At 67.3% G+C, this 55997-nt stretch carries 52 protein-coding genes (2 of these 52 cut by a window edge); 31 read left to right on the plus strand and 21 right to left on the minus strand.

Annotated features, from left to right (window positions below; translation table 11 throughout):
- The 3 genes from AB4Y91_RS09990 to AB4Y91_RS10000 form a co-directional block, all read left to right on the plus strand.
- Positions 1–140 carry the 3' portion of a hypothetical protein gene (locus tag AB4Y91_RS09990; protein WP_441418321.1) on the plus strand. 115 nt of this gene lie to the left of the window's left edge, so only the last 140 of its 255 coding nucleotides appear in the window; its start codon lies off the left edge, out of view; it ends in the stop codon at positions 138–140.
- 124 nt (positions 141–264) lie between these two features.
- Entirely contained in the window at positions 265–2493 is a 2229-nt protein-coding gene (locus tag AB4Y91_RS09995) for an McrB family protein (RefSeq protein WP_441418322.1), read from the plus strand.
- Positions 2480–3724, plus strand: a complete 1245-nt coding sequence (locus AB4Y91_RS10000) for a 5-methylcytosine restriction system specificity protein McrC (protein WP_441418323.1) — start codon at positions 2480–2482, stop codon at positions 3722–3724. Before AB4Y91_RS09995 ends, AB4Y91_RS10000 begins: the two co-directional genes overlap by 14 nt.
- Positions 3725–3736: 12 nt before the next feature.
- Here the strand turns inward: AB4Y91_RS10000 and AB4Y91_RS10005 are convergent, their stop codons facing one another.
- Positions 3737–3994 (minus strand): hypothetical protein, encoded by a 258-nt coding sequence (locus AB4Y91_RS10005; RefSeq protein ID WP_441418324.1) that lies wholly within the window; start codon positions 3992–3994, stop codon positions 3737–3739.
- Between the two features lie 119 nt (positions 3995–4113).
- Here AB4Y91_RS10005 and AB4Y91_RS10010 point away from each other — a divergent pair, with 119 nt between their 5' ends.
- Positions 4114–4776 (plus strand): TetR/AcrR family transcriptional regulator, encoded by a 663-nt coding sequence (locus tag AB4Y91_RS10010; protein ID WP_441418325.1) that lies wholly within the window; start codon positions 4114–4116, stop codon positions 4774–4776.
- A 7-nt stretch (positions 4777–4783) separates the two neighbouring features.
- Here the strand turns inward: AB4Y91_RS10010 and AB4Y91_RS10015 are convergent, their stop codons facing one another.
- Positions 4784–5206, minus strand: a complete 423-nt coding sequence (locus AB4Y91_RS10015; RefSeq protein ID WP_441418326.1) for a very short patch repair endonuclease — start codon at positions 5204–5206, stop codon at positions 4784–4786.
- Positions 5207–5246: 40 nt separating this feature from the next.
- Positions 5247–5681, minus strand: a complete 435-nt coding sequence (locus AB4Y91_RS10020; RefSeq protein WP_441418327.1) for a pyridoxamine 5'-phosphate oxidase family protein — start codon at positions 5679–5681, stop codon at positions 5247–5249.
- A gap of 254 nt (positions 5682–5935) precedes the next feature.
- On the opposite strand from AB4Y91_RS10020, the gene AB4Y91_RS10025 reads away from it, so the two are divergent.
- The 4 genes from AB4Y91_RS10025 (at position 5936) to AB4Y91_RS10040 (ending at position 9634) form a co-directional block, all read left to right on the plus strand.
- Positions 5936–6577 carry a DUF4190 domain-containing protein gene (locus AB4Y91_RS10025; protein ID WP_441418328.1) on the plus strand — a complete coding sequence of 214 codons (642 nt, stop codon included), beginning with the start codon at positions 5936–5938 and terminating at the stop codon, positions 6575–6577.
- A 294-nt stretch (positions 6578–6871) separates the two neighbouring features.
- Positions 6872–7534, plus strand: a complete 663-nt coding sequence (locus AB4Y91_RS10030; protein WP_441418329.1) for a DUF6318 family protein — start codon at positions 6872–6874, stop codon at positions 7532–7534.
- A 3-nt stretch (positions 7535–7537) separates the two neighbouring features.
- Positions 7538–8473 (plus strand): PKD domain-containing protein, encoded by a 936-nt coding sequence (locus tag AB4Y91_RS10035; RefSeq protein ID WP_441418330.1) that lies wholly within the window; start codon positions 7538–7540, stop codon positions 8471–8473.
- Between the two features lie 90 nt (positions 8474–8563).
- The gene (locus AB4Y91_RS10040) at positions 8564–9634 is read left to right on the plus strand and encodes an alkene reductase (protein WP_441418331.1); all 1071 of its coding nucleotides are present in this window, start codon (positions 8564–8566) and stop codon (positions 9632–9634) included.
- Positions 9635–10040: 406 nt separating this feature from the next.
- Here the strand turns inward: AB4Y91_RS10040 and AB4Y91_RS10045 are convergent, their stop codons facing one another.
- Positions 10041–13715: a TM0106 family RecB-like putative nuclease gene (locus AB4Y91_RS10045; RefSeq protein ID WP_441418332.1), complete on the minus strand. Its 3675-nt coding sequence runs from the start codon at positions 13713–13715 to the stop codon at positions 10041–10043.
- A 154-nt stretch (positions 13716–13869) separates the two neighbouring features.
- Here AB4Y91_RS10045 and AB4Y91_RS10050 point away from each other — a divergent pair, with 154 nt between their 5' ends.
- The 6 genes from AB4Y91_RS10050 to AB4Y91_RS10075 all read left to right on the plus strand — a co-directional run bounded on the left by AB4Y91_RS10050 (position 13870) and on the right by AB4Y91_RS10075 (position 22031).
- Positions 13870–14514 carry an SOUL family heme-binding protein gene (locus AB4Y91_RS10050; protein ID WP_441418333.1) on the plus strand — a complete coding sequence of 215 codons (645 nt, stop codon included), beginning with the start codon at positions 13870–13872 and terminating at the stop codon, positions 14512–14514.
- Between the two features lie 23 nt (positions 14515–14537).
- On the plus strand, positions 14538–16949 hold the full coding sequence (locus AB4Y91_RS10055) for a Tex family protein (protein ID WP_441418334.1): 2412 nt from the start codon (positions 14538–14540) through the stop codon (positions 16947–16949).
- Positions 16950–17106: 157 nt separating this feature from the next.
- A complete protein-coding gene (locus AB4Y91_RS10060; protein WP_441418335.1) occupies positions 17107–18501 on the plus strand; it encodes an OFA family MFS transporter in 1395 nt (464 codons plus the stop codon).
- Between the two features lies 1 nt (position 18502).
- Positions 18503–18646: an MFS transporter small subunit gene (locus AB4Y91_RS10065; RefSeq protein WP_441418336.1), complete on the plus strand. Its 144-nt coding sequence runs from the start codon at positions 18503–18505 to the stop codon at positions 18644–18646.
- A gap of 3 nt (positions 18647–18649) precedes the next feature.
- Positions 18650–20482 (plus strand): gamma-glutamyltransferase family protein, encoded by a 1833-nt coding sequence (locus AB4Y91_RS10070; protein ID WP_441418337.1) that lies wholly within the window; start codon positions 18650–18652, stop codon positions 20480–20482.
- A 70-nt stretch (positions 20483–20552) separates the two neighbouring features.
- Positions 20553–22031 (plus strand): glycosyltransferase family 39 protein, encoded by a 1479-nt coding sequence (locus tag AB4Y91_RS10075; RefSeq protein WP_441418338.1) that lies wholly within the window; start codon positions 20553–20555, stop codon positions 22029–22031.
- Positions 22032–22791: 760 nt separating this feature from the next.
- Here the strand turns inward: AB4Y91_RS10075 and AB4Y91_RS10080 are convergent.
- From AB4Y91_RS10080 to AB4Y91_RS10105, 6 genes are all read right to left on the minus strand, one after another.
- A complete protein-coding gene (locus tag AB4Y91_RS10080; protein ID WP_441418339.1) occupies positions 22792–24246 on the minus strand; it encodes a DUF222 domain-containing protein in 1455 nt (484 codons plus the stop codon).
- A gap of 89 nt (positions 24247–24335) precedes the next feature.
- Positions 24336–25061 carry a YqjF family protein gene (locus AB4Y91_RS10085; protein ID WP_441418340.1) on the minus strand — a complete coding sequence of 242 codons (726 nt, stop codon included), beginning with the start codon at positions 25059–25061 and terminating at the stop codon, positions 24336–24338.
- 14 nt (positions 25062–25075) lie between these two features.
- On the minus strand, positions 25076–25855 hold the full coding sequence (locus AB4Y91_RS10090; protein WP_441418341.1) for an isocitrate lyase/PEP mutase family protein: 780 nt from the start codon (positions 25853–25855) through the stop codon (positions 25076–25078).
- Between the two features lie 62 nt (positions 25856–25917).
- Positions 25918–26307: a DUF1622 domain-containing protein gene (locus tag AB4Y91_RS10095; protein WP_441418342.1), complete on the minus strand. Its 390-nt coding sequence runs from the start codon at positions 26305–26307 to the stop codon at positions 25918–25920.
- Positions 26308–26363: 56 nt separating this feature from the next.
- A complete protein-coding gene (locus AB4Y91_RS10100; protein WP_441418343.1) occupies positions 26364–27254 on the minus strand; it encodes an SDR family oxidoreductase in 891 nt (296 codons plus the stop codon).
- 160 nt (positions 27255–27414) lie between these two features.
- Positions 27415–28317 (minus strand): MSMEG_6728 family protein, encoded by a 903-nt coding sequence (locus AB4Y91_RS10105; protein ID WP_441418344.1) that lies wholly within the window; start codon positions 28315–28317, stop codon positions 27415–27417.
- Positions 28318–28462: 145 nt separating this feature from the next.
- Here AB4Y91_RS10105 and AB4Y91_RS10110 point away from each other — a divergent pair, with 145 nt between their 5' ends.
- Complete coding sequence (locus AB4Y91_RS10110; protein WP_441418345.1) at positions 28463–29035, plus strand: hypothetical protein; 573 nt, start codon at positions 28463–28465, stop codon at positions 29033–29035.
- Between the two features lie 14 nt (positions 29036–29049).
- Here the strand turns inward: AB4Y91_RS10110 and uvrA are convergent, their stop codons facing one another.
- On the minus strand, positions 29050–31596 hold the full coding sequence (uvrA, locus tag AB4Y91_RS10115; protein WP_441418346.1) for an excinuclease ABC subunit UvrA: 2547 nt from the start codon (positions 31594–31596) through the stop codon (positions 29050–29052).
- Positions 31597–31644: 48 nt separating this feature from the next.
- Between uvrA and AB4Y91_RS10120 the strand changes: the two genes are divergently transcribed.
- Positions 31645–32709 (plus strand): adenosine deaminase, encoded by a 1065-nt coding sequence (locus tag AB4Y91_RS10120; RefSeq protein ID WP_441418347.1) that lies wholly within the window; start codon positions 31645–31647, stop codon positions 32707–32709.
- A gap of 79 nt (positions 32710–32788) precedes the next feature.
- On the opposite strand, the gene AB4Y91_RS10125 is transcribed toward AB4Y91_RS10120, so the two are convergent.
- Complete coding sequence (locus AB4Y91_RS10125; RefSeq protein ID WP_441418348.1) at positions 32789–33763, minus strand: aldo/keto reductase; 975 nt, start codon at positions 33761–33763, stop codon at positions 32789–32791.
- Between the two features lie 74 nt (positions 33764–33837).
- Entirely contained in the window at positions 33838–34278 is a 441-nt protein-coding gene (locus AB4Y91_RS10130; RefSeq protein WP_441418349.1) for a DUF2177 family protein, read from the minus strand.
- 157 nt (positions 34279–34435) lie between these two features.
- Between AB4Y91_RS10130 and AB4Y91_RS10135 the strand changes: the two genes are divergently transcribed.
- Positions 34436–35302 (plus strand): DUF1295 domain-containing protein, encoded by an 867-nt coding sequence (locus tag AB4Y91_RS10135; RefSeq protein ID WP_441418350.1) that lies wholly within the window; start codon positions 34436–34438, stop codon positions 35300–35302.
- A gap of 123 nt (positions 35303–35425) precedes the next feature.
- On the plus strand, positions 35426–36298 hold the full coding sequence (locus AB4Y91_RS10140; protein ID WP_441418351.1) for a pullulanase X25 domain-containing protein: 873 nt from the start codon (positions 35426–35428) through the stop codon (positions 36296–36298).
- A gap of 425 nt (positions 36299–36723) precedes the next feature.
- Here the strand turns inward: AB4Y91_RS10140 and AB4Y91_RS10145 are convergent, their stop codons facing one another.
- Positions 36724–37959 (minus strand): mechanosensitive ion channel family protein, encoded by a 1236-nt coding sequence (locus AB4Y91_RS10145; protein WP_441418352.1) that lies wholly within the window; start codon positions 37957–37959, stop codon positions 36724–36726.
- Between the two features lie 255 nt (positions 37960–38214).
- Between AB4Y91_RS10145 and AB4Y91_RS10150 the strand changes: the two genes are divergently transcribed.
- The 3 genes from AB4Y91_RS10150 to AB4Y91_RS10160 are packed head-to-tail and all read left to right on the plus strand — an operon-like array spanning position 38215 to position 39614.
- The gene (locus tag AB4Y91_RS10150) at positions 38215–38415 is read left to right on the plus strand and encodes a hypothetical protein (RefSeq protein ID WP_441418353.1); all 201 of its coding nucleotides are present in this window, start codon (positions 38215–38217) and stop codon (positions 38413–38415) included.
- 25 nt (positions 38416–38440) lie between these two features.
- A complete protein-coding gene (locus AB4Y91_RS10155) occupies positions 38441–38890 on the plus strand; it encodes a hypothetical protein (RefSeq protein ID WP_441418354.1) in 450 nt (149 codons plus the stop codon).
- 7 nt (positions 38891–38897) lie between these two features.
- Positions 38898–39614, plus strand: a complete 717-nt coding sequence (locus tag AB4Y91_RS10160) for a hypothetical protein (protein ID WP_441418355.1) — start codon at positions 38898–38900, stop codon at positions 39612–39614.
- A 47-nt stretch (positions 39615–39661) separates the two neighbouring features.
- Here the strand turns inward: AB4Y91_RS10160 and AB4Y91_RS10165 are convergent, their stop codons facing one another.
- Positions 39662–39928 (minus strand): YegP family protein, encoded by a 267-nt coding sequence (locus AB4Y91_RS10165; RefSeq protein WP_441418356.1) that lies wholly within the window; start codon positions 39926–39928, stop codon positions 39662–39664.
- A 156-nt stretch (positions 39929–40084) separates the two neighbouring features.
- Here AB4Y91_RS10165 and AB4Y91_RS10170 point away from each other — a divergent pair, with 156 nt between their 5' ends.
- Positions 40085–40402, plus strand: a complete 318-nt coding sequence (locus tag AB4Y91_RS10170) for an acylphosphatase (protein WP_441418357.1) — start codon at positions 40085–40087, stop codon at positions 40400–40402.
- A gap of 27 nt (positions 40403–40429) precedes the next feature.
- Here the strand turns inward: AB4Y91_RS10170 and AB4Y91_RS10175 are convergent, their stop codons facing one another.
- A complete protein-coding gene (locus AB4Y91_RS10175) occupies positions 40430–42142 on the minus strand; it encodes a RecQ family ATP-dependent DNA helicase (protein WP_441418358.1) in 1713 nt (570 codons plus the stop codon).
- 156 nt (positions 42143–42298) lie between these two features.
- On the opposite strand from AB4Y91_RS10175, the gene AB4Y91_RS10180 reads away from it, so the two are divergent.
- The 8 genes from AB4Y91_RS10180 (at position 42299) to AB4Y91_RS10215 (ending at position 50870) form a co-directional block, all read left to right on the plus strand.
- Positions 42299–42634 carry a cupin domain-containing protein gene (locus AB4Y91_RS10180; protein ID WP_441418359.1) on the plus strand — a complete coding sequence of 112 codons (336 nt, stop codon included), beginning with the start codon at positions 42299–42301 and terminating at the stop codon, positions 42632–42634.
- Between the two features lie 42 nt (positions 42635–42676).
- On the plus strand, positions 42677–43948 hold the full coding sequence (locus tag AB4Y91_RS10185; RefSeq protein WP_441418360.1) for an alpha-hydroxy acid oxidase: 1272 nt from the start codon (positions 42677–42679) through the stop codon (positions 43946–43948).
- A gap of 81 nt (positions 43949–44029) precedes the next feature.
- Positions 44030–44932, plus strand: a complete 903-nt coding sequence (locus AB4Y91_RS10190) for an ABC transporter substrate-binding protein (protein WP_441418361.1) — start codon at positions 44030–44032, stop codon at positions 44930–44932.
- A 6-nt stretch (positions 44933–44938) separates the two neighbouring features.
- Positions 44939–46027, plus strand: coding sequence for an amino acid ABC transporter permease (locus AB4Y91_RS10195; protein WP_441418362.1), 1089 nt, complete (start codon positions 44939–44941; stop codon positions 46025–46027).
- Entirely contained in the window at positions 46024–46791 is a 768-nt protein-coding gene (locus AB4Y91_RS10200; RefSeq protein WP_441418363.1) for an amino acid ABC transporter ATP-binding protein, read from the plus strand. The genes AB4Y91_RS10195 and AB4Y91_RS10200 overlap by 4 nt, the downstream gene beginning before the upstream one ends.
- A gap of 195 nt (positions 46792–46986) precedes the next feature.
- Complete coding sequence (locus AB4Y91_RS10205) at positions 46987–47316, plus strand: GYD domain-containing protein (RefSeq protein WP_441418364.1); 330 nt, start codon at positions 46987–46989, stop codon at positions 47314–47316.
- Between the two features lie 90 nt (positions 47317–47406).
- Entirely contained in the window at positions 47407–48771 is a 1365-nt protein-coding gene (locus AB4Y91_RS10210) for an MFS transporter (protein WP_441418365.1), read from the plus strand.
- A 206-nt stretch (positions 48772–48977) separates the two neighbouring features.
- Complete coding sequence (locus AB4Y91_RS10215) at positions 48978–50870, plus strand: FAD-binding monooxygenase (protein WP_441418366.1); 1893 nt, start codon at positions 48978–48980, stop codon at positions 50868–50870.
- 61 nt (positions 50871–50931) lie between these two features.
- Here the strand turns inward: AB4Y91_RS10215 and AB4Y91_RS10220 are convergent, their stop codons facing one another.
- The 4 genes from AB4Y91_RS10220 to AB4Y91_RS10235 form a co-directional block, all read right to left on the minus strand.
- Positions 50932–51669, minus strand: coding sequence for a YoaK family protein (locus tag AB4Y91_RS10220; RefSeq protein WP_441418367.1), 738 nt, complete (start codon positions 51667–51669; stop codon positions 50932–50934).
- Positions 51662–51922, minus strand: a complete 261-nt coding sequence (locus AB4Y91_RS10225) for a hypothetical protein (protein ID WP_441418368.1) — start codon at positions 51920–51922, stop codon at positions 51662–51664. Before AB4Y91_RS10225 ends, AB4Y91_RS10220 begins: the two co-directional genes overlap by 8 nt.
- Before the next feature lie 153 nt (positions 51923–52075).
- Positions 52076–52660 carry a histidine phosphatase family protein gene (locus tag AB4Y91_RS10230; protein WP_441418369.1) on the minus strand — a complete coding sequence of 195 codons (585 nt, stop codon included), beginning with the start codon at positions 52658–52660 and terminating at the stop codon, positions 52076–52078.
- A 209-nt stretch (positions 52661–52869) separates the two neighbouring features.
- Positions 52870–54738, minus strand: a complete 1869-nt coding sequence (locus AB4Y91_RS10235; RefSeq protein WP_441418370.1) for a hypothetical protein — start codon at positions 54736–54738, stop codon at positions 52870–52872.
- Between the two features lie 422 nt (positions 54739–55160).
- On the opposite strand from AB4Y91_RS10235, the gene AB4Y91_RS10240 reads away from it, so the two are divergent.
- The gene (locus AB4Y91_RS10240; RefSeq protein ID WP_441418371.1) at positions 55161–55580 is read left to right on the plus strand and encodes an ester cyclase; all 420 of its coding nucleotides are present in this window, start codon (positions 55161–55163) and stop codon (positions 55578–55580) included.
- 108 nt (positions 55581–55688) lie between these two features.
- Here AB4Y91_RS10240 and AB4Y91_RS10245 read toward each other — a convergent pair whose 3' ends face one another.
- Positions 55689–55997: the final stretch of a glycerophosphodiester phosphodiesterase family protein gene (locus tag AB4Y91_RS10245; protein WP_441418372.1), read on the minus strand. It continues 768 nt past the right edge of the window; only the last 309 of its 1077 coding nucleotides appear in the window; its start codon lies beyond the right edge, outside the window; it ends in the stop codon at positions 55689–55691.

Genomic DNA, 55997 nt, shown 5'->3' on the forward strand with positions numbered 1-55997 from the left:
CCCAGCGCGACATCTCGCGCCGTCCGGCGGAGGAGATCCGCGGCAGCAAAGCGTTGTGGCGGGCAGCCACTCTCATCAACTTCGTCGGCCCGGGCAGCTATTTCACCTTCGGCGTCAGGCGCCGCCCGGCCGTCAAGTAATACCCCGGCCGCCCTCCGCGGGCGCTCTGCGGGCTCCGCCAGAACCGCGGAACAAAGCTACTCGCCGGTAGTTCTGATCTGCGGCGTGATGCGGGCGTTCAGCTTAAGCCTGTAAATTGAAGGCATGACCCCCAACAAAAAGCCCGCCATGCACCGCGCCCTCGGCATCTCCAAAGAGATCGAAGACGCGGCGTGGTTTGTACTGGGCCCGGGGCTGCTCGGCAAGGCGTCGCCGCTGGACGGCCGGACTAGGACGTGGTCGGTTGCGGCGGCCTCGGAGTTGCTGGAGCGGCTGGAACGGGGCATCCCGGACCCCAAGGCGCCGATGATGACCAACCTCCGCGAAAACCTTGAGGGCGCCACCCGCGGGGCGAAGCAGCTGGCCGTCGAGCTATTGTTCCTGCAGTCGCTGCCGCTGGCGCACGAGGTCAAGTCACTCAAGGTCAAGCGGGCCCGCGTCGCAGAGGCGGCGTCCTGGCTGGAGCCTCCGCTGGCGCTCCCGGACGAACTCTATGCGGGCATGACGGACCACGGGGTGATCCGGGACCGCACCGCGGAGTTCAACTGGACGATTTGGGACCACCTGAAGTGGCTCTGCCGCTTCGTTCGGCATGTCGCCCAGCGACCCGCCGGCGTCGTCCAGGCCGCAATCAAGGACCCGCTGGCCTTCCACGAACTCACCATTGGCACCCCGGAAGACCAGCCCGCGATCCGGCGCAGCATCGAATTCCTGGTCTGGCCCGGCTACTTCGAGCCCGTCGTTGCCGACGTCGAACGCCAGGAGATCCGGGATGCCTTCGCCTCCCTGGTTGGCGGTGCCAGGGGTGACTCCGACGAGGAAATCTCCGCGGACATCCACCGCATCCGGCTGCACCTCGACGAGCAGGCCGGGCAGCGGATCGACTGGTACTCGCGGCAGCTGGTCAGCCAGTGGCGGAAGGTGGCCGATCCCGGCCGCCGCGCCTGGTTGCTGCGCAGCCACCACGACAACGCCGAGCTGCTGGCCGCCTGGCAGAACGACGAAGCGGTGACCCTCGACGTCGAACACCTCCGTCTGTTGGACCCGGGCGTGACCGCCGGCCTGGTCCAACACGCCGTGGACGAGGACTACAAGCACCTCAGCTACGTGGAACGTGAGGACACCAAGACCGCCGTCTTCGCCTTCCTGACCGTGATGAAGCCGGGCGATTTCACGCTGTACCAGAACTCGGGGACCGTCCGAGTCGGCGTGGTGCTGGGCGAACCCGAACACCGTGATGACAACCGCCGGCTACGCCGGAAGGTCCGCTGGTTCGACGAGGTCCACTCGATGGCCGAATTGCCCCGCCACGTGCAGCGCCAGCTGGCCAGTTCGGGGCTCATCGTGGACGTCACCCGGGTGATCCAGGCGCTCGAGTCCTTGCTCCCGGCCGAAGCCGAGGCAGAGGCCGACGACGGCGCCGAGCCGGACGCCGTCGTCGAGCCGTGCGAGGGCTTCCGGCCGCTGACGGCGGAATTCGCCGCGTCCCTGCACATGGACCTCGAACCGCTGCAGGAAATCGCCGAACTGCTGGAGGAAAACCGCCAGTTGGTGCTCTACGGCCCGCCCGGCACCGGCAAAACCTACCTGGCCAAGCACCTCGCCGCGGAACTGGCCGGGGACACCGGCGACGAGCGGGTCAAGCTCGTCCAGTTCCACCCCTCCTACGCCTACGAGGACTTCTTCGAGGGCTACCGGCCGGACAAGACCGACGAGGGCCAGGTGTCCTTTAAGCTGGTGGCCGGACCGCTCCGCAGGCTGGCCGAGGAGGCCGCCAAACCCGGCAACGAGGGCAAGCCGTACTTCCTGATCATCGATGAGATGAACCGGGCCAACCTGGCGAAGGTCTTCGGCGAGCTGTACTTCCTGCTGGAGTACCGCGACGACCGGATCTACCTGCAATACAGCCCCACGGAGCCGTTCTCGCTGCCGGACAACCTGTACATCATCGGCACCATGAACACCGCGGACCGCTCCATCGCGATGATGGACGCCGCCATCCGCCGCCGGTTCTCCTTCATCGAACTGCATCCCAAGACCGAACCGGTCAAGGGCTCGCTGCTGCGCTTCCTGCAGGCCCGGGGCCTGGACACGACGCCGGCGCTGCTGCTCGACGAGCTGAACAACGCCATCGACGAGTGGGACCGGGACCTGATGATCGGGCCGTCCTACTTCATGAAAAAGGCCGCCCAGACACCCACCGGGCTGCGCCGGATCTGGAAGTACGAGCTGATGCCGCTGCTGGAGGAGCACTACCACGGCCAGCTCAACCGGGCGCAGCTGGAGGAACGGTTCGGACTGGAGCAACTGTTGAGCCGCCTTGCGCGCGTCTAGCCTCGCCCCTGCCGGCACCGTCCGCCACATCGTCCTGGATGAACTGTCCGGGGGAGTGGTGGAACGGGTCGATGCGGGCAGCGCCGCGTACATCAACGGCAGCGGACTGGCCAAGGCTTCTCCGCTGGGCATGGGCCTGTTCCGGATCGAACCTGTCGGCAAGGTGGGCTCCGTGCGCACCCCCTCAGTGCAGCTGGAAGTCCGGCCCAAGGAGCGGCTGGGCCTCGGCCGGCTGCTGTTCCTGCTCGGCTACACGGAAAACCAGGGCTTTCGGGATGACGCCGTGGCCGCGGTCGAGGACACCGATCTCTGGAGCGCCCTGGCCGAGTCGCTGGCCCAGCTCGCCGACCGGGCCCTCAGCCGCGGGGTGCTGCAGGGCTACCTGAACGTCGACGAGTCGCTCCGCACCGTCAAGGGCCGGATCAGGATGTCCGACCAGATCTCCCGCCGCCCCGGCATGCTGGTGCCGCTCGAGGTCTCCTACGACGAGTTCACCGAGGACATCCCGGAAAACCGCATCCTGCGCGCGGCCCTAGAACGGATGTCGCAGGTGCCGGGGGTGCGGGCCGATGTGCTGAGCCGGCTGCGGCGGTTGAAGGGAAAGCTCGACGCCGTGACGCGCCTGCAGTCCGGCGCCCCGTTGCCGCGGTGGCGGGCCAGCCGGATGAACACCCGCTACCACGCGGCCTTGCGGCTCGCGGAGGTCATCCTGCGCAACGCCTCGGCCGAAGCCGGGGACGGAAAGCAGCACTCGGCGTCGTTCGTGGTGGACATGTCCAAAGTCTTCGAGGACTTTGTCGGCACCGCGCTGCGCGAGGCCATGGCCGCGTATCCGGGGGAGATGCGGCTGCGCTACAACTCGATGCTGAATGAGGCGGTGCGGGATTCCGACCGGATCATGGTGCAACCGGGCGCGGTGCATCTGCTGGGCGGCCGGCCCGTGATGGTGTACGACGCGAAGTACAAGGCGGCGTCCGACATCGGCGCCTCACTGTCCGCTGACCACTACCGGATGCTCGCGTATTGCACGTCGCTGCGGGTGCCGACGGCGTGGCTGGTTTACGCCGGCGCGGGGGAGATCAAGCTGCGGCGGATCCTCAACACGGATATCGATGTGGTGGAATTTCCGCTGGATCTGTCGCTGCCGCCGTCGGAAATCCTGGCGTCAGTGGCTGACCTGGCGCAGCAGTCGTGGGGCGAAGTGGTCCGTCAGGCGACGATCAGCCGCTGACGGGATGCCCATCTACGCGGTGTCGTCCTGCAGGGTCGTGGAGACTGACAGCAGGTGGTTCAGGAGCGCTTTTTCCGGCTCCCCGGGATTGTTCGCGACGTGCCAGCGGAGCTGTTCCCGGACCAAGGCCTCGTCCGGCTTGGTCTCTTCAAGAATCGCCTCGATGATGGCGGAAACCTGACGGCGCAGGGGCTCCAGATCCTCATGTGTTTCGGGGCTCCGGGCGGCGTGCCGCGTGCGGGTCTCGGTAGACAACAACAAGTGTGGCATGGTGCTCTCCTGCGGAGTTTGTAGTATCCCCACGTACTGACCAATAGAGTCCTAGTCCCCGAGTTTTGATCTTAGCTCAGGGAGACCAGTCTGTCTCGCGTAGCGGTACTATATTTTTGATGTCTGTTTCAACCAATTCCCAGGCTCCCTCTCCACAGCCCCATGGCGCGGGCAGTGGTGGCGTTCCTGCGTCCGGCGGTGGGACCAACGCCGGTGGTGCTGAGATTACCGGGATCCGGGAGCGTATTTTGGATGTCGCGTATGAATTATTTTCGCGTCGCGGCGTGCGGGACGTGGGCATTAACGAACTCATCGGCCGCTCCGGAGTGGCGAAAGCCAGCTTCTACCGGCACTTCGGCTCCAAGGACGAGCTGGTGCTGGCTTTCCTGGAACGCCGCGACCGGCAGTGGACCGTAGCCACCATCATTTCCGAGGCCCGACGCCGGGGGCGCACCCCCGTGGAGCAGCTGCTGGCCATCTTCGATGTGTTTGCCGATTGGTTCGCGCGGGACGACTTCGAGGCCTGTTCCTTCGTGAACATCCTGCTGGAGATGGGCCCGTCGCATCCATTGGGCAGGGCGAGCATCGATTACCTCGACAAGATCCGGGGCCATGTGCAGCAGCTCGCCGAGGAGGCGGCCCTGGCGGATCCTGACGGCTTCGCCCGGTCCTGGTACATCCTGATGAAGGGCTCGATCGTCGCCGCGGCCGGAGGAGACCGCGCAGCCGCCGGCCGGTCGCGGGAGATGGCCGAGTGGCTGATTGCGCACCACCAGTCTTAGCGCAGACTTAGCGGCCGAGGAAACTGTCCAGTTGCTGCTCGAGGGCCGAGAGGTCTTTGAGCTCGCACTCCCAGACGGTGAGAACGTCCCAGCCCGAACTTTCGAGCAGGCGGCGCTGTTCGGCGTCGCGGGCCCGCGTGCGGGCGCGCTTGGTTTCCCAGAAATCCGCGTTGGATTTGGGTGCATGCTGGCCGACCCTGCAGTCATGGAAATGCCAGAAGCAGCCGTTGATGAAGATGACTTTATGGCGGCTGGCGAACACCAGGTCGGGGTTTCCGGGGAGCCTGCCGCCACGGGCGGTGCCGTGCAAGCGGTAGCGGTAGCCTTTCGCGTGCAGCATCCGGCGGACCAGCAGTTCGGGCTTGGTGTTTTTCCCCCTGATGCGGGACATGTTCCAGCTGCGCCGCTCCGGGGTCAGACTGTCCGCCATGGCTTAAGTCTAGGCGGCGGCTGTCTGCCGCGAATTTGGCCTAGATTTCCCGTTCGGGGTGTTCGCCGAACTGGAAGTGCCGGCCGCTGACCGACGTCGGAGCGATTTCAACGTAGAAGTCTTTCAGCGTCGGCACCCACGGTTTAAGGCCCAGCGCCTCGGCCACGGCGATGTCCGCCGACTGCTCCAGGACCCGTGCCGTGCCGCGAACGACCACCGACCATGCCTCTTCGGAGAGGATGCCGTCGGTTTCAAACAGCACCTTGGAATTGATGGTCAGTTCGGCCAGCTTGTTGCCGGGCGCCGTGCGCAGGTAAAGCTTCCGGTTGTCGACGGCGTAATTCACCGGGAAAATATCCGGTTCGCCGGCCACGGTGACGACGAGCCTGCCGTGTTTAGTTCCTTCGATGAGTTTCCAGGTCTCATCCTCGGACAGGTTCAAGATGGGGCTGCTGTCTGCGTGTTCGAACATCATGGGCTCATTGTTCTGTCCCGTGTAGAAAAACGCCAGAGGCAATCGGAATTGATTGCTTAGTCGGTCGTGAGGTTGCGGTCGCTATATTGTCCGACCCCCTCCCTATCGTTCATCTTGTTCGGATTGCATCGCATCCAGCGGTGGCCCATCAGGGTGTTTTTCCGTTGGACGAGATGCCCCTCCGCGCCATGGGGGCGCTTGGGCCCGGACACTTCGCACCGCCAGGCACCGCCTGGCCATGAGTATGGGGAATCATGAGTACTTTCAATTCACACGGCACCGCGCCCGCGGATGCGCCCACGTCCACCGTTCCGAGTATGGGCGGCGCTCCTGTTGCCCCGCGGGGCAACGGCTGGGGCACCACCGCGCTGGTGCTCGGCATTGTTGCTGTCGTCTTTTCGTTCATCCCGGTGATGGGCGTCGTCGCCTTTGTCCTGGGTCCACTGGCCGTCCTGTTCGGGATCATCGGTGCTACCCGCAAGTTCGCCAAGAAGGGTGCCGCGATTGCGGGCATCGTTCTTGGCATTCTGAGCATTGTGATCGCGGCTATCTGGATGGCCGTGGTGTCCGCTGCTGTTTCCTCGGCCGATCAGGCGCTGAACTCGGAGCACAAGGTCCAGTACGTGGTGACCACGAACGGCAAAGCCTCGGTCAGTTACTGGACCAGCGGCGGGACGTCCAACGTTGATGTCAGCACTGGCTGGAAGAAGGAGCAGACCGTGAAGAATTCGGACCTGCTCTCCCTGGTTGTCAGCGGGGATTTTTCGAATGCCGCGGCAAAGGTTGGCTGCGAAATTCTGTTTGACGGCAAGTCGATCTCGAAGAACTCCGGAACCGGCCAGGGCGCCATGGCAAGCTGCAGCGGCTCGGGCCTCGGGGCGGACAAACAGAAGTAGGAACCTGAGCCGGGCCTGAAATCCGGCCCACGGCGGGGGCGTTGCAGGAACTTCTGCAACGCCCTGTTTGCGTTGGCAATTGGGGGCGCGTTTGGGGTGTCTTTGTAGTGCGTTTGGGGGTGTCTTTGGGGGTGTGGAGTGAGGCTTTTGGGGCGCCTGCTTCCCTAGGGGCGGGTGGTTCAGAAGTGAGGCGGGGGCCTGTGGATAACCCTTACGGCGAGAGTGTGGTGTCAGTTACCCTTAGGCATTGTTTGGATTCAGGCGTCTTGATTTCTATCGGGGGATTAGCTGAACATGACATCTCGCACTCCAACCTCCAGCCGCAGGCTCACCGCCGCGGCCGCCCTGCTCACCGGTATTGCCCTGATGGGAACGGCCTGCACCGCCGGCCAGGCGCCGCCGAGTGCGGCACCGAGCGATGCGTCGACCAGCACATACACGTCCCCGACTCCCAGCGCCACCGCGACGCCCATCGCCACCGCCAGTTATAAGCCGGCGGACGCCAAGGGGAGGGCCCAGAACGTCCCGGTTCCGGTGCTGCCGGAGGCTGCGAAGGCCAAGACGAAGGAGGGGCTGGAAGCGTTCGCGAGGTATTGGTTTCAGCTCCTGAGCTACGGCTATGAGACCGGCGATACCTCACGTTTGAGTGTCATCACTAGTCCAGGCTGCAGGGCCTGCGAACGCGCTAAAGCGGTAATAAAGGGTTGGCACGAGGGGGGACGATGGTTGTCTGGTGGTCTCACCCAAACACCTTCAGTTAGCACTACGTTTCGTGTCGCTCCCGATGGAAATTATCAAGTCGCGATCCAGGTATCCCAATCTGCGATTTCGTATTTCAACCCAAACGGTACTCTGCATCGGTCCGACCCCAAACCGGATGACACCGGCAATCTCATGCTCGCCGTATACCGAGAGGGATCGTGGTTCGTGAACAACATCCAGCGGATAGTTGCCTAGTCGGTGAACGCGCTGGGATCCACCCTGATTTTTGCCGCCGTGTTGACCCTGGGTAACTTCGCCGGAGTTAACTCCGCTTGGGCAGACAACCAGATGCCGCCGATAACCGGTGATTGGGGCGAGGACACTGTAGACGTCGGGGGTTGGAGTATCGACCCATCCTCCGGTGCGTTCGTTTGGGCCGTGCCGGGCGCCCTCTCGGATGACCCCAACCAGTACAAATACGAACTCCAATGCCATCTTGGCGGTGGCGACTTCGACGCTGAGTGCCTGGCGACCGTGATGGAGTGCAAGAACGGTCCCGGTGGTAAAGACGGGATTCCCGTCACTTGGTTCAAGGCTCCTGCAGGGGTCCCCAACCCAGTCTGGAGCTACCATTCCGGGCCAACGTGCCTGTTTGATGCGCGACCCGAGGACTTGTTGCCCCGCATCGCCGCCATGATCCAAGCCGAATTCCGGAAACTTCCGATCGCCGCGGGCCGAGTAACCGCGCAACCCAGTCCGCACACGCTTCGGGGCGCTGAGACGAACTTCTTTGCTGAGGCAGCAGAACAGCAGTTCGACATCAAGATCCTGGCGCAGGCCGTCCATGTCGACGCCAAGCCCGTCCAATACACCTGGAACTACGGTGACGGTACTTCGCTGGGCCCACAGAGCTCGGCCGGCGGACCACTACCGCAGGACCGTTGGGGCGAAAAGACGACCACCAGCCACATCTACACCCAGACCGGGGACTTCTCCGTGACGCTGACCACGTATTTTCAAGGGACCTACTCCGTCAACGGCGGCCCACCGCTGCCGATCCCGGGCGAAGGACAGTTCAGCTCCCCGCCACAGACCGTCAGCGTCTGGCGGTCCATCACCCGCAACTATGCCGACGATTGTCTCCAAAATCCGGAAGGCCAGGGTTGCCCCGGCTCACCACCGGCCTCGCGGTAATTCAGGCGTGATCTGAGTCTCAACAGGAATAGTTGCAGACGCTATGAAGTTTCCGCCAGTGGACCCAATCCACTCCGAAAGGAACTGCGCATGCTGTTTTCCCCCTTGACCCTCGGCCAGCTTGAACTACCGAACCGGCTCGTGATGGCGCCGCTCACCCGCGTCCGTTCGGGCAAGGAAGGCATTCCCGGGCCGCTGGTGGTCGAGCACTACCGGCAGCGAGCCTCGTTGGGGCTGATCGTCAGCGAAGGCACCTACCCCAGCCCGGCCGGACGGGGATTCCCGGGACAGCCCGGCTTGGTCACCGAGGAGCAGCTCAAGGGCTGGGCCGACGTCACCGCCGCCGTGCACGCCGAGGGCGGAAGGATCTTCGCCCAGGTAATGCACGCGGGCCGCGTCACGCACGAGGACACCACTGGCGGCCATGAGGTCGTCGCCCCGAGCGCGATCGCCATTGACGGCGAGACCCGTACCTACGAGGGCAAACAGGCTTTCCCGGTGCCGCGCGCGCTGGCTACTGATGAACTGTCCGGCATCCGTGAAGAGTTCGTTCAGGCGTCCCGCAATGCGATCGACGCAGGGTTCGACGGCGTCGAGCTTCACTCCGCGAATGGCTACCTGCTGCACGAATTCCTGACGCCGGCGGCGAACCAGCGCGAGGACAACTACGGCGGCTCACCCGAAAATCGTGCCCGCTTCGTCATCGAAGTCGTCCAGGCTGTTGTGGACGCCGTCGGCGCGGACCGCGTAGGTATCCGCATCTCGCCGGAGCACAACGTCCAGGGCGCCCTGGAACTGGACGCCGCCGACGTCCGCGCAACCTACGGCTACCTCGTGGACGCCCTGGCCCCGCTGAAGCTGGCCTACCTCAGCGTCCTTCACAAGGAGCCCACGAGCGAACTGGTCCAGGAACTGCGCACGCGCTTCAATGGAACCTTCCTGCTGAACACCGGCTTTGGCGTCATCACGACTGCCGAAGTAGCCAAGTCCCTGGTCTCGGACGGCCACGCTGATGCTGTGGTCGTTGGACGACCGGCCATCGCCAACCCCGACCTGGTGCGCCGCTGGCGCGAGGGGCTCCCGGTCAACGAGCCCAACCAGGCCACCTTCTACTCCGACGGCGCCGAGGGTTACACCGATTACCCGGCTTACCAAAACTAGGAGCGGCGCGCCGGCGTAATCATTCACCGGACATGCCCAGTGCACGCCTCGAACGGTGGACAGAATCCGATTCTGTCCACTGTTGGCGTTTAAGGATGGGCATGTCCCCCGGAGCAGCTCGAAGGCGAGGGGCATGTACCGTGGCGCACCCAGAGGACGGGCATGTCCAATGGTGGGTGTGAAGGATGGGCATGTCCCCCGGAGCAGCTCGAAGGCGAGGGGCATGTACCGTGGCGCACCCAGAGGACGGGCATGTCCAATGGTGGGTGTGAAGGATGGGCATGTCCCCCGGAGCAGCTCGGAGGCGAGGGGCATGTATCGTGGCGCACCCAGAGGACGGGCATGTCCAATGGTGGGTGTGAAGGATGGGCATGTCTAGTGGTGGGGGGAAGGATGGGCATGTCCCCTAGGGGGCGGGGGACACGGACCGCTGGCAGAGGCCGATGAAGCCGCCCAGCTGCTCCAGGCCTTCCGGATGGGTGGGCAGGCAGTTTGTCAGCTCCGGAGCACGCACGACGACGGCGCGCCACTGCCCGCGTGACACAGCCACGTTGATCCGGTTCCGGGAGAGCAGGAACTCCATGCCCCGGGGCGCCTCGGCCACCGCCGAACACGCCATGGACACGATCACCACCGCGGCTTCCTGGCCCTGGAACTTGTCCACGGTTCCGACCCGTACGCCTGACAGTCCGGCCCGGTCCAGGGCTTCGCGAACCAGGTTCACCTGGGCGTTGTAGGCAGCCACCACAAGGATGTCCGAGGCCTCAAGAGGGCGCGACCCCTCCGGAGTGTGCCACGCCAGACCCAGATGGCGCCGCACCTGCCGGACGACTTCGGCGGCTTCCTCCGGGGACGACGTCGTGTTGCCGCTGTGCGGCACCATCACCGTTTCGATCCCGGCGGGAACTCCATCCAGTCGCCGGAGGTCAGCGGACGGCGCAGACCGCAGCCGGCCCTCGTAGGACAGCTCGGAGACCGCCAGGCACAGCTCGGAGTTCATCCGCCACGAGTCGGCCAGGAAGTAGCCAAGCTCCGGCGGCAAGGTGGCGTGACCCGCGGAGATCCAGCCCAGCGCCGACTCGTCGACCGGCTCGGGATGCTTGCCTTGGCTGACCTGCGGGAGCTGCTGCGGGTCGCCCAGCAGGAGCAGCCGGCTGCTGGACTGGGCGACCGCGAGCGTGTTGGCCAGGGAGAACTGGCCGGCTTCGTCGATCACCAGCAAATCGAGTGAGCCGGCCGGGACGGTGGCGCCGGTCATGGTCCACGCCGTGCCGCCGACCAGGGCACCGCCGGGCGCGCTCAGCAGCGCCGCAACGTCCTTGGCGGTACGCGCCTGCCACGGCAAGGGATTGTCGTGCTTCACGTCCTTCGCGACCAGGGCGGGGCTGACCCCCGCTTTGGTGATGGCGGTCGTCAGCAGGTTCTCCACCACGGCGTGGGACTGGCCGACGACGCCGACCTTCCAGCCCCGGGCGACGAGCCGGGCGATGACGTGGGAACCCACATGGGTCTTGCCGGTTCCCGGGGGACCCTGCACCGCCAGGTAGGAGTGGTCGAGTCCCAAGACCGCCGTGGTGATCGCATCGACGAAGCGGTCCGGACCGTCGCCCGGCTGCGGCAATGACGCGCCGCCGGACAGCCGTGGCGGCAGATGCCGGACGAGGTCAAGGCCAGGGTGGCGGGGGATGGAACCGGACTGCAAGCCATCGGCTACCAGGTGGACGAGTGACTCCAACGCCTGCTCCAGGCTCTTGGTGGCCAGCGGCTGGTCCTCGGTCAGCGCGATGGGCACCTCGCTGTGGGGCGATACGTTTCGGTGCAGCCGGTCCCGAATGACGACGGTGTCCTTGCCGTCCTCGTGCCCAAGTTCCAGAACCTCCGTGCCGAACCAGCCGCTTCGACCGGCACCGTTCTTGCCCGTGCCCTCCAGCCCCGCGGGAAGCGGCAGCCCGTACATCCGGAACCATTTGCTGCCTTCGCGCAAATCCGAGCCGGGGCTCACAGTGCCGGTCAGCCGGACCCGCCGCTCCGGAAGCTTCCGGCCTTCCTGCTGCCAGTCGTCGAGGATCACGGCGGAATCGACAAGGAAGACGTTCCGGTCCCGCTCGTGCGTGGCCGGGCCTTGCTCGCACCGGTCGAAATGCGCCCACCAGAAGGACTTGCGCTCCCGGCGGTGATAGCTCACAGCCGCAGCCAGCATGGCGACGGCCTTGCGATCCTCCTCGGACAGGCCGCTCCCGGGCTCGGCAAGGGCCAGCAACGCCAGCTCGGCCGGGCCAAGCGCGGCAGCAGCGGCCGGGGAGTCGACGTCGTCCCCGGCGCCCGCCGGTACGGAACCGGCGCCGCCCGACCCGGACCCGGTGTCCCCGCCCGGCCCGGAGCCGGTGCCGCCTGGCTCAATCCCGCCCGGCTCGATTCCACGTTCCTTGGCCCGCTGCAGCAGCCAATTCCGCAGCTCCAGCGTCGAGAGGCAGTCGTATTCGTTGTAGTCGGAGATGCCGGCGAGGATCCTCGCGGCGTCCTCGGCCCTGGCCTCATCCACCTTGCCAGCCTCGCGCGCCTCGCAGTAGTGGGCGTAGGCGACAACGGAGGCGCCGGCGTCCTTTACGTCGCCCGTGCGGAGGTTCGTGCCCATGTAGAGCGGCTCGAGCTTCTTGATGCTGTACGAGTTTTCCGAGATGCGGATGCTGTTCCGGACCGTCTGGTAGAGGTCCACCAGCAGGCCTTCGCGGAGCCACTCATCCACAATGTCTTCGCCGGCCACATGCAGCACGGAGAGCTTGCGGAGTGCCGTCTTCTCATAAGGGGCGTAGTGGTAGACGTGCATATCGGGGTAGTCCCGTCGACGCTGTTCCACGTAGTCCAGGAAGTCGAGAAACGCCTGCTTCTCCGCCGCCCGGCTGTGCGCCCAGAACGGCCGGAACACGCCCGGAACGCTTGGCCCGGAGGGCGCCTCGATGACGCCGAAAAGGTACTCGAGTCCCCACACCCCGGTGGCGCTGTCCTGCCACAGTGGATCGCCCTCGAAGTCGAAGAAAATGTCGCCCGGACTGGGCGGCGGAAGCTCAGCCAGGGTGTTCTGCGGGAGCACGGCGTAGCGCAGCGTGTGTTCCTCGCCGTCCTTGCGGTACTGCACTTCCCCGTCGGCCGGTCCAACGCCGCTCTGCATCCGGGCCTGTTCCTGCAGCCGCAGGAGCGTGGGCGTCGGCTTGGCGAGCGGAGTTTGGGCCAGCTCCGTGACGGTGTGAATGCCCAGCTCGTGGAGGTTCTTGCGCTGCACCGAGTTCATCCGGGCCACCAGGAGCAGATCGTCGGTGGCCTTGACCTGTTCCTGGCAGTAGTCGCACCGGCCGCAGGCGGTGACATCCTCCGCGCCCCAGCGGACAGCGTCTGGCTGTGCGATGTGCACGGCCGTCAGGCCGAGGAAACGTTCACGGCGTTCCCGGAAGACCGGCAGGATCTCGGCGAGTTTGTGGTGGCTCCGGACGTAGTCGTAGCCGCCGTCGGCCAATTGCACCGTGGCGCCAAGGACAAGGGTGACCGCGGGATCCACGGGGATGCCCTCCTTGAGCAGCTGGTCGCCGTAGGCGGCGAGCTGCAGCAGGGCGGTCACTTTGGCGTGGCGGGCCAGTTTCGTGTCGAACACGGCGTAGCCGCCGTCGGCCTGCCGGACCAGGAAGTCGGAGCGGCCGTGGAACTGGCCGTCAAAGAACGCGGCCTGGAAGACGACGTCGGCGCCCGCCCGCAGCGCCTCGATGGACTCGTGGTGCTTGGCCGCCAAGGTGGCGCGGTCCATGGCAGTGGCGGGAACGACGTCGTACACGCCGCGCCCGCGGGTGGGGTCCCAGGTGCCGAACTCGTCCATGAACCCGTCCAGGACCTTGCGCTCGTGAACGTCGCCCAGCATGGCCGCGTGCTGGAGCATTTCATCGGTGCCGAAGTCAGCCTTCGGGGCACGGCCCAGCTTTTCGTCGAGCTTCCGGAGCAGCTGGTACTCGCAGCCGACGGCCACCACAAGGTCGCTCGCGGAGTAGACCAGATCCGGTGCCGCGCCCGGTACTTCCGGTTCAAGAAAAAACACTGCGCCCCGCTTTGCTTGGCTCTGGCCGACTGACTCATTTTGACCGACCGGCCGGCTCCCGACGCCGTCGATCTCTCTTCTGCCAAGCTACCAAAGCCCTCTGACACTCAAACACTGGCCGTCGTCGTGGGAGCGGCGTAAGGTCAGCAAGACCATGACCGAACAACAACCCTTCGAGGTGGTCCGCAGCTACCCACACTTCGACTTGCGCCGCTATCCCGCGCACGTCGTCGCCGAGATCCGGGTCAACGCGAGCTTTGACCGCGCCGGAAATGCGGCCTTCCGCCACCTGTTCAACTACATCAGTGGCAGCAACAGCGCGTCGCAGAAGCTGGCGATGACCGCCCCGGTGATCCAGGGGACCGGTGGCCCGGGAGCCGGAGGCCAGGGGAGCTCGGGCCACGGCCCCTCGCAGAAACTGGCGATGACCACTCCGGTGCTCCAAAGCGGCCCGTTGCCCGGGAAGGATGCGCCGGCCGACTTCGTGGTCGCCTTTGTCCTCCCCGCGGGCATGAGCGCAGAAACCGCTCCGGTCCCGACCGACCCCGAGGTCAGGATCCGGGCCGTTCCCGGCTCGCTGGCCGCGGCGCTGCGCTTCTCCGGCAGCGGCTCGGAAACCGCGTTCGCGCGGCGCAACGACGGGCTGCAGTCGGCGCTGACCCTGGCCGGGCTGACGCCGGTGGGGCCGCCGAGGTTCGCCCGCTTCGACCCGCCGTTCAAGCCGTGGTTCCTGCGCCACAACGAGGTCGTGCAGGACGTGCAGGAGACCCCCGACGCTGCGGTAACGCCCGGCTCCTGACCCGGGTAAGGCAAAATGGCTGGGTGAGCCAACTCCCGCAGCACCCCGCCGTGACCACCCCGATTGAAACCCAGATTGCCGCCGAGCTCGGCGTGAAACCCTGGCAGGTGAAAGCGGCCGTGGAGCTGCTCGACGCCGGGTCCACGGTGCCGTTCATCGCCCGGTACCGCAAGGAAGCCACCGGCGCCCTGGATGACACCCAACTCCGCGGGCTTGAAGAGCGGCTGCGCTACCTGCGCGAGCTGGAGGACCGGCGTCGGACCATTCTGGAAGCAATCGCCGCCCAAGGGTCGCTCACCCCTGAGTTGCAGGGCGCCGTCGTCGCCGCCGACACCAAGTCGCGGCTGGAGGACATCTACCTGCCGTTCAAGTCGAAGCGGCGCACCAAGGCCCAGATCGCCCGCGAGGCCGACCTGGAACCGCTCGCGGACTCGTTGCTGAAGCGGCCGGAGCTGGACCCGGAACGCGAAGCCGCCCGGTACCTGAACGAAGAACATGCCATCGGTGACGCCACCGCTGCGCTGGCCGGAGCCCGGTCCATCCTTGTCGAGCGCGTCGCGCAGGACGCTGACCTGGCCGCCACCCTGCGGGAGCGGCTCTGGACCCAGGGCCGGATGGTGTCGCGGGTCAAGAAGGGCAAGGAAACCGAGGGGCAGAAGTTCAAGGACTACTTCGAGTTCTCCCAGGCTCCCTCCGGGATGCCCTCGCACCGGGTCCTCGCGCTGCTGCGCGGTGAAAAGGACGGCGTGCTGGAACTGGATCTCAGCGAAGCGGAACCGGACGACGACGCCGCCCTGGCCGCCGCCCGCGGCCGGTACGAAGCCGCTGTGGCCAAGTTCCTTGGGGTCGCCGACCGAGGCCGGCCCGCCGATGCCTGGCTGCTGCAGACGGCGCAGCAGGCGTGGCGCTCGCGGGTGCTCAGCCGCCTGAGCGGCGACCTGCGCAGCCGGATGTTCGCCGCGGCCGAGGACGAGGCCGTCCGGGTGTTTGCCGCCAACCTCCGGGACGTGCTGCTCGCCGCACCCGCCGGCAACCGCGCCACCCTGGGACTGGACCCGGGGCTGCGCACCGGCGTGAAAGTCGCCGTGGTGGACGGGACCGGCAAGGTGGTTGCGACGGACACTGTCTACCCGCACGCCCCGGCACGGAAGTGGGATGAGGCGCTGCGCACGCTCCTGGCGCTGGCCCGGAAACACGGTGTTGAACTCGTGGCGATCGGCAACGGCACCGCCTCGCGGGAGACGGACAAGCTCGCGGCGGAGCTGATCAAACAGCTCGGTGCCGAAGCCGGCGGCGCGCCGCAGAAACTCGTCGTGTCCGAGGCCGGGGCGTCTGTGTACTCGGCGTCGGCGCTCGCCGCGGCCGAACTGCCCGGCATGGACGTGTCGCTGCGCGGCGCGGTGTCGATCGCCCGGCGGCTGCAGGATCCGCTCGCGGAACTGGTCAAGATCGAGCCGAAGTCGATCGGCGTCGGGCAGTACCAGCACGACGTCACGGCGTCGAAGCTGGACCGCAGCCTCGACGCCGTCGTCGAGGACTGCGTCAACGCCGTCGGGGTGGACGTCAACACCGCCTCACCCGCGTTGCTGAGCCGGGTGGCCGGCGTCGGACCGCTGCTGAGCGAGAACATCGTGGCGTACCGGAACGAGCACGGTCCGTTCAACAAGCGCAGCGAGCTGAAGAAGGTGCCCCGGCTGGGCGCGAAGGCTTTTGAACAGTGCGCCGGCTTCCTGCGGATCAGCGGGGGAGCGGAGCCGCTGGACGCCTCCAGCGTGCATCCGGAGGCGTACCCGCTGGCCCGGAAGATCAAGGCCGCGGCCGGCGCCGGTCAGGGCGCCGGTCAGGGCGGCGGCCTGGCTGCGCTCAACCCCCAGGACTTCGTGGACGGCTCGTTCGGGCTGCCGACCGTGCGGGACATCATGGCCGAGCTGGAAAAACCAGGCCGGGACCCGCGGCCCGCGTTTGCGGCGGCGACGTTCCGGGAAGGGATCGAGAAGATCTCGGACCTCAAGCCCGGCATGGTGTTGGAAGGCACAGTCACCAATGTGGCCGCGTTCGGCGCGTTCGTGGACGTCGGAGTGCACCAGGACGGGCTGGTCCACGTCTCCGCGCTGGCCAACCGGTTCGTCGCCGACCCGCGCGAGGTGGTCAAGTCCGGCCAAGTGGTACGGGTCAAGGTGCTGGAGGCCCACCCGGACCGGAAACGCATCTCACTGACGCTCCGGCTCGACGACGAACCCGCGGCAGGTTCGCAGGACCGGGGCCGTCGGGGCCAGGCGAAGCCACCGCAGCCCAGGTCCGCCGCCACGCCGACCCCGGCTAGGCAGGGCTCACCCACGCCTGGCCCCAAAGCGACCCCGGCGGCGGCCCCGGCGTCGGCGCCCGCCAACACCGCGATGGCCGAGGCGCTCCGGAAAGCGGGCCTCGGAAAGTAACCTGACCGCTCATCGCGGAATCCCTACCGCTCGGCGCACAACTGATACGTTTGCTGATGAATTGCACCATGATTGCCGGAGGCAACTGCCCGCATTTGGGCCTTTCGCCTCTAGAGCGCCGAGACATCGGCGTCTTTCGACACGCAAGGGAGCAACTATGGGCTGGCTGGACCGCGAACGAACTATTGCCCCGCCGGGGTTCAACCGGTGGCTTGTGCCGCCCGCGGCGCTCGCCGTCCACCTGTGCATCGGCCAGGCGTACGCGACGAGCGTTTACAAGACGGCGCTGGTCAAACACTTCGGCGCCAGCCTGACCGAGATCGGTGTGATCTTCTCCATCGCGATCGTGATGCTCGGCCTGTCCGCCGCGATCATGGGCACCTGGGTGGATAAGAACGGCCCGCGCAAGGCGATGTTCACGTCCGCCTTGTTCTGGGCCAGCGGCTTCGTGATCGGCTCGCTGGGCATCTTCACGCACCAGCTCTGGCTCGTCTACCTCGGCTACGGTGTGGTCGGCGGCATCGGCCTGGGTATCGGCTACATTTCGCCGGTGTCCACCCTGATCAAGTGGTTCCCGGACCGCCCGGGACTCGCCACCGGCATGGCCATCATGGGCTTCGGCGGCGGCGCGCTGATCGCCAGCCCCGTCTCCACCGCGCTGCTGAAGATGTACGACCCCAACTCCGGCGCCAAGGGCTGGATTGCCAGCGGTGACTCGGTCGGCAAGCTCTTCCTGACCCTCGCCGTCGTCTACCTCGCCTACATGCTCTTCGGCGCTTTCACCATCAAGGTGCCAGCCGACGGCTGGAAGCCCGTCGGCTTCGACCCGGCCAAGGTCAAGGCGTCAAAGCTGGTCACGACGGACAACGTCTCGGCGAAGAACGCGGTCAAGACCCGGCAGTTCTGGCTCGTCTGGATCGCACTGTTCTGCAACGTCACCGCCGGCATCGGCATCCTGGAGCAGGCTGCCCCGATGATCCAGGACTTCTTCCGGAAGTCCGACGGCGTCTCCCTGGTCAGTGCCGGCGTCGCCGCCGGCTTCGTGGGATTGCTCTCCATCGGCAACATGGCCGGGCGCTTTGCCTGGTCCGCGACCTCGGATGTGACCGGCCGGAAGCGCATCTACATGGTGTACCTCGGCGTCGGCGCGCTGCTCTACACGGTGCTGGCCCTCGCCGGTTCCTCGACCACGGTCCTCTACGTGGCGCTCGCCTTTGTCATCATCTCCTTCTACGGCGGAGGCTTCTCGACGGCTCCGGCCTATCTGCGGGATCTCTTCGGCACATTCCAGGTCGGCGCCATCCACGGCCGGCTGCTGACCGCGTGGTCGGCTGCCGGCGTCGCCGGACCGCTGATCGTCAACGCTTTCCTGGACGCCCAGGGCAAGCCCGGCCAGCTGAATGCCGCGTCCTACCAGCCCGCGCTGCTGACCATGGTGGCGCTGCTGGTGATCGGCTTTGTGGCCAACCTGCTGGTCAAGCCGGTCGACGCACGATTCCACGAACCCCGCCCGGACCGCGACCGGTCTGCAGAACCCGCCATGGAGGCCTGAGATGAGCACAGCACATACCCCCGGTACACAGACGGCGGTCACAGCGTCCACCGGCAAAATCGCGGTGGCATGGGCCCTCGTCGGCGTGCCACTGGCCTACGGGGTCTACGAGACCCTGACCCGCGTGGCGGCGCTGTTCGGCTGATCCATGACCTTCACCGCGGCTGAGCAGTTCACCACCCGCCCCACCTTGCAGGGCACCTTTGGGATGAGTGCATCCACCCATTGGATCGCGACGGCGGCAGCGCAGGCGGTGCTCGAACGCGGCGGAAACGCGTTCGACGCCGCCGCGGCCGGCGCCTTCGTGCTGCACGTTGTCGAGCCGCACCTCAACGGCCCGGGCGGGGACATGACGGGTGTCTTCGTGACGGCGGCCGAACCCGGCAGGCCAGTGGTGTTGATGGGGCAGGGGCCGGCGCCGGCTGCGGCCACGGTGGAGTACTACCGCGCCGAAGGGCTGGACCTGGTGCCGGGCTCGGGGGCGCTGGCCGCCGCGGTGCCCGCCGCCGTCGACGCCTGGCTCCTGTTGTTGCGCGACCACGGTACCTGGGAACTGGACGCGGTCCTGGCGTTTGCGATCGGCTATGCGCGCGACGGGCACCCGGTGCTCGGCCGCGTCGGCACCACGATTGCCGCGGTGGCGGAGCTGTTCCAGGAGCATTGGCCCAGCTCGGCCGAGCTGTGGATGCCCGGCGGCCGGATTCCGGCCGAGGGCGACGTCATCCGCAACACTGCCTACGCCCGGACGCTGGAGCGGCTCATCGAAGCAGGCTCGGCGTTGGGGTCCGACGGGTCCCGGGAGGCGCGGATCGATGCTGCCCGCCGGGAATGGCGCGAGGGCTTCGTAGCCCGGGCGATGGTCGAATCCGTGCAGGCCCCGCACCGGCACTCCTCTGGGACCGACCACCGGGGCGTCCTGGCGGTGTCCGACCTGGCCGGCTTCGAAGCAGGCTATGAGTCGGCGGCCACCATCGATTTCCGGGGCCACACGATCGCGAAGACCGGGCCGTGGGGTCAGGGTCCGGCGCTGCTGCAGACCTTGGCCATCCTCGCCGGGTTCGAGGACCAGTATCTCGATCCGTCGACCGAGCTCGGGGCGCACACAATCCTGGAGGCCCAGAAGCTGGCGCTGGCCGACCGCGAGGCGTACTACGGCGACACGGACGTACCGCTGGAGTACCTGCTGTCCGAGGAGTACAGCGCGGGCCGCCGCGATTTGATCACGGAGCGGGCGTCACACGAATTCCGGCCCGGGAAGGTCCCGGGGCGCGAGCCTTATCTGCCGCAGCTGCGCACCGAATACACGCCGCCAGCTTTGGTCCGGAACGGTGTGGGGTCCGGACCGGCGGGACTGGGCGTCGGCGAGCCAACCGTAGCGCCGAGCGGGGAAACCCGCGGCGACACCTGCCACATCGACGTCGTGGACCGCTGGGGAAACATGGTCTCGGCCACCCCGTCCGGCGGCTGGCTGCAGTCCTCGCCCGCGATTCCAGAGCTGGGTTTCTGCCTCGGCACCCGCCTGCAGATGACCTGGTTGGAGCCGGGCACACCTTCCACCCTCACTCCGGGCCAGCGGCCCCGCACCACCCTGACCCCGACCCTGGTCCTCCGGGAGGGGCACGCCGTGACCGCGCTGGGTTCGCCGGGCGGTGACCAGCAGGACCAGTGGCAGCTGCCGTACTTGCTGCGAACGATCGTGGGCGGCTACTCGCCGCAGCAAGCCATCGACGCACCGACGTTCCATACGACGTCGATGCCCGGCTCGTTCTGGCCGCGCACCTGGGAGCCCGGCGGTGCCGTGGTCGAGGACCGGCTGGGCGAGGACGTCATCGCGGGGCTGAAGCGCCGCGGGCACGTTGTGACCGTGGCCGGCGGCTGGACCCTCGGCCGGCTGTCCGCCGTCGTGCGGGACCCCGCGACGGGGGTGCTGCAGGCCGCGGCCAACCCCCGCGGCGCCCAAGGGTACGCGGCGGGGCGGTAGCGCGGAGGGAGGCTTGGACGCCCCAGGCGGGGCAGCCAATGCACCTGCGCATCCATGCTTAGATTGTCCGGTGAGTAGAACCAGCCGCGTCCCCTTAATCGTGGGGTTGCTTACCTTTTTCTATTCAATGGTCGGAGTGTCCGTCCCGAGCTTTTGGACTGACGAGTCAGCCACCGTCAGCGCGGTCAACCGGGACTTTCCCGAGCTCTGGACCATGCTGGGGAAAGTGGATGCGGTTCACGGCGCCTACTACGGCCTGATGTATGGCTGGACTCGAATTTTCGGGCTGTCCGAATTGTCGCTGCGCACGCCCAGCCTGATCGCGGTGGCAGTGGCCGCTGGACTGCTGACGGCACTCTGCCGCAGGCTCGGGGGGACCGCCTACGGAGTGAGCGCCGCGGTCATCTTCGTCATCCTCCCGCGGGTCCAGTACGTGGCCACGGACGCTCGCTCGTATGCCATGACCGTTTTGGGGGCTGTGCTGGCAACCTACCTGCTGGTGCTCATCCGCGAAGCCCCGACCAAACTGCGGTGGCTCTGGTACGGACTTACCGGCCTGCTCACCGTTAGTTTGTCGTTTTACGCCGTGCTGTTGGTCGCGGCGCACGGGATTACCCTGCTGGTCGACGGGCGCCTGCGCAGACAATGGCGTGGCATGGCGGTGGCCTCGCTAGGGTGGCTTGTCCCGGCAGCCCTGATCGCCGCCGTCGCCTCGCGCCAACAGTTTCAGATAGCTTGGGTGCAGCCCATCGGGGCGTCCACACCTTACGAGGTCGCCTTTATCCAGTTCTTCAGCGACGCCTATTCCGTTTCGGAGGACTTCGTCACCAGCCCCAAACCGACGCCGGGCGAGGACTTTTCGATGTACGGCCTGGCGGCGGTCGTCTGGGTTGCGGCACTGATCGGCACAATCCTGGCCCGAAAGCATTTCGCAGTGAAGCTGGCCTTGCCATGGCTTGTGCTGCCGCTGGCACTGGTGATTCTAGGATCAGCGATCGCCGGGCGCGGCTATTACCTGCCGCGGTATGTCTCGTTCGAACTGGCCGCCCTGCCAATGCTGGCTGCCGCTCCGCTGCTGGCCAGGCCGCTCGGACGTCCTGTCCATCGACGCTGGCTGGTTGCGGTGTTGGCCGCCGCCCTCGTGATCTCGGTGCCGTCGTATGTCGGCCAGCGGACGGAATATGGGCGCATTGAAAGTGATGACTTCCGTTTCATTGCTGAAACTATCCAGAGGAACGCCGCCCCGAATGACGCGTTCGTAATAAGCAACGACCGGGACATGGCATTCCAGGGCTACCGGGCCGATTTTGAGCGACTCAACGATCCCACAATGGCTCTTCCGGCCGCCCAATGGGGGCGTATATTTGACCGGCGCTACGACGTCAAGACAGCCAAAAAGCGGATTCTCCAATACGACACCGTTTGGGTTGTGGAAGTGTCCAGCAAGACCGGCGCGCGCAAGGCAATGGAAGCTATTGGCTACGCGCCGAAGCGGCAGTTTGCGGGGCTGACGACGTCCGTCACCGAGTTCAAGCGCACTCGTCCCTAGGTCAATTTAGGCACACGGCGACTGCGACGGCGAGCCGCCAGAAACGTTCCTGCGGTCGCGGCAGCCGGTACGGCGAGGAATACCGCGGCCCCCGATGCGCCACTGGCCGCACCTCCAACCGCAAGGTAGCCGGTGAGCCCAATCCACCAAAAAAGGGCCGCCGCAAACCCCGCTATGGCGAGCAAGACATCACGAGTCCCCAAGCGGCTCCGCCCGCGGCGGCTGGAAGTCGGGAGATTTCCCTGACGGGTCGATGCACTGGACGACACAACTGCACGATGGCGCCCGGGACGTGAAGATCCGTGCACGTCAGGCAGGGGAACCGGCAACAAACCTGAGCTAACAGAGCGTCTGGTTCGGCGTGCCACGAGGTAAGTTCCCAAGGTTGCCGCCGCCGGTACTGCGATAAAGACAAGCAGTCCAACCCCGCCGCTGGCTGGGCCGCCGACGATGACATACCCGGTCAGCCCGATCCACCAGCAGATAGCCGCTACGAATGCACCGATGATCACTTGAGCCTGCGCCGTGCGGGAGCGGCTGGTCTTAAGAGAATTGAAGCTGCTGTCCCGTGTCACGAGTATTCCCCTCTGAACTGTCATCACAAAGGCCATCTGGTAGTCATCACACCACGGTTCAGCAGCTTTGATAAGGCCTGGTCGCGGACGACAAGAGTACGCTCCTTCGGAAACTAACGGACATTCTGAGCCCAGAGCCTGGTCAGTTCGAATGATCGAGTCGCCTGTATGTCGATACCCCGCGGTCACGATCTGAAGTAGTGGTTTCTTCGGGGTGTTTGGTGGGGGTCGAGGTGGGGCGGTGGGATAAACCAGGGGATGCCGTGGCGGGGTTGGATGGTCCATTGTTCTTTGTGGATCAGGTGGTGATGGTGGGAGCAGAGGAGTGTTCCGTTGTCTGCGGAGGTGGTGCCGCCTTGTGACCAGTAGGTGATGTGGTGGGCTTCGCACCAGGGGGCGGGGATGGTGCAGGAGGGGAAGGCGCAGCCTTGGTCGCGGGCGGTGATGGCTTTGCGGAGGTGGGGCGGGAAGAGCCGGGTGGTACGGCCGATGTCCAGGAGGCGGCCTTGGGAGCCGAGGAGGACGGGGATGATGTCGGCGTCGCAGGCGATGGTGCGGATGGTCGCGGCGGTGACGGGTCCGGTGAACGCCAGTGTCCCGGTGCCGGTGTCGGTCTCTGCGCGCTGGTGGAGGCGGTCGAGGAGGTCGCGGTAGTCGATGGTGGCCATGATCTGGGGCCGGAGTCCGCCCGCGGCGGGCAGCCCGCCGGAGCTTAGGGCGACTTTGCAGGCGCCGACGAGTCCGTCGAGGAGTTTCTGCGGCCGGGACCGCCGGTCCATGCTGCCCGGTCCTGTCCCGTCGGGTTCTTCGCCGTTGAGTGCTGCGGTGCCGGTTGCGGTGTTGCCGTCGATTGCCGCGCCCGGGGTGGTGCGGGGGTTGGTGGCGGTGTTCATCACGGTCAGCAGGTGTTCGTATTGTGCGGTGGTCGCGAAGATCTCCAGGTGTTGGAGGCCGTGGCGGGGTTTGCGGAGGAACGCGCCCTGTAACTGGCGGAGGACGTCTTCGGCGGGTTCGGCGCCGTCCTGGTCGATTGCGTCCATCCAGCGCCGGGCGATCCGGGCCAGGAAATCCGGGTCATGTTCCGCGGCGGTGCGGGTCAGGGCGTGTTCCATCCGGGCACTCGTGTCCGGGTCGCAGAGCGGCCGGGCGCGTTCTAGGGCCTGGCTGATGATGGTCGCGGACCGGGACGGGACGGTACCGGCGGCCACGGCGGCGGCGAGTTCCTCGTGCAGGGCCGCCAGAGGCTGGCCGGTGATCCCGGCGCGGGGCAGCAGGGCGCCGGCGAGGGTGAGGCGGCGGTGGGCCTCGACGGCGGTGATCTGCAGCCGGTCCCGGAGGAAGTCCCCGGTCCTGCGGTACCCGTCACCGGCGGCCGGGAGCGCATCGGGGCTCTCTTTGCGGGTGCGGTCCACGGCCCCCGCGGCAACGACCTGCAAATACTCCAACGCCCGGGAAACTTCCTCGACCCGGCCAGCGAACTCCGCCGCCTCAGCGAATCCCAGCAGCGCCGCGTCCCCGGCCGCCGTCGCGCACAACCGTCGGAGCAGCACCAGGACCTCGTCAACAACAGGACCAGCGCTGCGCCCCTCACCGCCCGGCCAACTGGCCGGACGAACGATGAGGGCTGCACCGATTCCCATAACCCCATTCAACTGCCGACCACCGACATTATTAGCCCGCCGCGGAACGCGCACCGAACTGGTAGGCCGCAACTCGACTCGGGCCCGCCCTAATCCAAAACCCGCGGCCGTCCGAACTGCGTCCGAACGCCCGGCGAGAACAACACCGAGTCGGGCGGCCCCGACACAGCGATGCCGGCCGCTGCGACGAGTTGGTCCTCCAACACCGTCACCCGAGCCGGGTACAGCGGCCACGGCGTGTGCGTATTCGGAACGTAGAACGTCTTGCCGCGGAAGCGGGTATGTAAACCAAACCGGGCCGTGAGGTGGACGGACAGCGGATCGGTTGCTCCGGCGTCGGACTCCGGGACTACCGCGAAATCGCTGCGTGCCCCGCCCCGAAACCTGCGCACCGAATACCCGGTCGACGGGTCCGCCAGGTTCGTTGCCCTGAACCGGTCCCGGGACCACACATAGGGAATTCCCGCCACTCGGGCAGCCAGCACCACCGCCAGGCGGGACGCGTCCAGGCTCAGGAAAACCACGCCCCGCGTGCCGTCCGCTTCCCGGGAGTAGAGCCGCACGTTGATCTCGTTGAAGCTGCCGAAGTACGGAATGCCGGGCCCGTGGCCCAAGCCGGCGCCCTGCATGCGGAAACCGATGAGTCCCACCCAAGCCGATCCGTCGAACAGGTCCGGAACAACGCCGGGCGGCATGAATTTCGCGGCAACCGCCTCGGGGATGCGCCAGTGCAGGAACACGGCGTCCGTCCACCGCTGGTCCATGATGACCGGTCGCGGCAGCTCCGGCGCCGCAGGCCAGGGATCGTTTGCCATCGGTTCGCGGCCCGTTAGTTCAGGGCCCGGGTACCGCCCGGAAGTTCTCCGCCGGACAGCAGTTCCGCCGCGGTATCCGCCAGGGCGGTCAGCGCCACGCGCTGGGTCCACGGACCGTATGAGATGCGGGCGACGCCGAGTTCCTGAAGCTTGGCCGGGGCCAGTGAGCCGGGGACGTTGATGACTGACACCTTGTTCCACCCGATGCCGTCCACCAGCGCCTTGACGGTGGCTTCGTCCAGCAGCCCGGGTACAAACACGGTCGTGGCGCCGGCGTCCAGGAAGGCCCGGCCGCGCTCAACCGCGTCCGCGAGCACTGCGCCGGGGTCCCGGTCCTTGCCCTTCAGAAACGCGTCCGTGCGGGCGTTGAGGACAAAGTCGATGCCCTCGGCCTCGGCCGCCCGCACCACGGAACTCATCTGGGTCACCGCGTCCGCGAGCGGCCGCATCTGGTCCTCGATGTTGGCACCAACAATGCCGACGCCGATCGCCTTGCGGGCGGCCTCGCCCGGGTTGCCGTAGCCCGACTCAAGGTCGGCGCTGACCGGCAGGGAGGTCGCCGCGGCAATGCGGCCGACGGCGGCGATCATCTCGTCCAGTGGGATCTTCTCGCCGTCTTCATAACCCAGCGAAGCAGCAATGGAGTGGCTGGCCGTTGCCAGGGCAGTGGTGCCGGGGACGTCGGCGACGACCTTCGCGGTGATCACATCCCAGACGTTGATGACCTGCAGGATCCCGGGCGCGCGGTGGAGACTCAGCAATTCGGTGGCTTTGGCGGCAAATGAATTCGTCATTTCGCGAGCCTAGCCGGAGCCAGCGAGCGCCGAGAAGGGCTTTCCGCTCTCGGGAGAACCGGTCAGCCGCCCGTCGACGGCGCCTGGGCGACCGCCGGCTGCTTCTGCCAGGGCCAGCGTCCGGTGATTTCAAGTTCGAGGGAGAAGCTCAGGAACGTCCGGATCAGCACGATGATGGCCAACACGCCCACGCTCTCGAAGGTGGGGGTGACGGCGACGGTCCGGATGATGTCGGCCGCCACCAGCAGCTCGAGGCCGAGCAGGATGGAACGGCCCAGCAGTTGCCGGTAGGAACGGTAGACCGACAGCGGTTCGGAGCCGGACGGCAGCTGCCGTGGCTGGAACCCCCGCAAAGCCATCGGGATCGACACCAGCGCGCCGATGACCATGATGGCCACGCCGGCGAAATCCATGAACCGGCCGACCGTCTCGATGATGTGCTGAAAATCCATGCTGCCCCTCGGAAAAGTCGGGAGTGAACTCTAGTGCCCTGCGAGCAAACGCCGCGTCAGGGGTGCCGCTCGCCGACGCCGGCCAGGATGGCACGGTAGCCCTCGCGGAAGCTCGGATACTCGAACTCGAAGCCCGTACCGCGCAGCAGCGCGTTGCTGACGCGCTTGTTCCCGCCACGCGACGGCTCGCCGCCGCCTGCTCCGGCAGCCCCCGACGCCGGTTCGGTAGGCCCTGGCTCCGGGAGCCCCAGCTCGCGGGCCAGGAACCGCAGCACCTCGCCAAGTTCGGCCGGCTCGTTGTCCACGCCCAGGTACACGGGCGCCGGCTCGGCGGCCATGGTGCACAGGTGCACGATGGCGGCAGCGGCGTCGTCGCGGTGGATCCGGTTGGTGAAGCGGGACTCGGCCGGGACCGTGGCGTTTCCGCTGCGCACCTGGTCGATCAGTCGGGTCCGGCCGGGTCCGTAGATCCCGCCGAGCCGCAGGACCACCGGCGTAACCCCGGTGCCGCGCAGGCGGGTATAGAGCAGGTCCTCGGCTTCGCGGATGATGCGGCCGGAGAACCCGCCGGGGGTCGGCGTCGTCGTTTCGTCCACCCAGCCGCCGTCGGCGTCGCCGTACACCGCGGTGGAGGACACGAACAGCACCCGGCGGACCGGCTCACCGGAAGCGGCCACGGCGTCGAGCACACGGGCCAGGCCGTCCACATAGGCCGCCCGGTAGGCTTCCTCGGTGGGGGAATCCGCCGCAATCGCGACGACGACGGCGGTGGTGTCCGCCGGGACCGGCGGCAGTTCGCCGGAAGTCAGGTCAACCGCGGCGCCCTCTATCGCCGTCGGCAGCTTCCCCGGGGAGCGCCGCCAGCCCACCACGCGGTGGCCGGCCGCGGCAAAGCGCAGGCCGGCTTCGGTACCCAGATCGCCGCAACCGGCCAGCAGTACAGTCATACGGGCCAGTCTGCCAGTAAATGCGGGCAGCGCGGTGAGCGACGGAGCCGCCCCTCGCGGGTTTCGTTCGGGCTCGACGTTCGGAAGCGCCGACGGCGGACCGAACCCGCGAGCAGGAGAGTCGCCCGGAGCCGCTAACCGCGCGCCCCGAACTACCGCGCTACCGTGCCGGGATCGGGAAGAACGCCCGGGGATCCTGCAGCAGCGCCGGGTAGTCGAAGTCCCGGCGGGCCAGGACCTCGTTGACCTGGAAGTTGCGTGCAAACACGCCGTCCACCGTGATCGGACGCCCCTGGACCTCGCCGACGGCGAAGGAGCGGCCGCCCTCGAGCGGGATCGCCACGACGGATTTCCCTGGCAGCGTGGTGAACGCCTCTTCCTGGGCCTGGCGCTTGCGGGTGGGCTTCTTCACCAGTGGCTTGGCGGGGCGCTTGCGGGCGTTCTTGTCCGGCCGGCGCGACCCGTTGTCCGCGTAGACGAACTCGTACTCGTCGTCCCCGGCGTTTGCTGCCTTGCCGCGAACCGGCGGCAGGCTGATCGTGTCCAGCTGCTTTGGATCGGTATCGCCCAGCGGCAGGCGGAGGACCCACATGCGGTCTCCTGCGGGATCTTCCGGCAGCAACTCGTGCTTGGGTTCAGGCCACACGTACTCCAGATCCGGATCCGTGCCGGGGAACACCGCAGTGTAGAACCGCTGGTCCTTGGCGAGCAGCCGGGAGCGGTGGCTGGCGTGGAAGTCCGGGTTCCCCAGCCAGTACGGCATCGGGATCTTGGCGGCGTAGTCCGGGTGCGCGGCTTGCGGAGCGAACTCCATGATCTTCTCCCGGGTGGTGTCTTCGCCGCCGCGGGCGGTCCATTCGTCCACCATGGCCAGGCCGTACATCGTCAAAGCGGGGACGTGGCCCATCCACATCCGGACGGCCGGGTGGGACTGCCAGCCGTACTCGGGAATCACCAGCGCGCGCAGCATCTGCAGCGCCTCAACGCGCTGCTTGCCGAGCCGCGCGGGGTCAAGGGCCGCGGCGCTCTGCTGGAAATCGGGGAAGGGGAGGAAAGTCTGCATCTCTCCAGTTTGAGGCCACGGGCCCGCAACGCCAATTGCTGGGCGCCGCGGGTGAGCGTGTTCACATCGCGGATACCTACAGACAGCTCCCAGCCTCGGGATTTATCATTTAGCCCAACCACCCCAGCCGCACGGAAGACCCGCCATGACCCTTGAAGCAGCGGCGCCCTTTGCGCCCAAGTACGGACAAATGCTCGGCCCGGAAGCCAACGGAATCCTGGTCCTCGAAGAATTCACCCTGGACCCTGCCGCGGCCCGCAAGGAGCAGAGCGGTTTCCGCGCGGCCCTGGCCTCGGTGGCCCTGACCATGCGCCGCCTGCTCGCGTTCCGCCTTTTCATCGCCCTCGTCGCAATCGCCAACCTGCCGCTCTTCCTGCTCTCCAGCGGCTGGGAAATCTACGCCATCTCGCTGACCCTCGTGGTGGCCGTGCACGCGGCCGTGTCATGGCTGAACCGGCACGAGCCGCGGCTGCGGCAGCGCCGGCTGCTCGAGCTCCACCTGCACCGGGAGCGCAGCGACAACTACCGCAAGGTCCGCGACGCGGTGAAGTATGTGATCGACACCCCGGCCCGGATGAACGAACAGCTCTACCTGGAACTGCTCGCCGCCAAGCGCGTCGCGTTGCACCTTGCGCAGGGCACCGTGGCCCTGCTGGACACCAGCGACGACGCCGCGTGGAAGGTCCGCATCATCCGCGAACTCCCCAAGACTGCCTGACGCCCGTTCCGGCTCTAGCCCTTCAGGACCGCCCCGAGGTACGGGGCGGTCCTGCTTGTTTTGGAGCGCGCGACGACGGCGGGTTCCCCGGCGGCGATGATCTTGCCGCCGGCGTCGCCGCCGGCCGGTCCCAGATCGATCACCCAGTCCGCGGCGGCCACGACGTCCATCTCGTGCTCCACCACCACGACGGTGTTGCCGGCGTCCACCAGCCGGTGCAGCTGGGCCATCAGGAGTTCGACGTCGGCCGGGTGCAGTCCCGTGGTGGGCTCATCCAGCAGATAGAGCGAGTGACCGCGCTGGGCACGCTGCAGCTCGGTGGCGAGCTTGATGCGCTGGGCCTCGCCGCCGGAAAGCTCGGTGGCGGGCTGGCCTAGCCGGAGGTAGCCCAGCCCGACTTCGCGCAGGGTCTGCAGGGCGCGCGCGGCGGCGGGCACCTCGGTGAGGAAATCGGCCGCCGCGTTGACCGTCATGCCCAGCACTTCCGCCACGTTCTTGCCGCGGTAAGTTACTTCCAGAGTCTCCGGGTTGTAGCGCGAGCCATGGCATTCCGGGCAGGGGCCGTAGCTGCCGGGCAGGAACAGCAGCTCGACGGCCACAAAGCCCTCGCCCTGGCAGGTTTCACAGCGTCCGCCGGCCACATTGAAGGAGAAACGTCCGGCGCCGAAACCACGGGCTTTGGCCTCGTCCGTGGCCGCGAACTCCTTGCGGACGGCGTCGAACAGCCCGGTGTAGGTGGCCAGGTTGGAGCGCGGGGTCCGTCCGATCGGCTTCTGGTCCACCTTCACCAGCCGGTCGATCTGCTCCAGCCCGGACACGGGACCCACGCTCAGCGGGGCGCTGGGCTCCCCGGCGTCGTCGGCTGCTTCCTCTGTGGTGACGGCGTCAGAGTCCGGGTGCAGCCAGGAATTGGCCACCTCGGCGAGGACCTGGCTGACCAGGGTCGACTTGCCGGAGCCGGAGACGCCGGTGACGGCGGTCAGGACACCGAGCGGGAAGCTGGCATCGAGCTCCTGCAGGTTGTGGCGGCTGATGTCGCGCAACTCCAGCCAGCCGGCCGCCTCCCGACGGGCCCGCGGGCCGCCGTCGTCCGCCTTGCCGGCAGCATCCGGGAACAGGTAGGGCCGGGTGACGGAGGCTTCCACTTCGGCGAGGCCGGCCACCGGGCCGCTGTAGAGCACCTCGCCGCCGCCTTCGCCGGCGCGCGGGCCCACGTCCACCAGCCAGTCGGCCCGGCGCACCACGTCCATGTTGTGCTCGACGACGAACACCGAGTTGCCGGAGGACTTGAGCTGGTCCAGCACCGCGAGCAGGGGCTCAGCGTCGGCCGGGTGCAGGCCCGCGGAGGGCTCATCGAGCACGTAGATCACGCCGAACAGCCCGGAGCGCAGCTGGGTGGCGATCCGCAGCCGCTGCATCTCGCCGGGGGAGAGGGTGGGGGTGGAACGGCCCAGCGCGAGGTAGCCCAGGCCCAGGTCCAGCAGCACGGTGACGCGCTGGAGCAGGTCGCGGGTGATGGCAACAGCCACCTCGTTGGACTCGCCCGAGGACTGCTTCCGCGACGCCGTGCCCGCGGACGTGAGCTCGGTGGTGGGGCGGATAATCGCGGCCAGCTCGGTCATCGGCACCGCGTTGAGCTCGGCGATGGTCTTGCCCGCGAACGTCACGGCAAGCGCCTCGGGACGCAGCCCGCTGCCGCCGCAGCGCGGGCACGGGCCGGTTTCCATGAAGCGCAGCACCTTCTCGCGCATGGTGCTGCTCTTGGAGTCCGCGAGCGTGTGCAGGACGTAGCTGCGGGCGCTCCAGAAGCGGCCCTTGTACGGCTTGGCCACCCGGTCGCGCTGCGGCGTCACCTCCACCACGGGCTGTTCCTCGGTGAAGAGGATCCAGTCGCGGTCCTTCTTGGGCAGCTTCCGCCAGGGGGTATCGACGTCGTAACCCAGGTGGGTGAGGATGTCGCGCAGGTTCTTGCCCTGCCAGGCGCCGGGCCACGCGGCGATGGCGCCGTCGCGGATGCTCAGCGAGGTGTCCGGGACCAGCGAGGATTCGCTGACCGTGTGCGCGATGCCGAGGCCGTGGCATTCGGGGCAGGCGCCGGCCGCGGTATTGGGGGAGAACGCGTCCGAGTCCAGCGATGCGGCGCCGTCGGGGTAGCTGCCGGCGCGGGAGAAGAGCATCCGCAGCGAGTTGGACAGCGTGGTGACCGTGCCCACGGTGGAACGGGAGCTGGGGGTGCCGCGGCGCTGCTGGAGCGCGACGGCGGGCGGCAGCCCGGTGATCAGCTCAACCTTGGGGTTGTGGCCTTGCTGGATCAGCCGCCGGGCGTAGGGCGCCACAGATTCGAAGTAGCGGCGCTGGGCCTCGGCGTAGATGGTGCCGAAGGCCAGGGAGGACTTCCCGGAGCCGGAGACGCCGGTGAAGGCGACAATCGCGTCGCGGGGCACGTCCACGTCCACGTTGCGCAGGTTGTTTTCCTGGGCGCCGCGGACCCGGACGAAACCATCCGTGGGGCGGTCCGGCGCCAGGCCGGCAAGATCGGAAGCCTGCTGATTATTCTGCATCTGTTCGACTCTATCCGTCCTTGCTTCCGGCAGGCATATCCTTACCGAATGGAAACTAACAATGGCGGCGTCGACGCGGCCCAGGCTGAGGGCGTCCCCGAGTTCGCGGAGGTCCCGGCAGGAGTCCATGCCGCGCTGCCCGTGGCCGAGCTGCACCTGCATATCGAGGGCACGTTGGAGCCGGAACTGATCTTCGCGCTCGCGGAACGAAACGGGATCGCGCTGCCCTACGCGGACCTGGACGAGCTGCGCGCGCGGTACGAGTTCACGGACCTGCAGTCGTTCCTGGATCTCTACTATGCCAACATGGCCGTGCTGCAGACCGAGCAGGACTTCGCCGATATGACCCGCGCGTACCTGGCGCGCGCCGCCACAGCCGGGGTGCGGCACGCCGAGATCATGCTGGATCCGCAGGCGCACCTGTCCCGCGGCGTGTCGCTGGCGACGTGCGTGAACGGCGTGGCCTCCGTGCTGGCCACCTCCGCGCAGGAGTTCGGCGTCTCCACCCTGCTCATCGCCGCGTTCCTGCGCGACCTCTCCGAAGAGTCGGCGCTGGAGGTGCTGGAGCAACTGCTGGCGATGGACGCGCCGATCGCCGGCATCGGGCTGGACTCGGCGGAGGTGGGCAACCCGCCGTCGAAGTTCGAACGGCTCTTTGCCCGCGCCAAGGAGGCCGGACTGCACCGCATCGCGCACGCCGGCGAGGAGGGCCCGCCGTCGTACATCATCGAGGTGCTGGACGTGCTGGGCGTGGAACGGATCGACCACGGCATCCGCTGCATGGAGGACCCAGAGCTGGTGGAACGCCTGGTCAACGAACTCATGCCGCTGACCGTCTGCCCGCTCTCCAACGTCCGGCTCCGCGCGGTCGACACCCTGGCCGAGCACCCGCTGCCGGGCATGCTCGCGGCCGGGCTCAACGTCAGTGTGAACTCGGACGACCCGGCCTACTTCGGCGGGTACGTGGATGAGAACTTTGCCCAGCTCAAGTCCGTGATCGGGCTCTCCGAGTTCGACTGCGTGCGGCTCGCCGCCAACTCCATCCGGTCCTCCTTCGCGAGCGAGGAACGCAAAACCGAGCTGCTGGCCGAACTGGCAGCCTCGGGACGCTAAAGCCCTTGACGCAACGCGGGATCACTTACGGCCCATGCCACCCCTGGGGATGGGCCGTAAGTGACCCCGCGTTGTGGTCTCAGACGTCGATGCTGTCCATGTGCGGGTAGCGCGCGCCAGCGGCGACGCCGGCCGGAGCCAGCTCATCGAGCCGGGCGAGGTCGTTCTCGGAGAGTTCGACGTCGACGGCGCCCAGGTTCTCCCGCAGCCGTTCGCGCTTCTTCGTCCCGGGGATCGGCACGATGTGCTCGCCCTGCGCCAGCAGCCACGCGAGGGCCAGCTGCGCCGGGGTGCAGCCCTTCTCCGTGGCGAGTTCCGTCACCCGGTCCACAAGCTCGAGGTTGCGGGTGAAGTTCTCGCCCTGGAAACGCGGCGAGTGGCGGCGGAAATCGTCCTCAGCGAAGTCTTCCTCGCTGCGCAGTTGGCCGGTGAGGAAGCCGCGGCCCAGCGGGCTGTAGGGGACGAAGCCGATGCCGAGTTCGGCGAGGACCGGGAAGATCTTGGTCTCCGGCTCGCGCTCCCACAAAGAGTATTCGGTCTGCAGCGCGGTAATCGGGTGCACGGCGTGGGCGCGGCGGACGGTGTCGGCGCTGGCTTCGGAGAGGCCCAGGTGCTTGACCTTGCCGGCCTGGACCAGCTCGGCCATGGCGCCGACGGTTTCCTCGATCGGCACGGTCTTGTCCACCCGGTGCTGGTAGTACAGGTCGATGTGGTCGACACCGAGGCGCTGCAGGCTCGCGTCGCACGCGGCCCGGACGTACTCGGGCGTGCCGTTGATGCGGACCCACGAACCGTCCTCGCGGCGTTCGTTGCCGAACTTGGTGGCGAGGACGACGTCGTCGCGGCGTCCGGCGATCGCGCTGCCTACCAGCTTTTCATTGGTGAACGGGCCGTACATGTCCGCGGTGTCCAGCAGCGTTCCGCCCGCGTCGAGGAAGGCATGGATGGTGGCGACGGACTCCTTTTCGTCGCCTTGGCCGTAAAACTCGCTCATGCCCATGCAGCCGAGCCCAAGGGCGGAGACGGTGAGTGAGCCGAGGGTGCGTGATTCCATGGAGATCTCCTGAACCAGAGGGGAGTGCCGCAGATCAGCCCCGAGCGAGCGGGGGCGGCGGCGATCAACCCACTCTAGCCAGCTTGTTTGCCGTGGGCAACGGGTTTGCCCAGCCGCAGCAGCAGGGCAGTGAGAGCGGTGACGGCCGCACACACCGCGGCTCCCCAAACGATGTCGGTCAATGCCACCACGGCGGGGAAGTCCTTGAGGATCGCGAACGCGGTCAGGGCCCAGGTTGCGTAGGTGAAGAAACCGAACAGCGCCGCCCCGGCCGCCCGGCTCCGCAGTGTGGCATTGGGATCGTTGGGGCGGATGCCGTAGTGCACTATGCCCACGACGTAGACGACGTAGAACAGCACCGCGCCCAGGACGTTGAAGCTGGCGGGGAGCAGGTGCCCGATCTGGCTGCGGTATTGGTTGTTCGCCACGGTGCTGATCCAGAGGGCGTCGATGCCGGCAAAGATGACGGCGGCAACTGCGTAAGCGAGCAGCCACTTCTTGGTGGGACCGGTCATGGTGGCTCCTCTTGTCGGCAAGGTGCTGGCGTTCCCCGAAGTATAGGCGGCGGCCAGTCAGGGCTGCGATTCTCCAGTATTGAACAATACTGATGGTGGCGGGGTTCCCCGCCCCGGAGCGCCAGCGCTTGGCGACGCCTGTGAAAGGAACATCCTGATGAAAGACTCGGACCGCAAAGCCCTCGCCAGCATTCCCGGGGTTGTCGTGATTGGGGCGCTGCTGGCGGTTGCCGGCAGCCAGGGCGGCGCCGTGGCCGGCGGGATTCCCGTTTTCGCGCTGGCCGTCGGGGCCGCTTTCCTGATCCAGTGGCTGGCGTTCATTCCGGCGTTCCTGGCGCAGACGGAAAAGTTTTTCGACCTGACCGGGTCGCTGAGCTACATCGCCGTCACGCTGCTGCTCGTCCTGCTCACTCCGGGCATCGACGCGCGGGGATTGTTGCTCGCGGGTTTGGTGCTTGTCTGGGCGGTCCGGCTGGGTACGTTCCTGTTCCGTCGGATCAGCCGGGCCGGCAAGGATGACCGTTTTGACGACATCAAGCCCTCCTTTGTCCGCTTCCTCAGTGTCTGGACCATGCAGGGCATTTGGGTGGCGTTCACCGCCGCTGCCGCGTGGGTGGCCATGACATCCGCGAACCGGGTAGCGCTGGATGGCTTCGCCGTAGCCGGCCTCCTGGTGTGGGTGGCGGGCTTCGGCTGCGAGGTTTTGGCGGACTCCCAGAAGTCCCGGTTCAGTGCGGACCCCGCCAACAAGGGCAAGTTCATCTCGACAGGTTTGTGGGCGAAGTCCCGGCACCCGAACTACTTTGGCGAGATCCTGCTCTGGGTCGGCGTCGCGATCATTGCCTTGCCCACACTGCAAGGTTGGCAGTGGGTTGCCCTCATCTCACCGGTGTTCGTGGCTCTGTTGATCACCAAGGTCAGCGGCGTACCGCATCTCGAAAAGAAAGCCGACACCAAGTGGGGCGGCCAGGCCGACTACGAGGCGTACAAGAAGAACACCCCGGTGCTGATCCCCCGGATCTAGCCGCACAGCGGCACTCCGGTCCGTCATAGTGGGTCACGACACCCAGAGTTAACCCGGTCCGGTCGCGGAACCTGCCGAACCTTGGCAAAATGCAGGTGGATCAATTGCTTCTAAAGGAGACCCATGGGCGCGAACGCTGCGGAAAACACGAACCTTCGGCTTAAGGCTGTGCTGGACGTCCTGGCCGAGGGGGTCTGGTCAGGCGAAAAACTGAACGCCGGCGTCGTGCTGGGCGAGGCCATCGCCCGGGTGCCGCTCAATGACCATGAGCGCGAACTGCTCAGCGGCGGCATTCCCCGCGGCCACAAGGCCCTCACCACCGCGACGGCCAAGCTGGTCAAGGCCGGCTGGCTGGTCAAGGGCCGCTCCGGCTGGACCATCACCGAGGACGGCCAGCGCGCTACGGTCGCCTTCGCCGACCCCGCCGCCTTCACGGCAGCGCTCGACGCCGGTACTCCGGTCCCGGCCGACACCCCGCTGCCGTCCGCCCCGGCCGGGAAAGCCGCCGGCAAGCCGGCGCCCAAGACAGCCCCGAAGGCCGTCCAGGTGGCGGAAAAGGTCGCCGAAAAGGTGGCCGACACAGCTGCCAAGCTGGTCGAAGAGGCCGTGGCTCCGGTGGCGAAGGCCGTCCGGAAGCGTAAGGCGGCGTCCGAGGCGTCCGCCGAAGCCGCCCCTGCAGCAGGCGTGGTGGCCATCGAGCAACCAGAGGCGGTTGCCGTTGCCGGCGATTTCACCGTCCTGCTGGGTGCGCCTGCCAACTGGGCCCCGCAGTACGACGAGGTCCAGATGCAGCTGGACGAGGTGGACCAACTCTGGAAGCTCGCCGCGGAACTGCCGGCCGGCTCCTACAGCTTCAAGATCGCGATCAACCGGTCCTGGGACGAGAACTACGGCGCCTTCGGCCACTTCGACGGCGCCAACCACGAGGTGCACCACCGCGGCGGCCTGCTGGTCATCCAGTACGACCACCGGACCCACGACATCGTCATCGACTAGGCGCCCGGCGAGGAGTCAGTCCCGACCCTCTACAAACAACGCGGGGTCACTTACGGCCCATCCTGGCTATCAGGATGGGCCGTAAGTGACCCCGCGTTGCTTTAAACCGCGGTTCAGAACCTTGTGGGGTCGGGCCGCGGCGGCACAGGTCCAGGGTCCGGAATCGGGAGTGGATTAGGCGTCGGGAACGGTCCCGGTGCCGGCGACGGTGTGGGCGCTGGCCCCGGTACAGGCTCAGGCCCGGGAATGGGCGACGGCGGGGTCGGCCCCGGATCCGGCGGGAACGGATCGCCGGGCTGCGGCTCGGGCGACGTCGGCCCCGGTTCCGGCGGGAACGGGGACGGCTCGGGCGCTGGGGGAATGGTCATGGCTCCGATTATCGACCTGCACCAGCCGCGAGGGAAGACTGGCCCGGCAGGGCGGGCCTAGTTCTGCGCCGCGATCGACTTGTCGCGGTCCTCGAACACATCCTCGCCCGGGCCGGAGAACGCACGGGAACGCTGCACGGCCTCGATGGAACCGGTGAACAGCTGTGAATCGTGCGGGTCGGAGGGCAAGCGCGAGGCGGTGTCGTCCGCCGCGGAGAGCTTGCCCGGACGGCGGGGCGCGGGCGGCGTCGAGGCTCCGGCGGCCGGCATGGACTCGAGCCGGACGTGCGGCAGCGCCGTCGGGTGTTCCTGCTGCAGGAAGAGCACCAGCTCTTCGCGGATCAGGCAGCGCAGGTCAAAGAGCGAGGCGCTGTCCCCGGCGCTGACCAGGATGCGAACCCGGACAAAGCCAGCCGTCGCGTCGGTGATCTGCAGGATGCCCACGCGGTTGTCCCAGAGTTCGGTCGAGGCGAGGACCTTCTTTAGCTCCGCCCGCATGGCCTCCACGGGGGCACGCCAGTCGAGGTCGAACTCCACGGTGCCCATGACCTCGGACTGGCGCCGCGTCCAGTTCTCGAACGGAGTGGTGGTGAAGTACGTGGAGGGCAGGATCAGCCGGCGGTCGTCCCAGATGTGGACCACCACGTAGGTCAGGGTGATCTCCTCGATCCGGCCCCACTCCTTCTGGACCACCACGACGTCGTCCACCCGGATCGCGTCGGTGAAAGCGAGCTGGATGCCGGCGAAGACGTTGACCAGTGAGGTCTGCGCCGCGAGACCGGCCACAATCGAGATCACGCCGGCAGAGGCCAGCAGCCCCGCGCCGAGGGCCTGGATCGCGGGGAAGGTCAGCATGATGCTGCCCAGCGCCACGACCGCGATCAGCGCGACGCCGATCCGGCGGGCCAGTATCACCTGGGTCCGGAGCCGCCGGGCACGCCGGTTGTCCGCCACGTCCACCCGGTACCGCGTGAGGACCATGGTTTCGATGATGAGCAGCACGGCGATCGCCAGCCAGGCGACGGAGCCGATCAGCGCGATCGCCAGGGCGTGGTCCACGTTGCGGCGCCAGTCGGCGTCGTCGGTGGTCAGAGCCAGCGCGATCCGCACCCCGATCAGGCAGAGCGCGAAGCGCAGCGGCAGCCGTGCCATCCGGGAGGTTTCCCGGAGGGCCTCCTGCTTGCGGTTGAGCCGGAGGATGACACGGCGCACCAGCCAGGAGGCGGTCAGCCCGGCGGCCACGGCCAGGGCCACGGCGAGGAAGGGCATGGCAGAGCTCAGAAAGTCTTGCATCCTTCAAGGTCTAGCAAGCTTCGCTGATCAACTGAAATCGGTGGAATGTCAACGTGGGTCTGGTCACCCCAACGCTCCCGCGCCGCATCCGTGCCCCACCGGAGACAATTCGGGACCTAAGCCCCTAGGATCCGTGGGGCAAAGCCCCAGAATAGTGCCACCACTTGCATCTCTGGGGGAGGGTGACATGAGCCATAGGATCTCATTCGGCACATTCGGTTCCGCCGCGTTCTGCGCGGCGGTTTTGTTGTCTGGGTGCGGGTCGCCGGCGGCGGCGCCAGCCAGCAGTGCGCCGGCCAGCATGTCGCCAGGCACGACGTCGGCCTCCGCTACCGCGAGCGCCTCGCCGACGGCGGAATCATCGTCTCCCTCGAGCAGTTCCGCACCCAGCTCCACGACGACGGCCCCGGCGGGCTGGAAGTCGTACACGACGCCGGACGGGACCCTGACGTTTGACTACCCGGCGACCTGGTCGGTCAAAGTGACCGGCAGTGCTGCCGCGCTGGTGAGTGACTACGGCAAAACCATGGCGACGCTGCGGACCCAGGCGGGACCGGCACCGGCGTGCAGCACCAAGTCGCAGTTCATGGCCTACGACTCCGCGCCGATCCCGGCCCTCACCCAGTCCGGAGTGACCCCAAGGTTCGCCTATGAGGCACGGGTCGATTCCGCCGCGGCCGATCCAAGTAAGGCGCAGACCTACGCGTACGGCATCACCTCCGCGCCGAAGCCCGCCGGAACCGAGGCCTGCCCGTTCGCGCAGTCCTTTACCTGGCCGCCGAACACGGCGTCCTTTGGCGGCGTCTATGACCCGTTCGACAGCACGCCCGGCAAGCCCATGCATGTGGACACGCCGGAGGTGTACAAGGACACCGCCGAGTACAAGATCATCCGGCAAGCCCTGCTCTCCCTGCGACCGGCGGGGAAGTAGTCCGCCGGTGGCACGTGCTCGGCAAATGGCGGGCGCCGCGCTTGCGCTGGCCGTACTGCTCGCCGGCTGCGCAGCCCCGGTAACACCGACGGAGAGCACGGCACCCACCACTACGACGGTGCCCGGCTCACCGACTGCAGCAACGGCAACGCCGCCTGAGACAACGCCGTCGAACTGGCAGACCTTCACAACCTCGGACGGCCTGTCCTTCGACTACCCGCCCGGCTGGACCGCCCGGGATCCCGGCGGTGACCTCGCTGGAGCCTTCGTGGATGTCACCAACGCGGCTGGGAAACCTATGGCCCAGCTGCGCACCAACATCGTCACCGGCGCGGAGTGCACCGTGCAGTACCCGTACCAGGTCTACGATTCACAACCGCTCCAGGCCCTGGTGGAAGCGGGCAGCGCGGACCGGGGCGTTCCCCGCTATGTCTTCGAATCCCGCGGTGACGGCACCGGACCGGGCCCGAGCACCACGGCCGCCTACGGGATCACCATGATGCCGGAGGAAACCGGGCCGCTCGCCTGCCCCATGTTCCATCTCTTCCTGTGGCCGCCGAGCGGGGCGTTGTTCGGCGGCACCTACAACCCGGCGAACAACCTCACCCCCGGCCCGTCGTCGTTGCCGTATCTGGAGAAGGCGAAGCGCTACGCCGGCACGGAGGAATACCAATCAATCCGGAAGATGATTACGTCCCTGCGGCCGGCGAAGGCGACGGGGTAGCCGCACCCAGGTAGCCGCACCCAGGCGCGGCGCCCGCATCCCAAAATTTACACGGCGGGGAAGTGCCGTCGCTGGCGGCTGTGGGGGCGGGCCGCCGTGCTGCTCTTGGTCCAGGTGGTGCCGCCCCAGGGAGTTGAATGGGTCTCCCGGATCAGTCCGGTGCCGGCGCACTCGCGGACTGCCATGATGCCGTCCGCCGCGGAACGCTTGTCCTCGAAGGCTTTTGAGACAGCGAGCACTGTGCCGTCCGCCCCCAGCAGCCGGAACCGGACGTTCGATTCTGCGTCGGTGAAGATTTCGAATTGTCCTGCCATTGTCTTTTCCTTTCAGGCGTTCCGGCAGGCGTCGCGGGGTGTCCGCTGAGTGCGCTGTGCCGGAGGTCTTCTTCCACCCTCCTTGGCCCGGGACAGGGCTGAAAGGGGCAAAGGTCCCGGATGTGGGCGGCGCCGGACCGGGACTACATTGGAGGCATGGCTGATTTTGCTGGTGGATCCGGGGCTGCGGACGCGGGTGCCGCCGTGCGTCTGACGGCCCGGGTGCAGGGCATGGTGCAGGCGGTCGGCTTCCGGTACTGGACAGTGCGCAAGGCCGAGGAACTCGCCCTGCGCGGCACCGTGCGGAACAACGACGACGGCACGGTCGGCGTCGTCGTCGAGGGCCCGCAGGCGGTGGTGCTGCAGTTCCGGGCCTGGCTGCGCTCGCCGGAGGCGCCTGGACGGGTGGACCACGTGGACGAGCGGATCTCTCCGGCCACCGGAGCCTTCAGCAACTTCCGGGTGCTCTACTGAGCGCGGGTCACACCCAAGGTGCGGGCATCAGGGCAGCGGCCTCAGCAGCCCGCTGGCCAGCACCGCTCGCCGGGACAGGGTCTTGTAGCCCTCCCGCTCAAACAGCACCGTGATCAGCCCGTCGTCGTGGCCCATCACCAGGCCCCGACCCCAGAGGGCATGCTCCACGGCCGCGTTCAGCGGGAACTCTTCCGCGCCGGCCATGGACGAACCGGCCGTGGCAGCGCCGTCGCCGTGCGTCCTTCCTGCCGAACCGTCGCCGCAGTTGTCACAGTTCCCGCACGGGGCGGGGAAGTCCTCGCCGAAGTAGCCCAGCAGGAACTGGCGCCGGCAGCGGTGCGTCTCCGCGTAGCCGCGCATCATGGCGATGCGGGACTTGTCGACTCGTTCCCGCGCCGCGGCGAGGTCGACGGCGCGTTCCACCAGCGCCGCGGGATCGGCGCCCGGCGCCAGGCCCACCCCGTCGGACGCCAATGTCACCCCGCCGGTGTCCTGCAGTTGGTTCAGCAGCCCGGTGAGCCGGCGCGGCGGGTACCCAGTCGCCGCCGCGAGAGCCTGCGGGGGAACCGGAGTGCCGGCGTCGCGCAGGACGTCGAGGACGGCCAACAGGGCCTCCTGGTCCGGACGGTGGGTGGCGAAGTAGCGGCGCAGGCCCAGGTCCTCGGAACGGTAGTGCAGCGCCGCGACGGCGGGCAGGCCGTCCCGTCCGGCGCGGCCGAACTGCTGGTAGTAACTGTCCAGCGACTCGGGAATGTCCGCGTGCAGCACGAACCGGACGTCCGGCTTGTCGATTCCCATCCCGAACGCGGTCGTCGCCACCACCACGTCGAGGTCCCCGGCCAGGAACTGCCGGTGCACCTCGTCCCGTTCCGCCGCGCTCCGGCCCGCGTGGTAGGCCGCGGCCTGCAGTCCCTTCTGCGCCAGCTTCGCGGCGTACTTCTCGGTGTCCTTCCGCTTGGCCGCGTAGACCAGGCCAGGGCCCTGAAGCTCGCGGACCGACTCTGCCGCCTGCCGCACAACGGCACGGCGCTTCTCCTTGTCCTCGTGGTGCCGGATGACGTCCAGGCTGATGTTGGGCCGGTCGAAGCCGCGAACCAGCACCAGCGGATCCGTCATCCGCAGGCGGTCCAGGATCTCCTCCCGGACCGGGGGAGCGGCGGTGGCAGTGAGGGCCGCCGTCGTCGGGTTGCCCAGGCGCTCGCGGACCTCGCCCACGCCGAGGTAATCGGGCCGGAAATCGTGGCCCCAGGTGGACACGCAGTGGGCCTCGTCCACCACGAACAGGGCAATGTTCAGGCCCGCGAGCCGCTCCACCGTGCTGGTCTTCGCCAGCTGCTCCGGGGCGAGGAAGAGGAACGCGGCCTCGCCGTGCTCCATAGCCTGCCAGGCGCTCTCCTGCTCCGCGGCGCTGTGCGAGGAATTAACGGCGACGGCGTGGTCCGGGCCAAGCACGGCCGCCAGGCCGTCCAGCTGGTCCTCCTGGAGGGAGATCAGCGGGGAGACGACGACGGTGGGCCGCTTGAGCTGCCGGTGAAGGAGCAGCGCCGGGACCTGGTAGATGGCCGACTTCCCGTACCCGGTGGGCATCACCGCGAGGACATCCCGGCCGACGGCGAGCGCGTGCATGCCTTCGAGCTGTCCCTCGCGGAGCCGGGGGAGACCGAAACTGGCGGCGGCGAGCGTGCGGAGGGCGCCGTCGTCGGGTGCTTCGCGGACCGGGCCGGCGGTGGCCTCGCTCATTCGACGCTCCCTTGCGACGGTGCGGACTTTGGCGGCCCGCAACGCAGGCCGTTGGGTTCAGGGTAGGCGCAGCCGGGAGTTAGAAGAAACGCTTCGGCTGACGGTCGGGACAAATGGCCCTCGGCAGGGACCTCAGCGGTGGGTAGGGTGACCCGCATGCAGAAGATATCGATCGAGGCCCTTGCCCGCCAGCAGGTTACGGCGGCGCTCGCGGCGCCCAGCGGCCGGGCCGCAGACACCGCTTACGGCGGCCACGAGAAGGTGCTCAGGCAGACCGTGATGGCGTTCAAGGCCGGGACGCAGCTGAGCGAGCACCAGAACCCGGGGGAGGCGACCGTCTACGTGATCCGCGGCTGCGTCCGGCTGCAGGCCGGCGAGGAATCCTGGCAGGGGAAGGCCGGCGACCTGCTGATTGTGCCCGACGGGCTGCACAGCCTGATGGCGGAAGAGGACTCGGCGATCCTGATGACGGTGGCGAAGACCAAGGGCTGAGTACTGACCAGAACGCGCACCCACCCAGTTGAAAGGCCCTCCTTGAAAGTCAGCGAAGCCAGGCAGCTCATCCAGGTCAAGGCGCCCATCTTGTCGCGCCGGCGCCGGGTGCTGGCCAACGCCTTCAACGTTGAGGAGTACCGGAAGGCGGCACGGAAAGTGCTGCCCACCGGGATTTTCGACTACCTCGACGGCGGGTCCGAGGACGAAGTGACGCTGCGCCGCAACCGTGCCGTCTTCGATGCCTGGGCCCTGATGCCCAGCTGGGGCCCGGTATCCGGACCCGACACGAGCACCACCCTGCTGGGGAACGAAAGCGCCCTGCCGCTCACCCTGACCCCGACCGGGGCCACCCGGCTGTTCCATCCCGAGGGAGAAGCGGCCGTCGCCGCGGCTGCAGACCGGGCCGGTATTCCGTACGGGTTGGCAGGGCTGAGCACCGTGGCGATGGAAACGATCGCGGCGCGCCAGCCGAACCTTGACCGCTGGTTCAACTTCGGCCTCACCTCCGATGCCCGGGCGCTCAAAGACAAACTGGCGCGCTGCGAAGCCGCTGGCTTCACCACGCTCATTGTCGGCGTCGACACCCGCGCGCTGGGATCCCGGGAGCGGGATCTGCACAACGGCTTCACCGCGCCTCCCGCGCTGACGCTGTCAACCATCGCAGACATCGCCCGGCGTCCTGCCTGGTGGATCAACTTCCTGAAGTCGGACGGCATCAGTTTCCCCAACCTGGACCCCCGCAGCGCGGCGGCAACCTCCATGATTACGCCCGCCATGTGGCAGGACATCCTGGGCCACTCGGACGCGACCAGCGGATGGAATGAGCTGGAGGCTTTGCGGCAGGTGTGGAGCGGCAAAATCGTCCTGAAGGGCTGCGTCAACCCTGCCGACGTCGCCAAAGCCTCGCGCATTGGCCTGGACGCCGTGCAACTGAGCAACCACGGCGGACGCCAGCTCGACCACATGCTCAGCCCCATGGACGTCCTGCAGGAATCGCGGCAGCGCGTGGGTGGTTCGATCGAGATCTACGTGGACTCCGGCATCCGGCGGGGCAGCGACATCCTCAAGGCACTCGCGCTGGGCGCCGACGCCTGCTCGATCGGCCGGGCCTACCTTTACGGGCTGGTCGCCGCGGGGTCGCCCGGCGTCGGACGGATCATCGAGATCCTCGCGGACGAACTCCGGCGTACGATGACGTTAGTAGGCGTTTCCAGCATTCCCGAGTTGAAAGCCCGGGGTGGAGAAATTCTCCGGGACATTCGTCATTCCGGGGAAATCCTTGAATCGACGGCGTCAGGCGACACGAAGTGATTCACTCTGATCCAGCAGGCACCCAGAGTTCTCCCGCAGCGCCGCGGGAGGCCAATGAATCCCTGAACAGCTAAGGAAACCATGCGTACTCGATACCTTTTTCCCGTTCTCACGATCGCTAGCGCGCTCTCCCTCTCAGGCTGTGTCAACAACAGCGAACCCGCCGCCTCCGGCGGAGCGAATGCAAGCTCCGACGCCGTCGACGTGAAAAAGAACGACGCCATTGCTGCGACCCTGCCGGAGAAAATCAAGAACGCCGGCGTGCTCAATGTCGGCATGGCCAACAATTACCCGCCCAACGAGTTCAAGGACGATAACGGGGCACCCGCAGGCTGGTCCGTGGATCTCACTAACGCGCTGGGAAAAGTGATGGGTTTGAAGGTCAATTTCGACATTGGCACCTTCGATAACATCCTCCCGGCCGTCCGGGCAGGGAAGGACGACATGGGGATGTCCTCCTTTACCGACACCGTGGAACGCGAAAAGCAGGTGGATTTTGTGAACTACTATTCCGCCGGCATTCAGTGGGCCGCGCCCAAGGGCAAGACCGTGGATCCGAAGAACGCCTGCGGGCTCAAGGTCGCCGTCCAGGCCACCACCTACGAGGACACGCACGAGGTGCCGGCCAAGTCGAAGGCCTGCACGGATGCCGGGAAGCCGGCCATCACCATCTTCCGCTACGACGCCCAGGACCAGGCCACAAACGCCCTGGTGGTGGGGCAGGTCGACGCGATGAGCGCCGATTCGCCCGTGACGCTGTACGCGATTTCCAAGACCAAGGACAAGCTGCAGACCGCCGGCGACGCGTTCGAGGTGGCACCGTACGGGATCCCGGTGGCGAAGGGCAGCGCTTTCACCCCGGTCCTGCAGAAGGCGCTCCAGTCGCTGATCGACGACGGTTCGTACACCAAGATCCTGGCCAAGTGGGGAGTGGAAGCCGGCGGCATCAAGACGGCGGAACTCAACGTGGCCGCCAAAGGGTGACACCCCATGAGCGAGCGGGAACCCGACCGGATGATTGAGCCGGATCCGGCCAAGCCGCTGCCCGCGGGCGCGGCGCCGGCCGGCGGGGCGCAGCCTGCCGGTAACGCGCAGCGCGCCGGCGTGGGCAGCGGGACGGACGACGCCCCGGCGGAGGCCATCGTCGCGATCCCGCTGCGCCACCCCTGGCGGAACGTGATCGCCGTGCTCCTGCTGTTGGGCCTTGCGGTGTTCGTGCTCGACGCCGCCCAACGCCCTGATTACGGCTGGGCGGATGTGGGCAAGTATATTTTCGACCGCCGGATCAGCCAGGCCGCCTGGGTGACATTGTGGCTGACCATTTACGCGATGATCGGTGCGATCGTCATCGGGCTCCTGCTGGCCATCATGCGGCTCTCCCCGAACCCCGTGCTGAAGAGCATCGCGTGGCTCTACATCTGGATCTTCCGGGGAACTCCGGTCTACGTCCAGCTGGTTTTCTGGGGCATCGTGTCGCTGATTTATCCGGTGTTCACCCTGGGGATTCCGTTCATGACGCCGTGGGTCACCATCCCGAACGAGGTCTTCACGAACCTGTTCATCACCGCCGTGATCGGCCTGGGCCTGAACGAGGCCTCCTACATGTCTGAGATCGTGCGGGCCGGCCTGCTGTCCGTGGACGAGGGCCAGGCCGAGGCCTCGACGGCGTTGGCCATGTCCTGGGGGCAGACGATGCGGTACGTCGTGGTCCCGCAGGCCATGAAAATCATCATTCCGCCCACGGGGAACGAAGTTATCTCGATGCTCAAGACCACCTCCCTGGTGGCCGCGATCCCGTTGAGCATTGACCTTTACGGCGTCTCCCGCGGCATCTCCGCGGTGACGTTCACTCCGGTGCCGCTGCTGATCGTCGCGTCCCTCTGGTACCTGCTCTTTACTTCGGTGCTGATGGTTGGCCAGCACTTCATCGAAAAGCGGTTCTCGCGCGGAACCGGCCGGATGAAGACTGACAAGGGACCCGCGGAGCCCGGGCCGGCGGCGACGGCGGGACCTGGCGTGCAGGGCGCACCCGGGGCGCCCGGCGCCCCGACCGGTAACGACTTTGGAGGAAAAAGATGACCGGCGCTCCCATGGTCCTTGCGGAAAAGGTTTCCAAGAACTTCGGCACCAACAGGGTGCTGCGCGGGATCAGCCTGGAAGTGGACCGCGGCGAGGTGCTCTGCATTGTGGGCCCCAGCGGCTCAGGCAAGTCGACCTTCCTGCGCTGCATCAACCACCTGGAGCGCGTCGACGGCGGCAGGCTGTCGGTGGAAGGCCAGCTGGTTGGCTACCGTCAAAAGGGCGACAAGCTCTACGAGCTCAAGCTAAGTGAAGCAGCGCACCAACGGCAGGACATCGGAATGGTCTTCCAGAGGTTCAACCTGTTCCCGCATCTCACCGCGTTGGAGAACATCACCCTTGCGCCCATGCGGGTGAAGAAACAGTCCAAGGCAGCGGCCACCGCCAGGGCTATAGAACTGCTGGAGCGTGTGGGGCTGGAGGACAAGGGGGATGCCTATCCGGCGCACCTGTCGGGGGGCCAACAGCAGCGTGTGGCCATCGCCCGGGCCTTGGCCATGGACCCGAAACTGATGCTCTTCGACGAACCGACCAGCGCCCTGGACCCGGAGTTGGTGGGGGAGGTCCTGGACGTGATGAAGGGGCTGGCCAAGAGCGGCATGACCATGATCGTGGTGACCCACGAGATGGGCTTCGCCCGGGAGGTTGCGGACACCCTGGTCTTTATGGACGAGGGTGTGGTGGTGGAAGCCGGACCTCCCCGGCAGCTCCTCAGCAACCCGCAGCACGACCGCACCAAGGCGTTTCTTTCCAAGGTCCTCTGACGCGACACCCGGAGCCGACCCCTGGGTGGTGGGATGCCGCCGTCGGACTTTCCGGAACCCGTTGTCAGTGTGCCGGAGCGGGCCTACGCTGTGCCTCGACGGCCCCACTCGGGACCGGCTCCAGGACCCTCCCTCGCTGGGGTGCCAGCACACCCCGGATGCCTGCGTCCTGGACTTCACGGGACAGGAATTGCCATGACCAAGTATCTGTTTGAAGCCAATTACCTGGGCGAAGGAATCAAAGGACTGATGCGCGAGGGCGGCAGCAAACGCCGCGACGCCCTGATGGACGCCCTCAAATCCGTGGGCGGATCGCTCGAGTGCTTTTATTACGCCTTCGGGGACACCGACGTCCTGGGTGTCCTTGAGGCCCCGAGCGACGCCGATGCCGCAGCCCTCTCGCTGATGATCAATGCCACCGGCAACGTCAACGTTCGGCTGAAGCCGCTCATGACGGTGGAAGACATCGACGAAGCGGTCAAGAAGACACCCACCTACCGGGCGCCGGGTCAGCAGGGGCGCTAGCCGTCAAAGCCTGCGTTCTGTGACGGCCCAACTGGTCCGCGACGGCGGGCGGGTTCGGTTCCGGCCGCCGTCGTAGGACAGACTGTTGCCGTGAGCAACTCTCCCCGCACAGGCATCGCCATCGCAGGGCTCAGCCTCGGCACGGCGCTGAACCCGCTGAACTCCTCGATGATCGCCGTCGCGCTGGTGGTCTTGCGCGCGGATTTCGCGCTCGACGTCGCCACGGTCACCTGGGTGGTCACCTCTTTCTACCTGACCTCGGCGGCCGGCCAGCCGCTGATGGGACGGCTCGCGGACCGCTTCGGCCCGCGCCGGCTGTTCCTGCTGGGCATGGCCCTGGTGGCGGTGACCTGCGCGTTGGCCCCGTTCGCGCCGAACTTCGCGCTGCTCTGCGTGGCGCGGGCCTTTATGGCGCTCGGCACCGCGACGGCGTATCCCAGCGCCGTTGTGATGGTTGCGGCGCTGGCCCGGCAGGCAAATGTCAGATCCACCCGGCCGCTGGGCCGGATCCAGATGGCGAACACCTCGGCGGCGGCCGTCGGACCGGTGGTGGGCGGACTGCTGGTGAGCCTGGTGGGCTGGCAGGCGCTGTTCCTGATCAACGTGCCCCTGGCGCTGGCGGCGATCCTGGTGGTCCGCAGGTTCGCCCCGGCGGACGTTGAGCGGGAACGCGGCAAGGTGTCGGAGCTGCTCCGCGACTCGGACCTGCCGGGCATCGGCGCGTTCATCGGCGCCCTGGTGCTGGTGATGATGGCGCTGCTCAATGTGCTGCCCGCCTACCGCTGGTGGCTGCTGGGCGGCGGGCTGCTGCTCGCCGTGCTGTTCACCGTGCGGGAGCTGCGCTTCAGCCCGCCCTTCCTGGACCTGCGGCTGCTGGGGACCAACCGGCCGCTGCTGCTGGTGTACCTGGGCTTCGCGTTGTTCAACGGCGTCTACTACTTTGCCTTCTTTGGCCTCCCGCAGCTGCTGCAGACCGCCGGCGGTTACGACCCGGGAATCGTGGGTCTGCTGATGCTGCCGCTCGCCGCCATCTCGGTGGTCGGAACACCGTTCGCGGTCCGTGCCATCGACAGCTTCGGCGTGCGGCGGGTGCTGATCGCCGGGGTCGTGTTGCTGATCGCCGCGTCCGGAACCATGTGGCTGCTGACCGCGTCCCTGGCCGCTCCGCTGGTGCTGGCGATGACGGCGCTGCTGGGGGTCCCGTATTGCGTGGTCAGTATCGCGTCCAGCCAGGGCATGTACCTCTCCACCCGGTTGGAGGAGCGTGGTGTGGCGGCGGGGATCTACCAGACGTGCCGCTACCTCGGCGCCATCACCGCGACAGTGCTGATCGGCATTTTTTACGGCACCGGAGTCAGCCAGGCGAACTGGGGGCTGATGGTGTTTGTCATGCTCGGCCTCGGCGCGGTGGTCTTCGTCGTGTCGCTGCTCTGGCGGGAGCGCCGGCCGGCCTAGCGCGGTCCGGCCGGCACTGCCGACGGAGCCCTTGACGCCCCCGCACCACGGGGGCTATGTGTGAGCGGAGCCACAAAATATTTGCCTGCGCGCCTTCGGGGCGCCTATAGTCAACTCAGCGGTTCGATAATAGAACATTGAGTTCTATTATCGAACAATCGATTTTGACGGCAGCAGCCAGCCCTACAACGACGTAAGGAAATCCCGTGCACTTCCACCACCACGGTTATGTATCCGGGGACCCGCGGGTCCAGCCCGCCGCCGGCGTCGGGGTCGACCGCCCGGCAGAGCTTCCCGACGTCGTCGACGTGCTGATTGTGGGCACCGGGCCCGCGGGCATGGTCGCCGCCGCGCAGCTCTCCCAGTTCTCCGACATCACGACGCGGATCGTGGAGCGCCGGCCGGGCCGGCTCGCCATCGGCCAGGCCGACGGCATCCAGGCCCGGAGCGTCGAAACGTTCCAGGCCTTCGGCTTCGCCGAGCGGATCATTGCCGAGGCGTACCGGATCACGGAGATGGCGTTCTGGAAGCCGGACCCCGCGGACCCGTCCCGCATTGTCCGCGCCGCCCGCACCCTGGATGACCCGGCCGGGATCAGCGAGTTCCCGCACCTGATCGTCAACCAGGCCCGCGTCCTGGACTACTTCGCCGAAGTCATGGCCAACGCCCCCACCCGGATGAAACCGGACTACGGCTACGAATTCGTGGGGCTGGAAGTCGGCGAGGGGGAGTACCCCGTCACCGTGACGCTCGCGCACACCTCCGGACTGGAGGCCGGCACGGAACGCATCGTCCGGGCCAAGTACGTGGTGGGCGCGGACGGCGCCCGGAGCAAGGTGCGGGATTCGATCGGCTGCACCATGGCGGGGGACAAGGCCAACCACGCCTGGGGCGTGATGGACGTGCTAGCCAACACCGACTTCCCGGACATCCGCACCAAATGCGCCATCACCTCGGGCGCCGGCGGCAGCATCCTGCTGATTCCGCGCGAGGGCGGCCACCTCTTCCGGATGTACGTGGACCTGGGCGTGGTCCCGGAGGGCGACGCCGGCGCGGTGCGCAGCACCAGCATCGAGCAGATCATCGCCAAGGCGAACGCCATCATCCACCCCTACACCCTGGACGTGCGCAACGTCGCCTGGCACAGCGTCTACGAGGTGGGCCACCGCCTCACCGACCGGTTCGACGACGTCGTCCCGGAGGAGCGCGGCACCCGCACCCCGCGCGTGTTCATCACCGGCGACGCCTGCCACACCCACAGCGCCAAGGCCGGCCAGGGCATGAATGTCTCCATGCAGGACGGCTTCAACATCGGCTGGAAGCTGGGGCATGTGCTGGAAGGCCGCAGCCCGGAGAGCCTGCTGGCCACCTACTCAGCCGAACGCCAGGTGGTCGCGAAGAACCTCATCGACTTCGACAAGGAATGGTCGACCCTGATGGCGAAGAAGCCGGAGGAATTCGACAGCCCGTCCCAGCTGGAGGATTTCTACGTCAGCACCGCGGAGTTCCCGGCCGGCTTCATGACCCAGTACACCCCGTCGATGCTGATCGGCGAGGCCACGCACCAGGAGCTGGCCACCGGCTTCCCGATCGGCAAGCGCTTCAAGTCCGCGCCCGTGGTGCGGGTCTGCGACACCAACCCGCTGCACCTGGGCCACCAGGCCACGGCGGACGGCCGGTGGCGGATCTACGTCTTCGCGGACCAGGCTGTGGCGGGGGCGGCGTCGCCCACCACGGACCTGGCCGCCTGGCTGGCCGAGGCGCCGGATTCGCCGCTCGCCGCCACCCCGGAGGGTTTGGACCGGGACGCCTGGTTCGACGTGAAGGTCATCTATCAGCAGGAGCACACGGAGGTGGATATCACCGCCGTGCCGGCAGTCTTCAAGCCTGCCGTGGGGCCGTTCCAGCTCAACTACCTCGAGAAGGTCTACGCCGCGGATCCGCGGGCGGACATCTTTGAGCAGCGCGGCCTGGACCGCGGCGGCGTTGTGGTGGTGGTGCGGCCGGACCAGTACGTGGCCACCGTGCTTCCGCTGACGGCGACGGCGGAGCTCGCCGCGTTCTTCGCGGGGTTGGTGGGGGAACGTTCTTCGGTCTGAGGCGGGGCGGGCCGGCCGGCCCGGCCCAGCCCGGCCCGCCCAGCCCAGCCCGGCCCCGGGTCTAGCGGTTGGCTGCCATCGACGCCGCTGGCGCTGCGGCCTCGGTGGCCCCGGCGTCGGTCCTGTTCCGCGCGATCCCGCCGGCAACCGCGACGATGAGCGTCAAGAGCGCGGTCAGCAGCACCCCGAGGCCCGGGTGCACGTGCAGCAGGGCCGCGCCGACGGCGGCGCCGGCCAGGATCAGCACGACGGCGCCGAGCCGGCGGCCGGTGTGGGCGCCGGATCCGCCGCCCAGCCGGGAATCGGCGGCGAGGCCGGTCAACGTCGAGGTGACCACCACGGTGGTGACGTCCTTGACGGCCAGGTGCCGGGCGGTGGCTGCTTGGATTCCCATCGCGACGGCGAGCGCGCCGGTGATCGCCAGGGTGACCGGGTCGCCGGCGTGCGGGGCATGGAATAACAGGACCACGGCCACTGCGGCCATGGTGAGACCAACGGCGGTCAGCAGACCCGTGGTCCTGCGGCTCCAGCCCGCGGCTTCCGGGCGCAGGGCCCGGCCGGCCACCACGGCGCCGAGCATAAAGCAGGCCAAGGCAATCAAGGGGCCTACCACAGGCAGGTTGTCCGCACCGATCAGCGCCATGCCCAGGATCACTACGTTGCCGGTCATGTTGCCGGTGAAGACCCGGTCCAGGCCGAGGTAGCCCACGGCGTCGATGACCCCGGTGGAGAAGGTCAGCACCAGCATCAGGATCAGGTGCAGCCGGGCCTGTTCGGCCGACTTCAATCGTTTAAGCATGGGTCATCTTTCGTTGCTGGGGCCGGGTCGCGGTGGGGGTGGTGAGCTGGCAGGCCAGGCGGAGGAGGTCGGCGTCGCGGTGTACCGGACCCACAATACTCACGCCGCAGGGCAGTCCGGCTGAGGTGGACAGCGGGATGTTTACCGCCGGGAGCCCGGCGATGCCCGCGATGCAGGTCAGCTGCATGGTGGAGCGGCGCACGGCTTCGATCGCCGGGCCGCCCAGGCGGGCGTCCTTAACCAGCGGCGCCACGGACGACGCCGAGGGCAGCACCAGCAGCCCCGCGGAGCGTGTCCCGGGCGGACTCGGACTGGTCGTAGGACCAGTTATGCGTCGGGGATGTTGCGGCGTGCGGCGAGGTCACGGGGGTGGTTTCGACTGGCGTAGGTCCGCCGACGGGAACGGTCAGGCGAGGGCGGTTGCGGCCAACCGCTCGCCGTTGAAGTACTCAAGCTGCCAGCCGTCGACGGCGTGGTGGTGGGCCAGGTTGAGTACGGCGTTGTCGACCCGCGGCAGCGGGCGGCCGGCTATGCGGCTCAAGCTGACCCTGAGCAGCGAGCCGTGCGCCACCACCAGGACACGGCCGCCGCGGAACTCCTCCGCCAGGGCTTCCAGCGCGCCCAGTCCGCGGTCGGCGGCGTCGTCCTCGGTTTCGGCGCCGCGGAAACCGCCGGGGATGCGCAGGGCGTCCAGCTCCGGGCCGTCCTGCAGCCCCTCGGCCGGGCCGAAGGAGCGCTCGGTGAGCTCGGGAACGTGGCGGGCCACGCTGAGGCCAAGCCCGGCGGCGATCAGGTCTGCGGTCTCGGCCGCACGGCCCAGCGGCGAGGACACGATCGCGTCCCACTCGTCGCCGGACAAGGCTGCGGCAGCCTCCCGCGCCTGGCCGCGGCCGACGTCGTTCAGCGGAATGTCAGTGGAGCCCTGAAGCCGGCGCTCGGCATTCCAGTCGGTCTGGCCGTGACGGATGAGCGCAAAAGTTGTGAGGGGCATGTCTTTCATTGTGCCTTGATCTGCGTCTGGCGGCCGAAACGCCGCCAGCCAGACGAGCTGCATCCGGAGCTGCCGAGTTTGGGGCTCTGCCGCCTGCTTCCGGGAAGTTGTCTGCGGCGTCCAGGTTTGTGGCGCCTGGCAGGAAATGAGGAACCCCTCCAGCGTGGTTTACTGGCGGAGTTCCTCATTTTCGAAGCAGCCCTAGCCTGCTATTTGGCCACGGCTGCTGTTCGGGCAGAGGTTCTGGATACGGTCGTGAATCCGGTTTTGGACCCGGTCACCCTGACGGTCATAGTCTTGGCGGCGTCCCTTGCGGTGAGTTTGTACCTAGCAGCGTTGGCTCCGGTGATGGCAAGGCCGGATCGGTACCACTGGTAGCGCAGCGTGACCGGTGCCGGCCCCCAAACGCCGGGCTTAGCGGTGAGGCTGGATGCCACCTTTGCGGTGCCGGTGATGGTGGGCGTGGCCCTAATCAGCGTTCCCTTGACGACTGCAGCTGTTGGGGCGGAGATTCGAGAGAGGGTTGTATAGCCGGCCTTGGAGGCGGTGACTTTTACCGTCAGGATAGCTCCCAGGTCCTGCGTCCCTGGAACATATTTGAGGGAGCTGGCTCCGGTGATCAGGGCACCGGAGCGGTACCACTGGTATCGAAGCGTGACTGGGGCGGGTCCCCACGCGCCGGGGACGGCAGTGAGGGTGGTTCCGACCCTGGGGGTGCCTGTAATTGCGGGGAGGGATCGCGTCAGTGCACCCTTGGCGATCGCTGCCGTGGGGGCGGACGTTTTGGCGCCGGTGCTGTAGCCGGGCTTGGACCCGGTTACCTTGACGCTGAGGGTCACCGCGACGTCGGAGGCACTGGGTGTGTAGACCGCGGCGGTTGCGCCTGTGATCGGTACGCCCGTGCGGAACCACTGGTAGGTGAGCGATACAAGTGAAGGTCCCCAAATACCAGCATTCGCCGTCAGCGGCTTGCCGACCTGAGGCGTGCCAGCAATTGTCGGTGCCGGACCCGTCAGAAGGCCTTCGGCAATCACCGCGGTTGGTGCCGATTTATTGGCGACAGTCGGATAGCCGGCCTTGGTGCCGGTGACGCTAACGGTGATGGTGCTTCCGGCGTCGGTGGCGGCCAAGGCATAGGTGGCTGCGTTTGCAGCGGCGATCGCGACTCCCGAGCGGTACCACTGGTATCCCAGAGAGATCGGGGAAGGACCCCAGCTGCCGGCGTTGGCCGTGAGCGTGGAGCCGACCCGTCCGGCGCCGGAAATCGTCGGAGTGGATGCGATCAGATTTCCCTTGAACGTCGTTGTCCAGGAGGCGATGGCATTCGGAGTCAGCGCGTAGCCGGGGGCTGCCTTCGCGGTGACGGTGACCGTACCTGCGCCAGGGTATGTGCCGGCGGGAACTTCCTGACCCTGGACCAGGTACTGGACTCCGGCGGTGGTGGGGACCGTGTAGGTGTCGCTGGCGGTGCCGTCCTGGTCGGTGAAGGTCGCAGCAGCCGGCGTCACAACGGTGGCAGGAGCTTCATCTGTGATCGTGACGGTGGCCAGCGTCTTGAAAAAAGTGGAATTGTTTCCCCACGTGTCACTCAGGGGGTAGAGGGTCACGTCCCACTGTCCGGTCGCGGCGCCCTGCGGAATGGTTATGGTGTGTTTCCAAATGCCGTCCTGCATGGTCCCGGAAACCAGCGTCATGCGGCCAAAGCCCTGGCTCTGGCCACCGCCCCAGGCCCACGGGTCGGGGTTGACCCAGCTGGAAGTCATGACCGGGGCTTCGACGCCCGTCGCATCGACCAAGTGGATACTGGTGGTAATCGTGGCCGGGCCGTTGTAGAGATTGAGGTTCGTCCATGTGACGGACTGACTAACGAGCGCCGGCCCTGACATGTCGGACGCGCGAGCTGGGGCGGCGTAAATGGTGCCCATGGATACGAGCATGGCTGCAAGGGCCATCACCATCACCCATGTCCGGGCACGGTTGAAGACAAGCATGACTTTCCCCCAATTGAGTCGCCCTAGCCGGGCTACGTGAATCCAGCCAGAACGGCAGGTATGTGAATCATACACATGAAGCTTCAACTGTCAGGGGCTACCCGCCAGCGCGTCTGGACACTGAAACCGTCGGGAGGAGAGATGCATTTCCGCCTCAGGCTCTCAGCTGCGGCTGGCCAAGACCAAGTAGTCCGCGGCGGCGTCGTCGTTAATCAGGTCAGCCATGTAATCCCTTGCCGGACGCTGCAAGCTTCTAACGGCAGATTAGGGTGCTGGTGTGACACCAACCGGGGCCCAACCGGGTGCATCTTGACACCTTCGAAGCCCGGGCATACGTTCACCCTTTGCGAGGCGATTCGCCCCTTCTCCACAACTTAGGCACAGGTTTTCCCGGTGCCGCGTGCCCGGGCGCTCCCGGAACGGAGCCCCGGCTGCGTCGGCTGAGCGGGCCGCGCCGGGCCACCTGCCTGGGGGATCCACTTCGGTCTCTGGCCTACAAGGAGCAGGAAATGTCGGAGGGTATTGGACTAATTGAGCGGTTTTACAAGGACGTCATGGAGAGCGGAAATCTCGCCCTTATCGATGAGCTGGCGACGGACAGTTATGTCGATCACGAGGAAGGCCTCCCTGGGCAGCCGGCCGGCAAGGATGGCGTGAAATTCTTCGTGAACACCATGCGGTCCGCTTTCCCGGACATCAAGGTCAAGGCGATTGAGCCCTCCCTGACCGCCGGCAACATGGAAGCATGCCACGTGGTCCTGACCGGGACCCACCGTGGCGAGATGGCCGGCATCCCGGCAACAGGCAAGAGCGTCGAGTTCGACTGCACGGACATCATCCGGGTCGAGGACGGCAAGGTGGCCGAGCACTGGGGCACCACCGACAACTTGGCCCTCATGCAGCAGATCGGTGCGGTGGCCGTTGGCTGAGTGGCACCCACCCACGACGGCGGCCGGACCGCCGCCGTCGGGATCAGAAAGCAGGGCTGCCCACGTTTCCCTCGGGAATCGTGGACAGCCTCTCTTGTCGGCGGTGTCTCAGGCCGCGGGCGCGTACGCCTTCGGGAACTTCATCCCGCGCTCGTCCATCACGGTGCGCAGCCGGGTGGGGTAGTCCGTGATGATGCCGTCCACGCCCAGGTCCATCAGCCGGTTCATGTCCGCGGTGGTGTTGACGGTCCACGGGATGACGGGCAGGCCGAGTTTGTGGGAGTCGGCGATCATTCCCGGGGTGACGGAGCGGAACGTGGGGGAGACGGCGTCGTAGCCCTGGGCGGCCGCGGCCTTGGCGAGGGATCCGCCGTAAGTGTCGATGTCGATGCCGCCGAGGTTCGGACTGGCGCCGGG

This window comes from Arthrobacter sp. YAF16, assembly GCF_052113385.1.
In the GTDB taxonomy this organism is placed as follows: Bacteria; Actinomycetota; Actinomycetes; order Actinomycetales; family Micrococcaceae; genus Arthrobacter.

What these genes read in the sequence shown, in the direction of transcription:
- AB4Y91_RS09995 (WP_441418322.1), top strand. Translation starts at nt 265, where the DNA reads ATGACCCCCAACAAAAAGCCCGCCATGCACCGCGCCCTCGGCATCTCC.
- AB4Y91_RS10005 (WP_441418324.1), bottom strand. Translation starts at nt 3,994, where the DNA reads ATGCCACACTTGTTGTTGTCTACCGAGACCCGCACGCGGCACGCCGCC.
- AB4Y91_RS10010 (WP_441418325.1), top strand. Translation starts at nt 4,114, where the DNA reads ATGTCTGTTTCAACCAATTCCCAGGCTCCCTCTCCACAGCCCCATGGC.
- AB4Y91_RS10015 (WP_441418326.1), bottom strand. Translation starts at nt 5,206, where the DNA reads ATGGCGGACAGTCTGACCCCGGAGCGGCGCAGCTGGAACATGTCCCGC.
- AB4Y91_RS10020 (WP_441418327.1), bottom strand. Translation starts at nt 5,681, where the DNA reads ATGATGTTCGAACACGCAGACAGCAGCCCCATCTTGAACCTGTCCGAG.
- AB4Y91_RS10025 (WP_441418328.1), top strand. Translation starts at nt 5,936, where the DNA reads ATGAGTACTTTCAATTCACACGGCACCGCGCCCGCGGATGCGCCCACG.
- AB4Y91_RS10030 (WP_441418329.1), top strand. Translation starts at nt 6,872, where the DNA reads ATGACATCTCGCACTCCAACCTCCAGCCGCAGGCTCACCGCCGCGGCC.
- AB4Y91_RS10040 (WP_441418331.1), top strand. Translation starts at nt 8,564, where the DNA reads ATGCTGTTTTCCCCCTTGACCCTCGGCCAGCTTGAACTACCGAACCGG.
- AB4Y91_RS10050 (WP_441418333.1), top strand. Translation starts at nt 13,870, where the DNA reads ATGACCGAACAACAACCCTTCGAGGTGGTCCGCAGCTACCCACACTTC.
- AB4Y91_RS10060 (WP_441418335.1), top strand. Translation starts at nt 17,107, where the DNA reads ATGGGCTGGCTGGACCGCGAACGAACTATTGCCCCGCCGGGGTTCAAC.
- AB4Y91_RS10065 (WP_441418336.1), top strand. Translation starts at nt 18,503, where the DNA reads ATGAGCACAGCACATACCCCCGGTACACAGACGGCGGTCACAGCGTCC.
- AB4Y91_RS10070 (WP_441418337.1), top strand. Translation starts at nt 18,650, where the DNA reads ATGACCTTCACCGCGGCTGAGCAGTTCACCACCCGCCCCACCTTGCAG.
- AB4Y91_RS10080 (WP_441418339.1), bottom strand. Translation starts at nt 24,246, where the DNA reads ATGGGAATCGGTGCAGCCCTCATCGTTCGTCCGGCCAGTTGGCCGGGC.
- AB4Y91_RS10085 (WP_441418340.1), bottom strand. Translation starts at nt 25,061, where the DNA reads ATGGCAAACGATCCCTGGCCTGCGGCGCCGGAGCTGCCGCGACCGGTC.
- AB4Y91_RS10090 (WP_441418341.1), bottom strand. Translation starts at nt 25,855, where the DNA reads ATGACGAATTCATTTGCCGCCAAAGCCACCGAATTGCTGAGTCTCCAC.
- AB4Y91_RS10095 (WP_441418342.1), bottom strand. Translation starts at nt 26,307, where the DNA reads ATGGATTTTCAGCACATCATCGAGACGGTCGGCCGGTTCATGGATTTC.
- AB4Y91_RS10100 (WP_441418343.1), bottom strand. Translation starts at nt 27,254, where the DNA reads ATGACTGTACTGCTGGCCGGTTGCGGCGATCTGGGTACCGAAGCCGGC.
- AB4Y91_RS10105 (WP_441418344.1), bottom strand. Translation starts at nt 28,317, where the DNA reads ATGCAGACTTTCCTCCCCTTCCCCGATTTCCAGCAGAGCGCCGCGGCC.
- AB4Y91_RS10110 (WP_441418345.1), top strand. Translation starts at nt 28,463, where the DNA reads ATGACCCTTGAAGCAGCGGCGCCCTTTGCGCCCAAGTACGGACAAATG.
- uvrA (WP_441418346.1), bottom strand. Translation starts at nt 31,596, where the DNA reads ATGCAGAATAATCAGCAGGCTTCCGATCTTGCCGGCCTGGCGCCGGAC.
- AB4Y91_RS10120 (WP_441418347.1), top strand. Translation starts at nt 31,645, where the DNA reads ATGGAAACTAACAATGGCGGCGTCGACGCGGCCCAGGCTGAGGGCGTC.
- AB4Y91_RS10125 (WP_441418348.1), bottom strand. Translation starts at nt 33,763, where the DNA reads ATGGAATCACGCACCCTCGGCTCACTCACCGTCTCCGCCCTTGGGCTC.
- AB4Y91_RS10130 (WP_441418349.1), bottom strand. Translation starts at nt 34,278, where the DNA reads ATGACCGGTCCCACCAAGAAGTGGCTGCTCGCTTACGCAGTTGCCGCC.
- AB4Y91_RS10135 (WP_441418350.1), top strand. Translation starts at nt 34,436, where the DNA reads ATGAAAGACTCGGACCGCAAAGCCCTCGCCAGCATTCCCGGGGTTGTC.
- AB4Y91_RS10140 (WP_441418351.1), top strand. Translation starts at nt 35,426, where the DNA reads ATGGGCGCGAACGCTGCGGAAAACACGAACCTTCGGCTTAAGGCTGTG.
- AB4Y91_RS10145 (WP_441418352.1), bottom strand. Translation starts at nt 37,959, where the DNA reads ATGCAAGACTTTCTGAGCTCTGCCATGCCCTTCCTCGCCGTGGCCCTG.
- AB4Y91_RS10165 (WP_441418356.1), bottom strand. Translation starts at nt 39,928, where the DNA reads ATGGCAGGACAATTCGAAATCTTCACCGACGCAGAATCGAACGTCCGG.
- AB4Y91_RS10170 (WP_441418357.1), top strand. Translation starts at nt 40,085, where the DNA reads ATGGCTGATTTTGCTGGTGGATCCGGGGCTGCGGACGCGGGTGCCGCC.
- AB4Y91_RS10175 (WP_441418358.1), bottom strand. Translation starts at nt 42,142, where the DNA reads ATGAGCGAGGCCACCGCCGGCCCGGTCCGCGAAGCACCCGACGACGGC.
- AB4Y91_RS10180 (WP_441418359.1), top strand. Translation starts at nt 42,299, where the DNA reads ATGCAGAAGATATCGATCGAGGCCCTTGCCCGCCAGCAGGTTACGGCG.
- AB4Y91_RS10190 (WP_441418361.1), top strand. Translation starts at nt 44,030, where the DNA reads ATGCGTACTCGATACCTTTTTCCCGTTCTCACGATCGCTAGCGCGCTC.
- AB4Y91_RS10195 (WP_441418362.1), top strand. Translation starts at nt 44,939, where the DNA reads ATGAGCGAGCGGGAACCCGACCGGATGATTGAGCCGGATCCGGCCAAG.
- AB4Y91_RS10200 (WP_441418363.1), top strand. Translation starts at nt 46,024, where the DNA reads ATGACCGGCGCTCCCATGGTCCTTGCGGAAAAGGTTTCCAAGAACTTC.
- AB4Y91_RS10205 (WP_441418364.1), top strand. Translation starts at nt 46,987, where the DNA reads ATGACCAAGTATCTGTTTGAAGCCAATTACCTGGGCGAAGGAATCAAA.
- AB4Y91_RS10220 (WP_441418367.1), bottom strand. Translation starts at nt 51,669, where the DNA reads ATGCTTAAACGATTGAAGTCGGCCGAACAGGCCCGGCTGCACCTGATC.
- AB4Y91_RS10230 (WP_441418369.1), bottom strand. Translation starts at nt 52,660, where the DNA reads ATGCCCCTCACAACTTTTGCGCTCATCCGTCACGGCCAGACCGACTGG.
- AB4Y91_RS10240 (WP_441418371.1), top strand. Translation starts at nt 55,161, where the DNA reads ATGTCGGAGGGTATTGGACTAATTGAGCGGTTTTACAAGGACGTCATG.